Below are 55,984 nucleotides of genomic sequence, written 5' to 3'. Positions count from 1 at the left end.
TGGTGGCCGGGTTGCTCGACAGGGGCATGATTGGACAAGTGGGTTGGGACATGATCAGACTCCACCTTGTCGTCCTGCCGAGCCCCCTTGTGATGTCGTCATTGCCCAAATATCAGGAAATCTACCGCCGCTTCCGGCTGGCCATCGACCAGGGCCAACTCGGCCCCGGTGATCGGGTGCCGTCGGTGCGCAGCCTGGCGCTGGAACTCAAGATCGCCCGCGGGACCGTGGAGGCGGCTTACCAGTTGCTGGTCAGTGAGGGGTTTTTTGAGGCGCGTGGGCAGGCGGGCACCGTGATTGCGCGGACATTGCCGCAGGTGGCGATGAAGCCCCAGCCCGTCGCACCACCGCCGACATCGGCGCCGCCAGCCTTGCAAATGGGCCAGCCGGCGCTGGATGCCTTCCCGCGCAAGCTATGGGCACGGCTGGTCACCCAGCAAGTGCGCCGCACCGACGCCGACAGCCTGGCCATGGGCGATGTGCGCGGCGCCCAGGCGTTACGCGTGGCGATTGCCAGCTATCTCGCGTTGTACCGAGGCGTGGAGTGTACGCCCCAGCAGGTATTTATCTGTTCGGGGTATGCCGGCTCCCTGACGCTGTTGTGCGATGCACTGCAAATGGCCGGGCAACGTTGCTGGTACGAAGACCCGGGCTATGTGCATGCGCGGCAGTTATTGAGGCATCAAGGGGTTGAGCTGGTGCCGGTACCGGTCGACCGTGAAGGGCTGGATGTTGAGCAGGGCATCCAGCGTGATCGGCAAGCACGGCTGGCGATTGTGACGCCGGCCCACCAGAGCCCGCTGGGTGTGGCGTTGAGCCTGACGCGCCGCCAGGCCTTGCTGGCCTGGGCGCAGAAGCAGGGCAGTTGGGTGCTGGAGGATGATTACGACAGTGAGTTTCGCTACCAGGGCCAGCCATTGGCGGCGCTCAAGAGCCAGGATGTGCACGACCGAGTGATCCATGCCGGGAGCTTCAGCAAAATGCTGTTTCCGGGCTTGCGCCTGGGCTATCTGGTGGTGCCGGCAGCCTTGGTGGAGGTGTTTGGGCGCAGCGCCGAGGCCTTGCAGCAGCGCGGTGCGCAGTTGTTGCAACTGACCGCGGCGGATTTTCTCGAGCAGGGCCATTTCACCCGGCACTTGAAAAAGATGCGTCAGTTGTATGCGCTGCGAAGGGTTTTTTTGGTCGCCGCGTTACAGGCCCATTGCGCGGATTTTTTACGCGTGGATGAACAGGCCGGGGGGATTAACCTGTTGGCGCGGTTGCGGGTGCCTGTTCCGGATCAGGTAGTTGCCATGGCAGCCAATGAGGCGGGGTTGGCGGTTAACGCATTGTCAGCGTGGACCCTTGAGCCGAGAGGTGGGCAGGGGTTGTTGATGGGCTTTACCAATGTGGCGACGGCGGAACAGGCTAATGAGCTGGGATTGAGGCTGTTGCAGATACTGCGGGCATGTCACCCGTAAAGTGTGGGAGCCGGCTTTTTTGGGGGCGCTTCGCACCCCAGCGCAAGCAAGCTTGCTCGCCACGGCAAGCCCGCCCACACATTTAGATCGTGTTCAGCTTTAAAACGTCAGGGTTTTACGGGGGTTGGCAAGGTTACAAGGTTGATGTAGCCATCCCAGAATTTTTGCTGGTCGACACCAAACACCACCTTGGCTTTTTGCGTGCCCACCGGCGCGCCTTTTTTGTAGCCCAGCGCCCGGCCGTAGTCGGCGCCAAACGTGGCGTCCACATCCACCCACAGGTCGCGAGACTCAGTGACAATCTCCGGGCTCACCAGAAACAGCGCCGGCAAGCTGTCCCAGGTAAAGCTGTGGTAGCTCGGGTCTTTGTCGAACAGCGGCCCGAACTCGTGCTTGTAGAGATCGGCAATCGCACCTTTGTGGGCTATTACGCGCTGGTACACCGACTTGTCGAAGGTGACTTTCTCACACACATCGTTGGGGAAAATCACGTGTTCGATGGGTGAGCGCAACACAATCTTCGCGGCCTCCGGGTCGAACCACCAGTTGAACTCCGCCGCCGGCGTGGTGTTGCCCGGAATCTCCAGGGCTCCGCCCATGTACACGATGCGCTTGATCAGCGGCACGATGTCCGGCGCCGAGCGAATCGCCAGGGCGATGTTGGTCAGCGGGCCGACGGCCAGAATGGTCACCTGGTGCGGGTTGGCCCGCACGCTTTGCACAATGAACTGCGCGGCGGTTTCACTGCGCAGCTGGGTGTGGGTGGCCAGGCCATCCGGTGGCGCGACCAGCTGAGACGGCGACGTCGGGCGCGGGGTTTTGAACGCGCCCGGCCAGCCCGAACCAAACAGGGCTTTTTCTGCCTCGTAGGTGGCGTAGTCATGCAGCAACGGGTAGGCGGCGCCGGAGTAGACGCCGACCTGTTTTTCTACACCCATACGCTCTACGGCCTTGAGGGCATCGACCTGTTCCTGGTCGACCCAGGCATTGCCGCTGACCAGGGTCATGCCCAGCAGGTCGATGCGTTTTTGCGCGTGCAACTGCGCGAGCATGATAAAGGCCTGGCCGTCATCGTTGAGCACGTTGAAGTCGGTGTCGAAGATGACTTTTTCAGGCGCGGTTTGCGCTGCCTGTGCTGTGCCGGCACACAGGCCGACGGCGACAAGCAACGCGCAGCTTTTAAGAAAACCTTGCATGGTGATTCATCCGCAAAAATTGTTGTTATTAACGGTTCACCAGTTTCGCCGGCAAGGCGATGACCAGGAAGCTGCTGAGGATCAGGCAGCCGGCGAAAAACCACAAGGCACCCGCACTGCTGCCGGTGACGTCGATGGCAACTCCCATCAACGAGTTGCTCACTAAGCCTGCGATATTCGCCACCGAACAGGCCAGGGCAAAGCCGGTCGCCGCTGCGGTGCCTTTGAGGAAGGTTGCCGGCAAGCTGAAAAACACCGGCACGGCGCCGATGATCGCGGCTGAGGCAATGGCGAACAGCAACACGGTGGCGACCACGCTGTGGGTAAAGAACGTGCTGGTGGCCATGGCCGCCGCACCGATGAAGAACGGCACGATGATGTGCCAGCGGCGTTCGCGGTGTTTGTCGGAGCTGGCGCCGATCAGCAGCATGCCCAGCAGCGCCGCAACGCTGGGCAATGCAGTGAGCACGCCGATATGGAAGGTGTCGGTCACCCCGGCATTGCGGATGAAGGTCGGCATCCAGAACCCCATGGCATAGGCGCTGAGCAGGATCGAGAAGTCGATACCGCCGAGCATCCACACTTTGAGGTTGAAGAAGCCGTCACGGAAGCTGTGCTTGCTGCCGGTGGCGCCGGCTTCGTCCTTGCGCAGTTCGCTTTCCAGCAGGGCCTTTTCTTCGTCCGACAGCCATTTGGCCTGTTGGAAGGTGTTGGGCAGCGCCCAGAAAGTCAGCACGCCGAGCAAGACGCTGGGCACCGCTTCGATCAGGAACAACCACTGCCAGCCACGCAGGCCACCCATGTTGTCGAAGTGGCCCATGATCCAGCCCGACAGCGGGCCGCCGATGACGCTCGACAGCGGCAGGCCGATCATGAACAGCGCGATGATGCGCCCGCGTCGGTGCGTCGGGAACCAAGTGGTCAGGTAATACAAAACCCCCGGCAAAAACCCGGCTTCGGCGGCGCCGAGCAGAAAGCGCAGGATGTAGAACTGGGTGGTGGAGGTGACCAGCATGGTGCAGGCCGAGAGCAGGCCCCAGGTGATCATGATGCGCGCGATCCAGATCTTCGCGCCCACTCGTTCAAGTACCAGGTTGCTGGGCACCTCAAAGATGATATAGCCGACGAAAAACAAGCCGGCACCGAGGCCGAACGCGGTTTCGCTGAAGTGTAACTGGTCGAGCATCTGCAACTTGGCGAAGCCGATGTTGATGCGGTCCAGGTAGGCGGCCAGGTAGCAGAAACACAGGAACGGAATCAGCTTCCAGGTGATCTTGTGGTAGAGCGTGGTAACGGGGTCGGCGACCGTGGTCGCGGGCGCTGCATTCGCAATGGGCATTGGGGTGTCTCCTGGCGGTGACTTATGGTTTTTATACAGCCGCTTTTTTCCAGCACTTCGGAGTGCTGTAAAAGCGACATCCAAAGGCAGTGTCAGAAGACTGAAAGCTGCACCGGCTTTTTAATGTGGGAGCTGGCTTGCCTGCGATAGCGGTGGATCAGCAACAATTATGCTGCATGACACTCCGTCATCGCAGGCAAGCCAGCTCCCACCGTTGGGCGGGGGCGGCTCACAGTTTTGTGCAAGACCGCGCTCTATGGCGCAGTTCTTCGTAACCTTTATTGCTCCCTGAACTTGCTCATCGCCTCCTGCTTGCTCACGACATCGCCATACTTGCTGTCGATGTCGAACAGGTTGGCTGCATGGGGCGCCGGGTGTCGGTCGCCGACGCATTCGCGCACGACAATGGTGCGAAACCCATGCTGCACCGCATCCACGGCCGTGGCGCGGATGCAGCCGCTGGTGGAACAGCCGGCCAGCACCACAGTGTCGATGCCCTGGGCGTGCAGCATCGGGGCCAGGCTGCTGCCGAAGAAGGCGCTGGCGTACTGTTTGGTGATCACCACTTCATCCGCCTGGGGCAACACTTCGGGGCAGAACGCCGCGAGCGGGTTGCCTTCGACCATGTCTTTCATCACCGGCGCCTTCTTGACCCAGATACCACCGTCGGCGAAATGGCCGGGATGGTAGCGGATATTGGTGTGCACCACCGTAATTGCGTGCCGGCGAGCGGTGGCCAGCAATTCGACACTTTCAGCTACAGCTACCACCACTTCGGGGGCATACAGCGGCGCGCCTTCGGTGGTGTAACCCTGCATAAAGTCGATCATCAGCAGCGCAGATTTTTTGCCGAAGCCGATGCGATTGCCCCAGACGCCCTGGTAGTTGGCGTCGGCGGATTGGTTGTTCATCTTCTCAATCCCTCATTTTTGTGTGGCGAGCGAGCGTGTTGTGGTGAGCAAGCTTGTTGTGGCGAGCGAGCTTGCTCGCGCTGGGCTGCGAAGCGGCCCCAAAAAAGCGGGAGCGCTGCGCACTCCAGCGCGAGCAAGCTCGCTCGCCACAACAAGCTCATTCACTACATAAGCTCGCTCACTACATAAGCTCATTCACCACAAGTGTCAGTAAGCGCCGGACAGCAAGGCACCGGCACCGGGCACGATAGGCTCCAGGTCCAACGCCTTGAGCATCGCGTAAGTGGTGGCGATGGCGGCGGTGAGCACCGGTTTGCCGGTTTGCGCTTCAACCTTGGCCACCACCGGCAGCGACTGCATCTGCACGCAGGCAGAGAGCACGATCACGTCCACCCCTTCCAGGTTCATGCCGGCGACGATGCCCGGCAGGTTGGCCGGGTCGTGGCGCGCCACTTCGAGGTTGTCGGGGATCTCCAGGGCGCGCCAGTCCACCACGTCAAAGCCTTCTTCGCGGATGTAGTTCACCACCAGCTCGGTCAGTGGCTTCATGTACGGCGCGACGATGGCGATGCGCTTGGCACCCATCACTTTCAAGCCTTCGATCAAGGCGCCGGCGCTGGTGATCACCGGCGCGTTGGCATCGTTATCGGCGGTGGCTTTACGCAAACGTTGTTCGGAATTGCGGTGATAACCCAGGCCCATGGCCATGATCGCCACCAGGCAGGCATAACCCAGCACGTCGACCTTGGCGTCGGACAGCTCGATGGCGCAGCGGTCGGACTCGCCGTCCATGGCCGCCAGTTCTTCCTTGCGCACCTGCTTCATGCGCATGCGGCTGGAGTGAAAGGTAAAGCGTTCGGGGCGGATCGCCTGGCGCGCGTTAAGCATCGCCGGGATCTCGGTTTCCATGGTGGTGTTCGAACTCGGCACGATCTGGCCGATACGGTAAGGCTTGAGCATGGTGGTTCCCTTATTCTTGTGTGAGGAAGCCGTCGAGGGCGGCAAAAAAGCCTTCAAGGTCATCCCACGGAATCATGTGCCCGGCGTTCGGTACACGGGCGACCTGGATAACGGGCTGCAGGTCCTGGATTTCGGCGATGTCTTCATCCAGGATCACGCCGCCGCGCCCGGCCACCATCAACAGGGCAGGGGCCTTGAGCTTGGGCAGGTGCTGGTGGAAGTCGACCGTGTGGAAGTCATCGAAAGCACGCACGATGGCGGGCTCATAACAAGTGTGCAGCCATTCGGCGCGCAGTTGCAGTTGCTCGACGGTCCAGGTGGCGCAGAAGGCGCGCATCGCGTCAGCGTCCATGCCGACCCGCGATTGGCGGATCGAGTCGACGTACCATGGCAGCTTGCTCGGGTATTCACGCCGGCCGGGGCCGGATACTGGCGGGTCGATCAGCACCACGCGGTTGACGCCCTGTGGATGCTTGGCTGCACTGTGCACGGCAAACCGCGCGCCCATGGAATGGCCAACCAGGTCGTAGCTGTCCAGCCCAAGCGCATCGGCAAACGCGCCAATGTCCTCGGCGCAGGTGTCTGCGCTGTAGTCCAATTGCGGCCCGGTGGACGACAAACCGCGCCCGCGCACATCCAGCACGTAAGTGTCGAACCGGGTGCCAAGACGCTCAGCCACAAAACCCCAGGTAATCGCCGGGCTGGTGATGCCCGGGATCAAAATCAGCGCCGGGCCTTTGCCGCCGTAGCGCAGGTAGTGCTGGCGAATACCATTGGCTTGCACATTGGCGCCATACAGGAAGGTACTCACGCGGCCACCCCCGATTTCAGTTCCTGGGCGTACAGGTCATAACCGTAGACCCAGGCCGGGTCTTCCTGGGTGCGCAGCCAGGTGTTGGCGTTGGACACCGCTTGTACGCGGGACGCACGTTCCTTGCGGTTGGCTTCGTAGAGCTGGAAGGCGGTGCGGTAGTCGCTGATACCGGTTTCCTGCAAGCAGCGGGTGAGCATGGCCGCGTCTTCGATGGCCATGCCGGCACCCTGGGCCATATGCGGTTTCATCGGGTGGCAGGCGTCACCCAGCAACACCAGGCGGCCACGGCTCCACAGCGGCAACGGGTTACGGTTGCGCAGCGGCCATTTGGTCACGCTTTCGGTGGACTCGATCAGCGCCTGCACGGTGGGGTGGTAGCCTTTGAAGGCGTCAAACATCTCTTCGCGGCTGCTGTCGACAAACGCGCCCTGGAAGTCCCATTCGGCATGGGGCACGCCGGTCACGTAGTAGTACTCGTCACGCTTGCCGGTGGTGTAGTAGACCATCATGTGGCGGTCCTCGGTCCACCACTTGATGCAGTCTTCGAACTTCAAGTCGTACTTGGCCAACTGGTCGCCACGGATCAGCGCACGGTGCGCGACCCAGCCGCTGTACAGCGGTTTTTCCACGCCGAGCAGCTCTTCACGGATCCTGGAGTTGATGCCGTCGGCGCCGATCACGATATCGGCGTAGGTCACTTCGCCGTCGGCAAAGGTCAGGCGCACTTGGGTATCGGTTTCTTCGAGGTTTTCCAGGCGCTTGTTGAAGTGCAGGGTGCCAGGTTTGAGGGTCGACATCTGCAGTGCATGCAAGTCGCCACGGTGCACGGTGATGTAGGAAGCGCCGTAGCCGGTGAGTGGAATACGCGAGAGGTAGTCACCGCTTTCGCCGCAACGGCTGAACCAGTGCTCGGGGTGCGAGCCCATCAGGTCCAGCTGTTTTTCGATGCCCATGCGGCGGAAGATTTTCATGATGTTAGGCCCCATGTGGATGCCTGCACCCAAGCGGGAAAACTCCGGTGCCTGTTCATAGATATCGACATCGAAACCGGCTTGCTGCAGCAGTGTGGCCGCCGCCGCGCCGCCCAGGCCGGCACCGACGATGGCGATTTTTTGTGTGCTTCCCATGGGGCGTGAACCTCTCTCTTTTTGATTTTTGGCGGCATCTGTCCGCAAGGTTTTTAAAGTGTATACGCTCATTTTTTGAAATGGGAAGCCCACGTTCACAATTTTATTTTTTGGCCGTATTTATCCTGTGTAACGGGTTTATGCCTTTATCTGTAGTGGTTGTGTGGTTTGGTAACGTTTTGGTGCGCTACTTGCAGTTCGTCTTCAATTAGGGTCTTATCGGTATTAATTGGCGTGTACGCTATAAAAATGCACTGGAGTGAAGCGCGGTGCTTGAACTTGGTGCAGCCCCACAGGAGACAGGAAAATGCCGGTAAGCGATTGCGAACTGACCCAGATGTTTGAACACGTGTTGAAACTCTCGAAGGTCGACCCGACCCAGAGCGTCGCCGTGCTCAAGAGCCATTACTCGGACCCGCGCACTGTGCGTGCTGCGATGGACGCGGCGCAGCGCCTGGGGGCCAAGGTGTATGCGGTGGAACTGCCGTCGTTCAACCATCCCAAAGCGATGGGCAACGACATGACCGCCTTCTGCGGCGACACCGCACTCACCGGCAATATCGCTGCCCAGCGCGCGTTGGAGGCCGCCGACCTGATCGTCGACACCATGATGCTGCTGCACTCGCCGGAGCAGGAGCAGATCCTCAAGACCGGCACGCGTATCCTGCTGGCGGTGGAACCGCCGGAAGTGCTGGCGCGCATGCTGCCCACCGAAGCCGACAAGGCGCGTGTGCTGGCGGCCGAGCAGTTGCTGAAGAAGGCGCGCTCGATCCACGTCAAGTCCCGCGCGGGCAGTGATTTCCGTGCAGCGCTGGGCCAATACCCGTCGGTCACCGAGTACGGTTTTGCCGACGAGCCTGGGCGCTGGGACCACTGGCCGAGTGGTTTCCTGTTCTCCTGGCCCAACGAAGAAACCGCCGAAGGTGTGCTGGTGCTGGATATCGGTGACATCCTGCTGCCGTTCAAGACCTACACCCGCGAGAAGATCACCCTCGAGATCGAGAAGGGCTTTATCACCAAGATCCACGGCGGTTTCGAGGCCGAGTACCTGCGCGATTACATGAAGTATTTCAATGACCCGGAGGTGTATGGCATCTCTCATATCGGCTGGGGCTTGCAGCCAAAGGCGCAGTGGACGGCCATGGGCCTGCACGACAAAAACGACGGCATGTGCATGGATGCGCGGGCGTTCTACGGCAACTTCCTGTTCTCCACCGGGCCGAACACCGAAGTGGGCGGCACACGCAAGACGCCATGCCATATGGATATTCCGCTGCGTAATTGTGATGTGTACCTGGATGATGAGGCGGTGGTGATCGGCGGCGATGTCGTTGCACCGCAAGCCTCCCTGGCACGCTGAGTGTTTAACTGTGGGAGCTGGCTTGCCTGCGATAGCGGTCTGGCAGGCACATCACGGCTAGCTGATCCGGCGCTATCGCAGGCAAGCCAGCTCCCACAGTTTGAGCGTGCTCCTTTAGTTTGAGGCTTGAGTCCGTTCACTATCCCCGCCATCATGCCGACCATCGCTAATCACCCACCGAGCCACGCCGTGCCTGATTCCTACGTTTTCTCTGAACAAGTTGGCCACCTGCTGCGCAAGGCCTACCAGCGCCACCTGGCGATTTTTCAGCAGAATGTCGGCGACTCGCAGCTCACCGCCGTGCAGTTCGTCACCCTGTGTGCGCTGCGCGATCACGGTGCAAGTTCCCTCACCGAACTGGTCAAGGCCACGGCCGTCGACCAGGCGACCATTCGCGGTATCGTCGAGCGGCTCAAGGCCAAGGCGCTGATTACCCTGGAACCAGATCCCCAGGACAAGCGCAAGGTGGTGGTTGACCTGTCGCCAGCCGGCGCCGAACTGGTCGCGCAAACCGCGCCGCGCGCCGCGCAGATCAGCGAGCTGACCATGAGCAACCTCAACCCCGCCGAGCGCGTGGCGGTGCTGTTTCTGCTGCGCAAGATGATCGACGACCCGCAGGAATAAACCGGCGCTGGCATCGTTTTTGCTCTGAGTTCATGTAGTAGTCACTTCACGTGGCAAGTGTGTCGCGAGGCCCCAACTCCGCGGCGCTTTTTTTTGGCTGTTTCGTGTAGTGATTGCTTCATCAACTGATACAGGCGAAGCGAATGATCAGCCCACCCATCACCGTTGCCCTCAAGGTCAACGGCCACATCCGCGAAGTCAGTGCGATGGCGGATACGCCGCTGCTGCTGGTGTTGCGCAATGACTTGCAGCTTAACGGCCCCAAGTACGGCTGCGGCCTGGGCGAGTGCGGTGCGTGCACCGTGATCATCGATGGTGTGGCGGCGCGCTCGTGCGTGTTTCCGCTGGCGGGTGCAACCGGGCGCGAGATTGTCACCCTTGAAGGGCTCGGCACACGCCAGGCGCCGCACCCCGTGCAGCAAGCCTTTATCGAGGAGCAGGCGGCACAATGCGGTTATTGCCTCAACGGCATGATCATGACTGCCAAGGCGTTGCTCGACCGCAACCCCAACCCCAGCGAAGCCCAGGTGCGCAATGAGTTGTCGGGCAACCTGTGCCGATGCGGCACCCATATCGAAATCCTGCGCGCCGTACTGCGTGCAGCGCACCTCTTGAGCGTGGAAGGCCGACCATGACTGATATTTCCCGTGACCAATGGCTGGCCAAGTCGGGCGTCTTATTGATTGTCGATGATGTACTGCCACCTTCAGGCCCGGTGGCCAAGGGCGGCACACCGACCGTGAAACCCAAGGAACTGGGGTTGTTCATTGCGGTAAACGATGACGGCCTGGTGTATGCCTTTAACGGCCATGTGGACCTGGGCACCGGCATTCGCACGTCGCTGGCGCAGATTGTGGCCGAAGAGCTGGACCTGAGCATGGAGCAGGTCAAGATGGTTCTGGGCGATACCGAGCGTGCGCCCAACCAGGGTGCAACCATCGCCAGCGCGACCTTGCAGATTTCGGCGATCCCGCTGCGCAACGCGGCCGCCGAAGCACGGCGCTTTTTGCTCGCGCGCGCAGCGGGACGCTGGGGCGTGAGCACGGGCAGCCTCAAGGTTGAAGCCGGGGTTGTCCACGCTGCCGACGGGCGCACCACGACCTACGCAGAGTTGGTCAGCGGCCAACATGACCAGTTGCGCATCAGCGGTGACGCGCCGTTAAAACCTGTTGCGGATTACCGTCTGGTCGGCAAGGGCGCCGCGCGCGTGGATATTCCCGGCAAGGCGACCGGCGAGTTGACCTATGTGCACGACATGCGCGTGCCGGACATGCTCCATGGTCGCGTGGTACGCCCGCCGTATGCGGGGTTCGACTGCGGTGAGTTTGTCGGCAACAGTTTGTTGAGTGTGGATGAAGCATCCATCGCGCATATCCCCGGCATTGTCGCGGTGGTGGTGATTCGCGATTTTGTCGGTGTAGTGGCGATGCGCGAAGAACAGGCGATCAAGGCCGCCCACGAACTCCAGGTGCACTGGAAACCGTGGAACAACGCCTTGCCGGACATGAGCGATGTCGAGCAGGCCATCCGCGACAACCCACGGGTACGCCGCACGGTGCTCGATCAGGGCAACGTCGACGAAGCCTTGGCGGGCGCCAGCCAGCGCATGCCGCGCAGCTATTTGTGGCCGTACCAGATGCATGGTTCGATCGGGCCTTCGTGCGGCGTGGCGGACTATCAAGCAACCGGCAGCCGCGTGTGGTCGGGCAGCCAGAACCCGCACCTGCTGCGCGCAGACCTTGCGTGGTTGCTGGAATGCGACGAAGCGCTGATCGACGTGATCCGCATGGAAGCCGCCGGCTGTTACGGGCGCAACTGTGCGGACGATGTGTGCGCCGATGCCTTGCTGCTGTCGCGCGCGGTGGGCAAGCCGGTGCGCGTGCAACTGACCCGCGAACAGGAACACCTGTGGGAACCCAAGGGCACCGCGCAGTTGATGGATGTTGACGGCGGGCTCAATGCCGACGGCAGCATTGCCGCCTATGACTTTGAAACCAGCTACCCGTCCAACGGCGCGCCGACCCTGGCGCTGTTGCTCACCGGCCGGGTGGAGCCGGTGGCGGCGATGTTCGAGATGGGCGACCGCACCTCGATCCCGCCCTACGCCATCGATAATATGCGCGTGACCATCAACGACATGGCACCCATCGTGCGCGCCTCGTGGATGCGCGGCGTATCGGCGTTGCCCAACACCTTTGCGCATGAATCCTACATCGACGAACTCGCGTTTGCCGCGGGCGTCGACCCGGTGGAATACCGCCTGCGTTACCTCAAGGACGAGCGCGCCATCGAGCTGGTCAAATCCACCGCCGAACGTGCCAACTGGTCACCGCGCACGGCGCCGATGCAAACCGCCAACGAGGACCACCTGTTACGCGGTCGCGGTTTTGCCTATGCGCGCTATATCCACAGCAAATTCCCCGGTTTCGGCGCGGCGTGGGCGGCGTGGGTGGCGGACGTGGCGATCGACAAGCACACCGGTGATGTGTCGGTGACGCGGGTGGTGATCGGCCATGACTCGGGGATGATGATCAACCCGGCGGGCGTGCAGCATCAGATCCACGGCAATGTGATCCAGTCCACCAGCCGTGTGCTCAAGGAGCGGGTGACCTTTGAGGAGTCGACGGTGGCGAGCAAGGAGTGGGGCGGCTACCCGATCCTGACCTTCCCCGAAGTGCCCAGGATCGACGTGCTGATGATGCCGCGCCAGGACCAGCCGCCCATGGGCGCCGGCGAGTCGGCTTCGGTGCCGAGTGCGGCGGCGATTGCCAATGCGATCTATGACGCCACCGGCATTCGTTTTCGCGAGCTGCCGATAACGCCCGAACGGGTATTGGCCGCGCTGAATGCAGGCAGCCTTGGCGAGCCTGCCAAGTCGCCGGAAAAACGTAGGAAGTGGTGGTTCGGTGCGCTGTTTGCCACCTTGGGCGCAGTGCTGGCCACCGCTTGGCCGTTTCACCCTGAAATCGCACCGATTGCGCCGCCCGGCGCGGGCACCTGGTCCAAGGCCACCCTGGAACGCGGGCGCTTGCTGGCGGCTGTCGGCGATTGCGCGGTTTGCCATACCGCGCCGGGTGGTGCGACCAATGCCGGCGGCCTGGCGATGCAAACGCCGTTCGGCACGCTGTACAGCAGCAATATCACCCCAGACGTGAAAACCGGCATCGGCGCCTGGTCCTACCCGGCATTCGAGCGGGCGATGCGTGACGGCATTGGCCGCGATGGACGCAACCTGTACCCGGCGTTTCCCTACACGGCGTTTCGCAATATCAATGATGCCGACCTGCAGGCGTTGTATGCCTACCTGATGTCCCAGGCGCCGGTCAGCCAGGCGCCGACGCCGAATGCCATGCGCTTTCCGTTCAATATCCGACCATTGATGGCCGGCTGGAATGCACTGAACCTGCGGCGGGGTGAAATCACCCCGCAGCCTGAGCGCAGCGAGCAATGGAATCGCGGCAATTACTTGGTCAATGGCCTCGGGCACTGCGCCGCGTGCCACTCGCCGCGCAACCTGATGGGTGCGCAGAAGGGCGGCAAATCCTTTCTGGCCGGGGGCATGGTCGATGGCTGGGAGGCGCCCGCATTGACGGGCTTGTCCAAGGCACCGACGCCGTGGACCGAGGACCAGTTGTTCAACTACCTGAGCACTGGCTATTCCGATGCCCATGGCGTGGCGGCGGGCCCGATGGGGCCGGTGGTGAGTGAGTTGTCAAAGCTGCCCAAGGCCGATATTCGTGCGATGGCGGTGTACCTGGCGTCACTTAATGGCGAGGCCAATGCCGAGGCGCAAACGGTGGCGACGGCGCCGCTGCCCAACCCCAATGGCCGACGTGTATTCGAAGGCTCATGCAAAGCCTGTCATGCCGATGGCCTGGGGCCGAAGCTGTTCGGGGTGAGCCCGTCATTGGCGAGCAATACCAATGTGTTCAGCGACCAGCCGGATAATTTGATCAAGGTGATTTTGCAAGGCATCAGCAGCCCGGCGACCCGGGACTTGGGGTATATGCCGGGCTTCAAGGACAGCCTGTCGAATGGCCAGGTGGCGGATCTGGTCGACTACCTGCGCGGGCAATTTGCGCCGAATGCGCCGGCGTGGAAAGGCCTGGAACAAAAGGTAGCGCACTTGCGCGCTAACCCCGGCACGCACTGACAGAACGCGGTTAAAACTGTGGGAGCTGGCTCTGCTGTTGCTGTTGCTCTGGCCCTTGCATCCTTTTCGCCGGCGAAGTCAGCGGTCTCTTGATCTGCGTTTTTGATCTTGATCTGAAATCGTCCCCCCAAATCACTAAAAATAACCAGGCAAAAAAAAGCCCGCGGGAGAGCGGGCAGAAGGGATACTTCTTAAAAATGAGCCTGCCGACTATAGATGCCAGGCGCCCCTTTTACAGTGAAACAAAATTCATGCACGCATCAGACAATCACCGGAGAGTGGTAGAGTCGCATTTTTTTCAAGGAAGCGATGGCATGCGAAAGCTGGTAATTGGCGCATTGACAGTGGCCGCACTGTCTGGCTGTGCGGGCTCGAAGATGAAGGACGCGCGCAGCGGCCAGCCCTACAAGACCCTTGCGTCGGACAAGGCCACATTGGTGGTTGCCCAATGCATCCAGTTCGGCTGGCAGGACGAGGCCGTGTTCGGCGTGGATGCCGGTGGTTTCAAAGAACCGCTCGAAACAGGCGGTTTTACCGTCTACACCACGGGCGGTGACTACTTTGCCGATGTGCGCGTAGCCGGTGGCGGCTCCAGCGTCAAATACTATGCCGCCCAGGACACGATGCCGGCCAAGCGGCGGTTGGCCGCACTGGCCACCTGTCTGTAGGCTGTCTCCTTAGCATTTTTCGGAAATGCCCGGCGGGACAGCCGCCGGACATTGGCTTATTATTCCTCCCGCTCGCTCGACGCGATGGCTCTTTACCAGTACACGGACGTCGAGGCCTGATCGTCGAGCGGGCCTCGTTTCCTTCCTATCGCGGCATGTAGCCCAAGTGCCAGCGCCGGGGAATCTTCAGTGACACCAGCCCCAGCACGGCGGCCAATGCGCCACTCACCAGCAGCGCCTTGAGCCCGAGCTGGTGCTCCAGCACCGCGCCGATCACGGCGCCCACGAACATGCCGACCCACGGCACCAGTTGCACCCGCCAACCGTTACGCCGCTCCCCCAGTATCCAGCGCCCCAACCCGCGACCAAAACGTGAGAGCGCGCCGGTCACATAGGTCAGGCCCACCGGCAACCCGTTGACCTCTTCCACGGCCGCATTGAGCATGCCCATGGCCAGGATCGCCGCCAGCAGCGCCGGCAACGTATCGTCGAAGGGCCACAGCGCCGCGCCGCACAACAAGGCGGCGATGCACAGCAGCAAAGGCAGCGCATGCCGGCGGCTGAAGCGGCTGACCACCACCCCCAAGGCGTTGCCCAGCACAAATACCGCCACCAGCAACAGCAGGCGCCCGGTCAGGCCCAGGTCACCGGCGCTGATTGCTACCGCCAGGCGCGTGGTGTTGCCGCTCATGAATGAAACAAAATCCCCGCTGGCCATAAAGCCAATCGCATCGGTCATGCCTGCCAGCACCGAAAGGCTGGCCACCAGCATCAACCCGACCCGCCCGCGCCAGCGTTGGCGATGGGCAAGCGCTGCATTGGCATAAAGCCTTTGGGACGAAGGCAACATAGGACCGGGCTCCGCGGTGAGATTATTCGGCCACTACCGTAGGACGCTTTGGCGGTGCATGCAATGACCTCAGACACTTTCCAGTCGCCAGCCGGTGTGCTGCCAGATCAAATGATGGGTCGGCCGGATCGCCTGGATGAACGCCTCGTCATGGGACACCGCAACAATGGCCCCGCTAAACCCGCGCAGCGCCTGCTCAAAGGCCAGTACCGATTCCAGGTCCAGATGGTTGGTGGGCTCGTCCAGCAATAGCAGTTGCGCCGGGGCATCGCGCCACAAGGCGATCGCCATGGCGGCTTTCAAGCGTTCGCCACCGCTCAGTTGGCCGGTGGGCTGGGTGACGCGCAGGGCGTCCAGCTGCAACAAGGCCAGGCGCGTGCGCAGCTCGGCTTCGGCCAGGGGCGTGTCGAGCAGGTTGAGTTGTTCGACGATGGAGCGCTCATCCATCAGCAGCGCCAGGTGCTGATCGATATACGCGGCGGGTATCGACACCGTGCAGGTGCCGCTGACCGCTTGCCATTGGCCGGCCAGCAGCTTGAGCAGCGTGGACTTGCCGCAACCGTTTGGCCCACGCACGGCCACGCGTACCGGGCCGTTCAAGTTGAGCGTCAGGTAAGTGGCTGGCTGGTGTGGGTCGAGCCACGGCAGTTGGGCATTTTCCAGGGTGAGTACGTGGCGGCCGTTGGGCAAGGCCGAGCCGGGCAGGGCGAGCAACGTGGGGGTTTCATCGACGACACGCGCATAGGCTTGGCGCACCTGCCCATCCAGCTCATTCTTATAGGCGTGGTGAGCGCTGCGCACCGTGCTGACGATTTCCGTGGCGGCGCCTTTCCAGCGGGCTTTGGTAAAGCGATCAACGTTGGCGGTTTCGGCATGCTTGCGTGAGCGTGCGGCATTGCGTTGCAGGCTGTCGTGATCCTTTTGCAGGCGCTTGCGCTCGCGGCTGCGTTGCAGGCGAGCATGCTCAAGTGCCATGGCGGCAGCGTGTTGTTCGGTATCGCGCTGCTGGCGATAGGCAGCGTAATTGCCGCCATACACACGCATGCCAAGGGGCGACAGCTCGACGATACGCGCCAGGGTATTGAGCAGCTGTCGATCATGGCTGACCACCACCAAGCCGCCGCGCCAGTTGCTCAAAACCCGCAGCAGCCACTCGCGCCCATGGCTGTCGAGGTGGTTGGTGGGCTCATCCAGTACCAGCAGGTCCGGCGCGGCCAATAGCGCACCGATTACGACAACCCTGGCCAGTTGGCCGCCACTCAGTTGAGTGGCTGGGGCTTCAAAACCGAGTGCGTGTAAACCCGCGTCATCAAGTGCGGCACGCAAGCGTTCGGCAAGGTCCCAGCGATCGTCAATCAGCTCAAGGTCACCGGCCCAGGCCTCGCCGCGGGCCATGCGCTCAAGCGCGGCCAATGCCTGGGCAGTACCGGTGATCTGCGCAAGGCTTGCTCCCGGTTGCAGCGTCAGGCTCTGTGCGACGTAGGCTACGCGGGCCTTGCCATCGAGCGTACCGCAAGAGGGCGCAAGTACGCCGGCCAGCAAGCGCGCCAGGATACTTTTGCCGCGACCATTACGGCCGACAATCCCGGTGGGTGTGTAATCAATGGACAGGGTGAGGTCGTCCAGCAAGGTTTCGCCATTGGCGAACTGGAACGACACGTGTTGCAGGGAAACCAATACGGGCAGGCGTTTGACGTCAGTCATCAGCACCTCCAAAAAAATGTCGAACAGGCCAACAAGCGCGCCAGGCGGCTCGTTGCAAATACATTCTGGAAGGCTTAGTTGTTCACGTCGGCGCTCATCCCGTGAGTCAGAAGGGACCCGCAGGCTAACTCAGCTAGGCGTGCTTGGGCAAGTCGGCGGCCAATTGCTCCAGGAACATCGCCAGCGCGACTTCTTCGGCTTTAAGGCCTTTGCGCATCCGTGGCTTGGGCAGCTTGGACAGCTCGCCCAGGCTGAAATGCTCCAACACCGCCGGGTGGATATAGCACTTGCGGCACACTGCTGGCGTATTGCCCAACTGCTTGGCAACATCCTTGACCATCGCCACCACATGCCGCTTGGCATCGGATTCGGGCTGCCATTCCAATTCGCGCAACACCGCCAGGGCCATCGCCGTGCCGGCCCAGGTGCGGTAGTCCTTGGCGGTAAAATCGGCGCCGGTGAGGCTGTGCAAATAGGCATTCACGTCGTGGGAACTGACGGTGTGGCGCTCGCCGTCTTCGTCCAGGTACTGAAACAGATTCTGGCCCGGGAGTTCAAGGCAACGCTTGACCACCGTGGCCAGGCGCCGGTCCTTGACGCTGACCTGGTGCTCGACGCCACTCTTGCCGCGAAACTGGAACTGGATTTCGCTGCCCTTGATGTCCACATGGCGGTTGCGCAGGGTGGTCAGCCCGTAGGATTTGTTGTCGCGGGCATATTGGGTGTTGCCGACGCGGATCAAGGTGGCGTCCAGCAGCATCACCACGGTGGCCAGGACTTTTTCACGGGTGAAGCCAGGCGCGGCGATTTGCGCTTCCAATTGTTTGCGTAATTTGGGCAAGGCCTTGCCGAACTCTTGCAGGCGCGAGTATTTGTCGGTGTCGCGCACTTCGCGCCAGCGGCTGTGATAGCGGTACTGCTTGCGGCCCCGCGCATCACGGCCGGTGGCTTGCAGGTGGCCACGCGGGTCGGCGCAGATCCACACGTCGGTGTAGGCCGGTGGCACGGCCAACGCATTCAGGCGCTTGATTTCATCGGCATCGGTGATGCGCTGGCCTTTGGGGTCGACATACTGAAACGTGCCGCGCAGTTTTTTACGGCGGATGCCGGGTTGGGTGTCGTCAACATAATGCAGGTCGCGGGGCAGGTCGGCAGGCAGCGCAGAGTCGGGCATGGTGCAAGTTCCTTGGCAACAGATCAGGCCGGTATACCTGATTGACCGCAGGGTTTTACGCGCGTGCCAAATACTTACGCCAGTACGGCCACCGCCTTGATTTGCGCCCACAACACCTGGCCCGGATGCAGGTGCAGTTGGTCGCGGGAAAATCGGGTAATCCTCGCCAGCAGTGGCGTACCGCCGGCATCCAGGCGCACCAGCACGTGGGCGCTGTTGTCCGCCGCTATTTCCTGGGTGACCGTCACCGGCAAGCGGTTGAGGATGCTGCTGGCTTCTTCGGCGTGCAGGCTGAGGCTGACGTCGCGTGCTTGCACCTTGACCCGCAACGGTTTGCCCAACGCCAGCGGTGCGTGAGCCACGCGCATTTGCAACGGGCTGTCGGGCAATTGCAGGGTGAGCAGTTGATAGTGTTCATCGTAGGCAATCACGCTGCCATTGATGACCACGCCGGCGTCATCGCCCAGCGCCATCGGCAAGTCCAGGCGAGCCAGGGTTTCGCCGATGGGGCCGCTGGCCAGCGCCTTGCCGTCGCTTAATAGCACGATGTGATCGGCCAGGCGCGCCACTTCATCCTGGGCATGGCTGACGTACAGCACCGGAATATCCAACTCATCGTGCAGGCGTTCGAGGTAGGGCAGGATCTCGCTTTTGCGCTTGCTGTCCAGGGCCGCGAGCGGCTCATCCATCAACAACAACTGCGGGCTGGTGAGCAATGCGCGGGCGATGCCGACGCGCTGGCGTTCGCCGCCGGACAAGTGCTGCGGGTGGCGTTCAAGCAAGTGGCCGATGCCCAGCAGTTCGGCGGCCTGGGCCATGTCCACACGGCGAAGCGGGCGGGCAATACGCTTGAGGCCGAACTCCAGATTGGCACGCACCGACAGGTGGGGAAACAGACTCGCTTCCTGGAACACATACCCCAGTGCGCGCTTATGCGGCGGCACAAACACGCCGTTACGGCTGTCTTGCCAGACCTCTTCGTTGACCTGGATAAACCCGTCTTTAGCGCGCTCAAGCCCGGCGATACAGCGCAGGCATGTGGTCTTGCCGGAGCCGGAATGCCCGTACAGCGCGGTCACGCCACGGCCGGGCAGGTGCAGGTCCACGTCCAGGGCGAAGCCTGGGTACTTCACGTTCAGGCGTACATCAATCATGGCGGTCAGCTCCAGCCCATCTTGGTTTTACGGCTGGAATAGAGCGCCAGCAATACGAGAAAAGCGAACACCACCATGGAGCCGGCCAGCCAGTGGGCCTGGGCATATTCCATGGCTTCGACGTGATCGTAGATCTGCACTGAGACCACGCGGGTTTTGTTGGGGATATTGCCGCCGATCATCAGCACCACGCCGAACTCACCGACGGTGTGGGCAAAGCCAAGAATCGAGGCGGTGATAAAGCCGGGGCGGGCCAGGGGCAGGATCACCGTGAAAAACGTGTCCCATGGGTTGGCACGCAGCGTCGCCGCCACTTCCAATGGGCGCGTGCCGATGGCGGAAAAGGCGTTTTGCAACGGCTGCACCACAAACGGCATGGAATAGATCACCGAGCCGATCACCAGCCCGGCGAAGCTGAAGGTCAGGGTGCCCAGGCCCAGCCATTGGGTCAACTGGCCGAAGTAGCCGTTGGGACCCATGGTCAACAACAGGTAAAAGCCGATGACCGTCGGTGGCAACACCAACGGCAACGCGACAATCGCGCCTATGGGGCCGCGCCACCAGGAGCGGGTGCGCGACAGCCACAGGGCGATCGGAGTGCCGATGATCAGCAGGATCACAGTCGTCAATGACGCCAGTTTGATGGTCAACCAGATGGCGGAAAAATCGGCACTCGACAGCGGCATATTCAGTTAGCCAGCTCGTAGCCGTAGGACTTGATCACGGCAGCGGCTTTTGGCCCCTTGAGGTATTCAACCAAGGCTTTGGCGGCAGCGCTGTCCTTGCCCTTGTTGAGGATGACCGCGTCTTGTTTGATCGGGTCGTGCATGGCCGCCGGGACGATCCACGCCGAACCGCTGGTGACCTTGCCGTCCTTGTAGATCTGCGACAGCGCGACAAAGCCCAGCTCGGCGTTGCCGGTGGACACGAACTGATACGCCTGGGTGATGTTCTGGCCTTCGACCAGCTTGTCCTTGACCTGCTCGGTCAAGCCTTCTTTAGCCAGCACTTGAGTGGCCGCCAGGCCATAAGGTGCCGCTTTCGGGTTGGCGATGGACAGGTGTTTGAAGTCGTTTTTCTTCAGCACCTCGCCTTTGGCATCCACGTAACCTTCTTTGGCCGACCACAGCGCCAGGGCGCCGACTGCGTAGGTGAAGCGCGAACCTTTGACCGTATCGCCTTCGGTTTCAAGTTTTTGCGGGGTGGTGTCATCGGCGCTGAGGAACACTTCGAACGGCGCACCGTTCTTGATCTGGGTATAGAACTGGCCGGTAGCGCCGTAGGCGGCGACCAATTTGTGGCCGGTGTCTTTTTCGAAATCGGCAGCAATCGCCTGGATCGGCGCGGTGAAGTTGGCGGCGACAGCCACCTGGACTTCATCGGCGTGGGCTGGGCCAAAAGTAAAAGCGGCAATCAGGGTGGCCAGGGCAGTAGGGGCCAGGCGTGAGGCGCGGATCGTCATGAAGCAGCTCCTTGGGGGTTGTACGGCTTGTTATAGGTAGAAGGCTTTACCGCTATGTATGGGAATATATAGCGGTTGGCCATTGCCGGTACAGTGCAAAGTTGCCCCAAGTGTCAGTGGCGCTTGAGCTTGGCCAGCACCTGTTCGGCCAACTGGCGGGTCAAGTCATACGTAGAAATATCTCTACCCAGACGCAGCGCCTGGCCTGCCCACAGGTTGCTGAAGCCGGCTTCATCCTTGGCCTTGAGCGGCATCAAGGCGCCGCCGGCAGTGGGGAATGCGGGGGCAGACGGGTTGATCGCACCGAGTTCGCGCATCACCCGGTTGACGATGCCGCGCGCCGGGCGGCCGGTGAACAGGTTGGTCAGCGCGGTTTCGCTGGCCTGGGCATGGCGCAAGGCATAGTGGTGTGACCCGCTGACGTTGGCTTCAGGGGTGAACAGGTACGCAGTGCCGATTTGCACCGCCGAGGCACCCAGGGCCAATGCCGCGACGATGCCACGTGCATCGCCAACGCCGCCTGCGGCGATCACCGGCACCTTCACCGCGTCGACAATTTGCGGCACCAGCGCCATCAAGCCGATTTGGGTGTCGAGGTCGTCACTGAGGAAAATCCCTCGGTGCCCACCGGCTTCAATGCCCATCGCGATGATTGCATCGCAGCCATGCTGTTCGAGCCAAATGGCTTCTTCAACGGTGGTGGCCGAGGACAGCACCTTGGCGCCGGTGGCTTTTACCCGGTCGAGCAAGGCTTTTTCCGGTAGCCCAAAGTGAAAACTCACCACCTCGGGGCGAAATTCTTCGACGACTTTGCAGGCGGCCTCGTCGAACGGCGCACGGTTGGACACCGGTGTTGGTGCATCAAAATCAGCGCCCAGCTCGCGGTAGTAGGGCTCCAGCAACGTTTTCCAACGGTGGTCACGCGCGTTATCAGCTGCTGGCGGTTGATGGCAGAAGAAATTGACGTTGATCGGGCTCGCGCTGGCCTGGCGAATGGTGTTCAAGGCATCGCGCAGTTGCTCGATGCTCAGCGCTGCGGCGGGCATCGAGCCCAAGGCGCCGGCTTGATTGGCGGCGATGACCATCGCTGTGGTGGTGGCGCCGGCCATCGGGGCCTGGATGATAGGCACGTCGATGCCCAGCAGGTCGAGAATTCGGGTGTCTGGCCAGGTGCTCATGGGATGCGTCTCCAGCGTGAATAAGACTTTGCGCTGTTTTAACAGGGCCATTGGCACCCGGCCAGTCTGTTTTATTCACTGGACGAGGGAGTAATTTCGTGCGCTGCCATGCGTCGATGGCGTGCCCCAACACCGCATGGATGCGCCCGGCGTTCGCGTTGTCGCCTGCGTGGCCTTGAAAAAACGCCTGGAACGCCGGGTACGGCGTGAGGCTGTCTTTGTGACTGACATTCGAAATGTATCAGGCTAACGATGTGGCGCTGGTGTGTATCGGTGTTCGCTAGCGTTTCACCGACTGTTCGCGCTCCAGCAGTTGCCGCTTGCGTTCTACGCCCCAGCGGTAGCCCGACAACGCCCCGTCACTGCGCACCACGCGGTGGCAGGGAATCGCCACCGCCAGGCTGTTGGCGCCACAGGCCTGGGCCACCGCGCGAAACGATTTGGGTGCGCCGATCTGCACAGCAATCTGCGCGTAGCTGGCGGTGCTGCCCACCGGGATGTCGCGCAGTGCCTGCCACACCCGTTCCTGAAAGGCGGTGCCGCGCAGGTCCAGGGGTAAATTCAACCCCAGGGCAGGGGCTTCGATAAAACCCACGACCTGGGCGATCAATTGTTCGAACTCATGATCTGCGCCGACCAGTTCGGCTTTGGGGAACTGGTCTTGCAAGTCGCGCAGTAAGGTGTCCGGGTCATCGCCCAATAAAATCGCACACACGCCGCGTTGGCTTTGCGCCACCAGAATCGCCCCAAGTGAACATTGGCCCACGGCAAACAAAATCGTGCTGTTGGTGCCGCCGGCTTTGTAGTCGCTGGGCTTCATGCCGAGCAGTCGGTTGGCTGATTCATAAAAGCGGCTGTTGGAATTAAAGCCCGCGTCATACAACGCATCGGTCACTGAATGCTCGCCCTTGAGGCCGTGGCGAACTTTGCGCGAACGCAGGGCACTGGCATATCCCTTGGGCGTCAGGCCGGTCACCGCTTTGAATATGCGATGAAAATGGAATGAACTCAGCCCGGCGCCACTGGCGAGTGCTTCCAGGCTGGGCGCGGTTTCGGCCTGCTCGATCTGCCGGCACGCCTCGGCCACCCGTTGGGCGTGGAGGGCCGCCAATTGAGTCTGGTCGCCGGCCGCGCGTTTGCTTGGGCGATAACCCGCCGCTTCAGCCTGGGCAGGGGTGTCGAAGAATTCGATGTTCTCCGGGCGTGGCAATCGCGAGGCGCTGCTGGGGCGGCAATACACGCCGGTGGTTTTAACGCCGTAGACAAACACGGCGTCAGCCTTGGCATCACGGGCGACGATGGCGGCCCAGCGGGGGTCTTGTTCGGTGGTCATGGCCTGCACTCTTGACGGATCACGGCCAGATTAACCGCGTTGCAGATGGCCGGCACTCTGAAGCTTGCGGTCAAATTAGCCAGCGGTGCGAAAGGTCAGGTTGATGCGCTGCGGGCCCATGACCGGATGCACGCCCTCTTTAATCGGCATCACCCCATGAAAACGCAAGCGATCAACGCCGCCCCAGACCACCACGTCGCCGTGGAACAGTGAAACTTTTTGAGTTTTGCTGCTGCGCTCATGGCCGCCAAACAGGAAGATCGCCGGCAGGCCCAGAGAGACTGAAACCACAGGGGCGCTATAGGCGCGTTCGTTTTTATCCTGATGCAGGGACATCTTGGCGCCCGGCACATAGCGGTTGATCAGGCAGGCATCCGGGGCAAATGCGCTGAAGCCAGCTTCGGCTGCGGCAAGCGTGGCCAGTTCACGCAACGTTTCGGGCATAGCCGGCCAGGGCTGCTGATTGCGGGGGTCAATCGGGCTGTAGCGGTAGCCGGTGCTGTCGGTGGTCCAACCCAATGTGCCGCAACTGCTGAGTGCGGCCGACATGGTGAAGCCGCCGGGTGTGACCATTTGTCGAAACGGCGATTGGGCCAACACCCGTCGCAGTTCAGGCAGCAGGCGTTCAATCCAGGGCAGGGCGAAGCCCCTGAGTACGTAGGACTCTTCGCCAATCTGCTCGCGCCCCGCCGGTTGCTGCAAGGCATCCTCAGCGAACAGATCAGCCGTCGGGCCTGGCATGGGTTACAGGGCCTTGCTCACGGTGATGTCGGTGATTTCATCGGTGGCATCGTGGATTTTTGCCAGGGCTTCTTTGGCTTCTTCAACGCTTCCCGATTGCAGCAGGGCGAATTCAAAGCGACGTTCGCCATTGAGCTTGTACTTCATAACGTATTTAGTCACAGCGGTTTTCCTGTCGAGGGTTCGGCTCAGCTCAGTTTGGTGCTGGTGCGGCGAACAATGCGAATCTTGTGGGACAACGCAGGTTTGCGGGTCACGCTGATGGCGCGGCGCGTGACCACATCCAGGGTAATGTTCCAGAACCCGGTGCTGGGTGCGGTGATTTTTGCCGGGAATTTGTCGAACGCGCCGCCGTGGTAAGTGTGGCGGCCACCGTTCTTGAAACTGCGGAAATTGGCATCGCTCATCAGGCGAATGTTGCAGGTCTGCGAGCATTCGATGACAACGATGTCGCCCTCGTTGAGGTGCTCGCGCTGGTGGATGAATTTCATGGGGGTGTCTCCAGAAGGGCTTTTTCTGAAAAATCAGAATGATACGTAGGTTAAGATAGAGTTTATCAGCCCTGACGCGATTATTATCGGGTCGTCGTCGACGACTTCGACAATTTAAAACAGTTATTTCCCAAGTTTTCAGAGATAAATCCCACATGGGCGGGAGAAATTTCCTCTCTTCGCGGTCGTAGGGTCTTTATCGGAGGTTTAAGTATGAAGTGGAGTGTGTTGGTTCTGGCCTTGGCGTTAGGTGGATGTGCTTCGGTTGCAGATATCAAGCAGACCCCGCCAACCCTGGTGGTTATTTCAGGCAAAAAACCGCCTGAATATGCTGCCTGTGTGGTCCGAAAACTGGAGGCGACGCGTCGGCCGCCGCAGATTGAGCCGCATAAGGACGGTGTACAGGTGATTGTTCCGCAGAAATTCTCGGCCGACCCTTCGGCGATCTTCGAGATCGAAGAGCGCTCCAGCGGCAGCAGTATCAAGCTCTATGAAAGTATGTCAAATGTGCCGATTCGCCCAGGCGACATCAAGAAAGCCGGGGAGGATTGCATCTCCGGCTGAGCCTTTGGTTTATCCGCGTACTGAACCCGATAAAAAAGCCTGACCCTGCCGTTGCAGCGTCAGGCTTTTTTTTGCGTTTATTCGGGTGTTGTCGCCTGTAGAGGGAGTGCTGATCGGGCAGTGCATCCGTTAAACTGTCGGCCATTCAATGCAAAGATGCCGCCCAAACTTTGAGTTTGCGCGGCATTAGTCCTTCCTGGAAAGCCCGTCATGAAGCGAGAACACGTCAAAGCCCGACATGCAGAAGGCCAAATATCGGCCACCCATGTTATCCAGAACCCCGCCGACCTGGGCGAGTGGATCGTATTTTTCAAGAAGAGCGGCGGCCGCAGTTACTTTCTGGTCGACGATCAGGATGAGGTTGAGTCATTCCCGCGCCTGGATGACCTGATCGAGACCTTGCGTGGCCTGGGGCTCAAGTTCGCCGAGGTTCATCTGTAGTACGCAGTATTACTTGCACACCACGACGACGCTGCGGCTCTTGAAGTTGCCTACGTCTTTGCCCAGGGTCTTGTCGCTCTCCTTGAGTGCCGGCGTACCTTCGGTGCCGACGATGCGGTAACCGGTGCCCGCACACGAAGCGTCAGCTTTTTCGTAGCAACTGGCCCATGAATTGGCCTCGCCCGAGCAGTCGATGGTCAGGCCTTGCTCGCCGTTTTTCAGGTAGGTGTCGGACGTGGTGGTGCAGCCGGTCATCAGCGCCAGGGCCGCAGTCAGTGCCAGAATCTTGTTCATGTGTTGGGTCGTCGTCGAGGGTGTAGGAGGGGCGCAGACACTGTCGTGGGGCGTTCGTAGCAAGATTATAGCGAACGGCCATCAAGGTACAGACAAACACAAAAAAGCCCCGTTGACCGGGGCTTTGTGCGCAAGCAATGACGCTTACTTTTTGTCCTTGGGGCGCTTGCTCGATGCGTGGCCGGCTTCGTCCACAAACACTTCAGCCACCGCAACGGCCATGCTTTCGCTCGCGAATACCCCGGCGACGCTGTCGCCGTGGAAGTTGATCAGGTGCCAGCCGTCCGCACGCTTGGTGATCAGGTAGCCGTTTACGCCTTTTGGTTCTGACATCTGTCAATCTCGTAGTCTGGTTCAAGCCAGTAATGATAGCGCCAATTGGCCCCGAGGCGCGCAAGTTGTTGCAGGTCAGTGCCCTGCCGCGAAAAGCGTGCTAAAACCATTGAGGCGCTCGTAAGCAAAGGGGCGATGGCTGGTTATGTCGCGCCCTGAGTGAATGCTCTTCGTAGGATCAGCGGAACTTACGCGCACATTTTTTCTCTATGTTGACATCGCAACGCCAGCAGGACCCATTGTAAGGTGACTGCGGCCTGATTAGACTGCGCCGAATTCCGTACGCACAGCCCTTTGTAAGGACTTATATGATCAAGAAATGCTTGTTCCCAGCAGCCGGTTACGGCACTCGCTTCTTGCCAGCGACCAAAGCCATGCCCAAAGAGATGCTGCCGGTGGTGAACAAGCCACTGATTCAGTACGGCGTCGAAGAGGCACTGGATGCCGGCTTGAACGAAATTTCCATTGTTACCGGCCGCGGTAAGCGCGCGCTGGAAGACCACTTCGATATCAGCTACGAGCTGGAAAACCAGATCAAGGGCACCGACAAGGAAAAATACCTGGTCGGCATCCGTAAACTGCTCGACGAGTGCTCGTTCTCCTACACCCGTCAAACCCAGATGAAAGGCCTTGGCCACGCCATCCTCACTGGCCGCCCGCTGATCGGTGACGAACCGTTCGCCGTGGTGCTGGCTGATGACCTGTGCGTCAACCTGGAAGGCGACGGCGTACTGACCCAGATGGTCAAGCTGTACCAGAAATACCGCTGCACCATCGTTGCGGTTCAAGAGGTCGACCCTCAGGAAACCAACAAGTACGGCGTGATCGCCGGCGACGATATTGGTGATGGCCTGATTCGCGTGCGTGACATGGTTGAAAAACCAGCGCCGGAAGATGCGCCGTCGAACCTGGCGATTATCGGTCGTTACATCCTGACGCCGGACATCTTCAAGCTGATCGAAGAAACCGAGCCAGGCAAAGGCGGCGAGATTCAAATCACTGACGCCCTGCTCAAGCAAGCCAAAGATGGCTGCGTGATCGCCTACAAATTCAAAGGCCGTCGCTTCGACTGCGGTGGCGCTGAAGGCTACATTGAGGCCACCAACTTCTGCTACGAGCACTTCTACAAGACCGGTAAGGCTTACTGATTCACAGTAGCTCGACCAAAAAGCCACCTTCGGGTGGCTTTTTCGTTTTTCAGCCCCATGTAAGTCGGTATGCTGGTGCCCTGCCGAGGAGAGTGAAATGGCCTACGATTTTGATCTGTATGTAATTGGCGCCGGTTCCGGCGGTGTTCGCGCGGCGCGCTTTGCCGCAGGCTTTGGCGCTAAAGTGGCGGTAGCTGAAAGCCGTTACCTGGGCGGTACCTGCGTGAACGTTGGCTGCGTGCCGAAAAAACTGCTGGTGTACGGCGCGCATTTCGCCGAAGACTTTGAGCAGGCCAGCGGTTTCGGCTGGTCGTTGGGTGAAGCGAACTTTGACTGGGCGACCCTGATCGCCAACAAAGACCGTGAAATCAACCGCCTCAATGGCATCTACCGCAACCTGCTGGTTAACAGTGGCGTGACCCTGCACGAAGGGCATGCGCGTTTGGTTGATCCGCACCAGGTGGAGATCAATGGCGAGCGCTTTACGGCCAGGCACATCCTGATCGCGACGGGCGGCTGGCCGCAGATCCCGGAAATCCCGGGCCGTGAGCACGCCATAGGCTCCAACGAGGCGTTCTTCCTCAAAGAGCTGCCCAAGCGCGTGCTGGTAGTGGGCGGCGGCTACATTGCCGTCGAGTTTGCGGGCATCTTCCATGGCTTGGGCGCGCGCACAACCTTGCTGTATCGCGGCGACCTGTTTCTGCGCGGGTTTGACGGCGCAGTGCGCACGCACCTGAAGGAAGAGCTGACCAAGCGCGGCCTCGACCTGCAATTCAATGCCGATATCGAGCGCATCGACAAACAGGCTGACGGCAGCCTCAAGGCCACCCTCAAAGACGGCCGCGTGCTCGAAGCCGATTGCGTGTTCTACGCCACCGGCCGTCGCCCGATGCTCGACAACCTGGGGCTGGAAAATACCGGCGTCAAATTGGATGAGCGCGGCTTTGTCGAAGTCGACGACCTGTACCAGACCGCCGAAGCCTCGATCCTGGCGATTGGCGATGTGATCGGGCGGGTGCAATTGACGCCCGTCGCGCTGGCCGAAGGCATGGCGGTTGCGCGTCGGCTGTTCAAGCCTGAGCAATACCGCCCGGTGGATTACGCGATGATCCCGACCGCGGTGTTCAGCCTGCCGAATATCGGCACCGTGGGCCTGAGCGAAGAAGATGCGAAGCAAAACGGCCATAACGTGCAGATCTTCGAAAGCCGCTTCCGGCCGATGAAGCTGACGTTGACCGATTGCCAGGAAAAAACCCTGATGAAGCTGGTGGTCGACGCCGACACCGACAAGGTCCTGGGCTGCCACATGGTCGGGCCGGATGCGGGTGAGATCGTCCAGGGCCTGGCGATCGCGCTCAAGGCCGGCGCGACCAAGCAGCATTTCGATGAAACCATCGGCGTGCACCCTACGGCGGCGGAAGAGTTCGTCACCATGCGCACGCCTGTAGCGGGCTGATCAGGCGTCGGCGGTTGCCTCTGGCGGCGTTGCAACGACGGCCGCCAGGCGCAATGCCTCGATACTGGCCTGGGCCTTGATCAGGTCCAGTTCCAGGGTTTTGCTCACCTGCTGTTGCTCACTCAGCGCTGCCTGGCGCGCTTGACTTTCCTCTACCGCAACCCGCAAGCGCTCCTGAAGCAGGGTGCGTTCGCTTTCCATGCGGCCCAGCTGTTCGCTGAGTGTTTGCTGCTGCGCCTGTTCCTTGCGTGATTGCTCCTGCAGGGCGGTCAGTTCCTTGCTGGTCACGCGGTGCTCGATCAGTAGCCGCTCATTATCGCGATGCAGCTGGGTGATCTCATCCTGGCGCACCATGGCGCTTTGTTGCGCCTGGCGCAGCTCGGCCTGCACCTGCTGCAGCTGGCCTTCATGGCGCCGTTGCTCTTGCTCGCGTTGCTCCTTCACCGCATTGCGGTAGTGCTCAAGCGCGTCGCGGGCGTGCAAGTGTTTGTCTTCCAGCGAGCGAATCTGCTCGTCCTTGTCATTCATGCGCAACTCGTAATCGCTGCACGCTTGGCTGAGCCCCGCATTGCGAGTTTGTTCGGTTTGCAGGCTGGTGCTGGCGGTCTGCAAGGCGGCGCTTTCTTCGGCCAGTGCGGCGGCCTGGATATCCAATTGCTGCTTGAGCTGGCCATGGGCTTCTTCAAGCGTTTGCACCTGGGCGAGCAGGGCGGCTTTTTGCTGCTCGAACTGCGCCAGTGCCGCGTCAATCGGCTCCTGGGCCTTGTCTTTAAGGCGTTGAGCCAGCCGTGCTACCAACTCGCCCAGTTCATCGTCGATGGGCGCCTGGGTAATGGTCAGCCGGGTTTCGCTGTCATCGAGTTCCTTCAAATAGCGATGAATCGTGGTTTTCGAGCCGGTATTGCCCATCTCGATGCGCACCGCGTCGATGCTCGGGTTTTCGCCACGGGCCAGGATCGCCAGGCGTGCCGTTTGAACCACTGCTTTGTTTATGCCGCCGCGCGCCATGAAGTCTCCGTCGATTTAGTACTGTGGTACATGGTATGTAGATACATACTTTATCATGAATAAAAACCCGTTTAAATTCATGATTTAACAGATGGGATATTGGCGTATTATCCCGTGTCAGAGCCGTTTTAACCGTTAATACACCCGCCAGCAGTACGAATAGGCCTTTCATGAGCGACCTGGACCGTTACCTCAACGCCGCCACCCGCGACAACACGCGGCGCAGCTATCGCGCAGCCCTCGAGCATTTCGAAGTGAGTTGGGGCGGGTTCCTGCCAGCCACCAGCGACAGCGTGGCGCGCTACCTGGTGGCCCATGCCGGGGTGCTGGCGGTCAACACCTTAAAGCTGCGGCTCTCGGCGCTTGCGCAGTGGCACACCAGCCAGGGTTTCCCGGACCCGACCAAGGCGCCGGTGGTGCGCAAGGTACTCAAGGGCATTCGGGCGGTGCACCCGGCACGGGAGAAGCAGGCCGAACCTTTGCAGCTCAAGCACCTTGAACAGGTGGTGGCATCACTTGAGGTTGAAGCCAGGCAGGCCATTGAAGCGCGGGATCAGCCGCGCTTGCTGCGCGCCAAGCGCGACACTGCGTTGATCCTGCTGGGCTTCTGGCGCGGCTTTCGCAGCGACGAGTTATGTCGCCTGAGCATCGAACACGTGCAAGCGGTGCCCGGCGCCGGCATCAGCCTGTACCTGCCGCGCAGCAAAAGTGACCGCGACAACCTCGGCAAAACCTACCAGACGCCGGCGCTGCTGCGCTTGTGCCCGGTGCAGGCCTACAGCGACTGGCTAAGCGCCTCGGCCCTGGTGCGGGGGCCGGTGTTTCGGGGGATTGATCGCTGGGGCAACCTGGGCGAGGAGGGGCTGCACCCCAACAGCGTGATCCCGCTGCTGCGCCAGGCTCTGGAGCGCGCGGGCATTCCGGCTGATCAATACACCAGTCACTCGCTGCGCCGCGGTTTCGCCACCTGGGCCCATCGCAGTGGCTGGGACATCAAGTCGCTGATGAGTTACGTCGGCTGGAGCGACATGAAATCCGCCATGCGCTATGTTGAAGCGACACCCTTTTTGGGCATGACCTTGGCGACTCCACCGCTGCTTTGAGATTTCTTCTATTAATACAGATACCTGATAGGGAAAACCAATCGTCAGCATCAGGTTTGCCAATGAGCCACCGACGGAAAGAGTGAGTAGGATTCATCTCATCAACTTTTCAACCACTGACGGAGAGTCACCGATGCCTATCATCAACAGCCAAGTAAAACCGTTCAAAGCGACCGCCTACAAAAACGGCAACTTCGTAGACGTGTCGGACGCTGACCTGAAAGGCAAATGGTCCGTAGTCTTCTTCTACCCAGCCGACTTCACCTTCGTTTGCCCAACCGAACTGGAAGACCTGGCTGACAACTACGCCGAATTCCAGAAACTGGGCGTCGAAATCTACAGCGTGTCCACCGACACCCACTTTGCCCACGCTGCCTGGCACAACACTTCGCCAGCCATCGGCAAAATCCAGTACACCATGATCGGCGACCCAACCCTGACCATCTCGCGCAACTTCGACGTACTGATCGAAGAAGCTGGCCTGGCAGACCGCGGCACCTTCGTGATCAACCCGGAAGGTCAGATCAAGATCGTTGAACTGAACGACGGCGGTGTTGGCCGTGACGCCTCCGAGCTGCTGCGCAAAATCAAGGCCGCTCAGTACGTCGCTGCTCACCCAGGCGAAGTCTGCCCAGCCAAGTGGAAAGAAGGCGAGGCTACTCTGGCTCCGTCCCTGGACCTGGTCGGCAAGATCTAAGTCTGTGAAACATCAAGGGCGGGTTGCCGCACCTTAAGTAAGCTGCACCGCCCTCAAAACGCCCGGGCGAGATTCGCTCGGGCGTTTTTTTGTCTGCAATAAACCGAATTAACAGGAAATCGCCCGTATGTTGGACGCCAATCTTAAAGCTCAGTTGAAGTCATACCTGGAACGGGTCACCCAGCCGATCGAGATCGTCGCCTCCCTCGACGACGGCGCGAAATCCCAGGAAATGCTTGCCCTGTTGCAGGACGTAACCAGCCTCACCACGCTGATTACCCTCAAAACCGATGGCAATGATGCGCGCAAGCCGTCGTTCTCCATCAACCGCCCGGGTGCCGATATCAGCCTGCGTTTTGCCGGCATCCCCATGGGCCATGAATTCACTTCGCTGGTGCTGGCCCTGCTGCAAGTCGGTGGCCACCCATCAAAAGCCAGTGTCGAAGTGATTGAACAGATTCGTGCCTTGAAAGGCGAGTTCAGCTTCGAAACCTACTTCTCGCTGTCGTGCCAGAACTGCCCTGACGTGGTTCAGGCGCTGAACCTGATGGCCGTGCTTAATCCGAACATCCGCCACGTCGCCATCGACGGCGCGCTGTTTCAGGCTGAAGTCGATGAACGCCAGGTCATGGCAGTGCCCAGCGTGTACCTCAATGGTGTGAACTTCGGCCAGGGCCGCATGGGCCTGGAAGAGATCCTCGCCAAGCTCGACACCAGCGGTATCGAAAAGGCCGCCGAGAAAATCAGCGCCAAAGAGGCCTTTGATGTGTTGGTGGTCGGTGGTGGCCCAGCCGGTTCTGCCGCAGCTATCTACGCCGCACGCAAAGGTATTCGCACCGGCGTGGCAGCTGAGCGTTTCGGCGGCCAGGTGCTGGACACTATGTCCATCGAGAACTTCATCTCCGTGCAGGAGACTGAAGGGCCGAAACTGGCCAGCGCCCTGGAGGCGCATGTGCGTCAGTACGACGTGGACATCATGAACCTGCAGCGTGCCAGCCGCCTGATCCCGGCAAAAAATGCCGGTGACTTGCACGAAGTTCGCTTTGAAAGCGGTGCGACCCTCAAGTCCAAAACCGTGATTCTGGCCACCGGTGCCCGCTGGCGCGAGATGGGTGTGCCGGGCGAGCAGGAATACAAGGCCCGCGGCGTGTGCTTCTGCCCGCATTGCGACGGCCCGTTGTTCAAAGGCAAGCGTGTGGCAGTGATCGGCGGTGGTAACTCCGGCGTTGAAGCAGCCATTGACCTGGCCGGTATCGTCAGCCACGTGACCTTGCTCGAGTTCGACAGCAAGTTGCGCGCCGATGCCGTGTTGCAGCGCAAGCTCTACAGCCTGCCGAACGTGGACGTGATCACCAGCGCATTGACCAGTGAAGTCAAAGGCGATGGCCAGAAGGTCACCGGCCTGGCGTACAAGGATCGTGACAGCGGCGAGTTCAAGACCATCGACCTGGAAGGCATCTTTGTTCAGATCGGCTTGTTGCCCAACACCGACTGGCTCAAGGGCACGGTGGAATTGACCCCGCGCGGCGAGATCATCGTCGATGCGCGTGGCGAAACTTCACTGCCGGGCGTGTTTGCTGCCGGTGACGTGACGACCGTGCCGTACAAGCAGATCGTGATTGCGGTAGGCGAGGGCGCGAAGGCTTCGCTGAGTGCTTTTGATCACCTGATCCGTACCTCGGCACCCGCTTAAATCCGGCTGCGAAAATAAAAAACCCCATGAGTGATCATGGGGTTTTCTCGTTCCCACGTTCTACGTGGGAATGCATCCGGTGACGCTCCGCGTCACGCAGAACGCTTACAGCGGCGCCGGCTGAATAATCTCAACCCAGTAAGCATCCGGGTCTTTGATGAACGCCAGGCTTTTCATGCGGCCATCGCTCAGGCGCTTCTGGAAATCACAGCCCAAGGCTTCAAAACGCTCGCAAGCGGCGACAATATCCGGCACCGAAATGCAGATATGGCCAAAGCCACGCGGGTCAGTATTGCCGTTGTGGTAAGCAAAGTCGGCGTCGTTTTCGGTGCCGTGGTTGTGGGTCAGTTCGAGGATGCCAGGGATCGACTTCATCCACTGCGTGCGCGCGGCGGCGTCGGCTGGAATCTGGGCCTTGTCCACCAGGGCCAGAAAGTAGAGGCTGAATTCGGCTTCCGGGAAGTCACGCTTTTCAACCAGGGAAAAGCCCAATACGCGGGTGTAGAAGTCCAGCGATTTGGTGATGTCCTTGACCCGCAGCATGGTGTGGTTGAACACGAAGTTCGACGTGGCGGTGTCAGGTTGGGCGGTGACGCCCGGGAAAGTGTTCAGATCGTGCAGGCTCATGGGCCCTCCAGAAAAAATGGGGCAAACGCGACTCGTGACTTGAGTGGTCCCTTGGCTTGCGGCCGGCATCCGTGCCGCACCGCCATGATACGCAAGCGTTGCCGGCCGAGCCAAATGAAAAAGGTTACTCAGCCCTTGCGAGCCAAGGGTGTCAGGCTCAAACTTCGACGCTTGAACCTTGGGTGTTTTCTTGATGATTGAATTTCGTAAGCCGTTGTTGAGCGCTGTATGTGTGTTGCTGGGCAGCCCCTTTGTGTTGGCGGCCGACCCGGAAATTCATTGGCCCAGCGGCTGGCAAGTCGAGGAAGTAGTGCCCGACGACGAAGCGCCGGTAAAACCTCAGGCGGTGTCCCGCCAACGCGCAATCAAGAATGATGAAAACGGCAACACCTTGATGGTCATGGAGTTGACCGGTACACCGATTGAGGCGGGCCATAAAGTTAATCTTCAAGGCGTACTGCTGGAAATGCGCAAATCCATCCAGAAGGATTTTGCCGGCAGCGGTTATCAAAGCGTGTGCACCAAAATGCACACCAGCACATTGAGCCGTCTTGAAGCGCTGGAAACTACTTGCGTGATTACCGAGAACGGTCGGCACATATTGTCACAAACATTGGTCGGCGCAGTTGATAGCGATAAAGCCTATGTCTTTTCCTTCGCCGGTCAGGCCGAGGCCTATGAAGCCAGTAAGGCTGAAGTCAGTTCAGTGCGTGATAGCCTTAAACTTTGAACGGGTTATCTCACTCGTTTTTGAACAAAATGAACACTTGATTAAGTTCGTTTTCGAAGCAAAAAAAACCCCGCATCAGCGGGGTTTTTGCAGCGTCTTTCGATCAGCCGCGCAACCAGGAATCTACTGTGGCAGCGCCATACTGTTCTTTCCAGGCTTTCAGGCCGCGGTGGTTGCCGCCTTTGGTTTCGATCAGTTCGCCGGTGTGTGGGTTGTGGTAAACCTTGACCACACGTGCGCGGCGCTGTTTTGGTGCGGCGGCAGCAGCGCTGGCTTTGCCAGGGTTAGGATCAAGGATCGAGATGATGTCGCGCAGGCTTTTGCCGTAGTGCTTCATCAGCCCTTGCAGCTTTTCTTCGAATTCGATTTCTTTTTTCAGGCCGGCGTCGTTCTTCAAGGATTCCAGCTGAGCCAGCTGTTCTTGAAGGGCTTTTTCTGCTGCGCGAAATTCGGCGAGTCTGGACAAAATCTGTACTCCAATAGTGTAGTTGGCTGATATCAACTGCAGATAAAGCGTGTAAGCCAGGAGCTTTAAGGTAACTCAAAGAAAGAGGCCTTTCTGCGAGTTCAGCACAGGCAGGAAAAATTGTAGTAGTTAATGCCGCACGAGTAAATCACGGCGTTACCTAAATAAGATTATTTCATCCAGCGCACTAGATGGCTATTCAATGGCTGCTCAGCGACTTAATGAATTCCTCACAGGGTAACGGCCGGCCGAACAGGTAGCCCTGCAGGAAATCCACACCTTGGGCCGCCAGGTATTCGCATTGCTCTGCTGTTTCCACGCCCTCGGCGACAATACCCAGGTCCAGCTTGCCGCTGAGTTCTATGATGCTGTCCAGAATATGCCGTGAGAGTGCATCGGCGCCAATCATGGCGACAAAACTTTGATCGATCTTCAAGTAGTCGACGTTGAAGTTGCGTAAGTAACCCAGGCTGGAGTGGCCGGTTCCGAAGTCATCAATCGCGATCATCACCCCCAGTTGATGCAGGGCGTCGAACAGGCGGGCGGTGGTGTCGGTAGGCTGAATCAGTTCACGTTCGGTCAACTCCAGTACCAGCGTCACCTGGCCGGGGGCGAACGCAGCGAGAAACTCCCGGCAGTCCTGCACCAGGTCGAGGTCCTGGCAGTGACTGGCGGTGATGTTCACGCCGATATGGAAGCCCGGGGTGAAGCGCCCGGCATGCGGGGCCAGTTGCGCAGCGGTCTGGCGTAGCAACGAGCGGGTCATCGGCACGATCAGGCCCGAATGTTCGGCCAACGGTATAAACAGGTCAGGGCGAACCAAGCCTTCCTTCGGGTGCCGCCAGCGCATCAATACTTCACAGCCGGCCCATTCGCGGGTGTCGCCACGCACCACTGGCTGGAAATACGGAATGAATTCATTGGCCCCCAATGCCCGCTGCAACTCATGGGTCGGCGCGGACGAGCGCTTTTGCAGCCAGTGCGCCAACACGCCCGCCAGCACACCAAAGAACACCAGCAGACTGAACAGCGCCGGGTAGCGCGCCTCCATGTACCGCCAGACCTCACCGACAGGCATGCCGGCATCGACGCTGTACGGGTAACGCTCAGAGTTCAGGTGCTGATGGGCCACTGCAAACTGCGGCATTGCAGTGGTGTGCACCTTGCCGTCAGCGTCCAGCCAGTTGGCTCCCACTTGCAGGATCAGGTGTGCGTAGCGGCTGATCAGGCGCAAGGCGTTGGTCAGGTGATAGCCGTCAACCGAGGCAAACGCGGCTTTATCGCCATCGACCAGGCGGTAAACCAACAACGCGGTATCGGGCGTTACCGGGTTGCCGTTCATCAACCACAGCGTGCCCGCTACGTAATCGTCCGGGTTGACCGGTGACTGGTAGCTGCCGCCGAACAACGAGCTGCAATAGATGTTTTTTTGCCAGGACAAGGTCGTTGCCCGCACAAAGGGGCGCCGCGTGACCTGTTCGCGCAGTGCCAGTTGCGCGCCGTTGTCGCACGGTTGGCCGGCCAGCGGCAGCAATGCCTGGGCGGCGAGGGCGGTGTTGTCGAGCATTAAATCGAATTGGCGCACAGCCTCCAGCGCGGTTTGGGCGGTGCTTTGCTCAAGGGTGCGTTCGGCTTGCCAATGAAGAATCACAACCCCCAATAAAACGGGAACCAGGCCGCAGACACTGCTGATGAGCGCGCGTGCAGTTCGGCTTCGGGGGCCTTTGGCAGTGAGGGGCATAGAGGCAGCCAATAACAGAATAAAAAGACGGGTGTGTGCCGATGATAGTTGGCATTGCGCAGTGCCGCTCACTTGTTTGGCGCGAATTGACCTAGCCGTTCGGTCAGTTGTTGCGATTGTCTCAACTTGGCAAGATAAACATCGTTGCAAAAAGTAAGAGACTTCGGAGCACCGACCCTTCCAGCCTCTCTCTCAGCCGTTTCAGCCCACTTCTGGCGGGACGGTCGACCCTCGTCTTTCAATTGTTGAAATTCGTTTCGTAACCCGTTAACGCTACTTGATAAGGAATTACCTGCAATGAACAACATCCGATTGGCCGCTGCTTTCCTGGCTGCTACCGGCGTCGTCGCGCTGCCTGCTTTTGCCGCAGACGGTACCATCAGCCTGACCGGTGAAATCACCGGCACCACCTGCAGTATCAGTGGCGGGGCAGGCTCCGCGCCTGGCGCCAGCCCGAACTTCGCCGTTGTGCTCAACAAGGTCCAGGCCAGCGCGCTCAAGGCAAAAGGCCAGACGGCCGGCACCACCCCATTTGTTGTGCGTGTGGGTGCGTGCCCCAAGGATACGACGGTGGCGGTGTTGTTCGAGAGCAGCAGCCCGGCGATCAACCCGGCTACCGGCAACTTGAAGAATCAAGCGCCGGCCAAACCAGTGCCTGCCAGCCTGGTTGAGGTGCAGATTGTCGACGGCACTACCCAAAAGCCTATGGACCTGCGCCTGGCACTCAATTCGAGCAGTGCAAAAGTCCCCGACAACGGTGAGGTGTCGCTGCCGTTCGCCGCGCAGTACTTCGCCACCGGCGCCGCAACCCCAGGCCCGGTAAGTACGCAGGTGCTGTATTCCGTCACGTTTCCCTGAACAAGGCCCGGAGCCTGGCGGTTCGCCAGGCACTGGACAGCGCCTTGGAGGACCGCCCCATGCTTGCCCGACTCATGTTCGCAATTGCCTTGCTGCTCGCCATTTCGATGGTTAGCGGATGGCCATCCGTTGCCCATGCCGGTGTAGTGATCGATGGCACGCGGCACATTTACCCGCAACAGCGTCGCGAAATCACCTTGCGCCTGACCAACGACGATGAACGGGCTCCGCGCCTGGTCCAGGTATGGCTGGATCAGGGTGACCCGGCGTCAGACCCTTCTAACAGCGAGGTGCCTTTCAGCCTTTCGCCGCCGGTGTTTCGCCTGAACCCGCAGAAAAGCCAGGCCGTGCGCCTGGTCTACACCCAAGAGCCACTGCCGGCTGATCGGGAATCGTTGTTTTGGCTGAATGCGCTGGAGATCCCGCCCAAGGTCAACACCGAGGCCGATGCAGAGGTTGGCCCGGCGAATCACCTGCAATTCGCCTTTCGTATCCGTACCAAAGTGTTTTTTCGCCCCGCCGATCTGCCTGGCAGCCCGAACGAAGCGCCCACGCAATTACGCTGGTCCTTGCGCCGCAGTACCCAGGGGACGCTGCTGGACGTGCACAACCCATCGGCCTATCACGTGACATTCAACGAGGTGGCGTTGGCCATGGGCCCGCAGCAAGACGCGCCGCTGCTGCCGGCGGAAGAGGGCATGGTGCCGCCAGGCGGCAACCTGACCCTGAGGGTGCACAAGGCCGTGCGGCCCATCCCTGCGGATGCCCGGGTGCATTTCAAATACATCAATGACTACGGCACGTTTTCCGCGCCGCAGCGTGCTCCTCTGAAGTTCTGACTATGCCTGCCTTGTTGCCATTCACGTTTTGCCAAGGCACTGCCTGGCTGTTTTCCCACCCTCGGCTGGTGCTGTTGTTCGGCCTGCTGAGCACGCTCGTGTTATCGGCCGAGGCTGCCCCGTTATTGTTTGACCTGGAGGCCTTTACCAGCGGTGTGTCCAGCCCGGCGGATCTCTCACGCTTCAATACCAGCAATGTGTTGACGCCAGGGGTTTATCGCGTTGACGTGATACTCAACGGGCAATCGCTGGGCCGTCGCCCGATCACCTTCGTAAACCTGGACAAACAGGACGCTGCGCAACCCTGTGTGAGCGCGCAACAACTGGCCGAACTCGGAGTAGTACTGCGCAAGTTCGAGGCAGGCGCCGAGGGGGATTGTCGCGATTTCGCCGCATGGATGCCCATGGCCAGCAGCCATGTCGATGTCGAGTCCCTGACCCTGGATGTCAGCATCCCGCAGGTCTACATCAATGGCTCCGCACGCGACTACATTGACCCCGCCCAATGGGACGCGGGCGTTGATGCCGCACTGCTCAATTACACCTACAGCGCCGCTGCGGTGACATCAGGTGCGGGTGAAGACCGCAGTTATCTTGGCCTGGACGGCGGGGTCAACCTGGGTGACTGGCGGTTGCGCCACCAGGGCGGGCAAGCCTGGGCTTCGCGAAGCAGCCACTTGCCTTATCAAGCCACGGCCACCTACTTGCAACGCGCCGTTTCAGCCTGGCAGTCGCAACTGACCGTAGGTGACAGTTTCAGCAGCGGTCAGATCCTTGATGGCGTGCGCGTGCGTGGCGTTACGCTGGCCACGGATAACCGTATGCTTGCGCCGTCGCAACAAGGCTATGCGCCTCAGGTGCGCGGCGTTGCCGACAGCAATGCCACGGTGACGGTGCGCCAGAACGGCTACACCCTTTACGAAACCACTGTGGCGCCTGGGCCTTTTGTGATCGATGATCTCTACCCCACGGGATACGGAGGCGACCTCGACGTCAGTGTCACCGAGGTAGACGGGCGACGCAGCACCTTTGTCGTGCCTTATTCGGTGGCCCCGCAACTGTTGCGTTACCGCGCCACACACTACAGCGCAACGGTGGGTCAGGTGCAGCAGCATGGTGTGAGTGATGCCAACGCTTCAGTGTTTCAAGGCACGCTGCAACATGGGCTAGTCGATAACCTCACCGTTTATGGCGGCGCCACGCTTTCCCAGGGCTATAGCCAAGGCAAGGCGGGCCTGGCGATGAGTACGCCTGTTGGTGCATTCGCCTTGGACACTACCCACTCGCGCACACAGGTGCAGGGGCAAGCCCTGGCCCACGGACAAAGCCTTGGCCTGGCCTACAACAAGAATGTGCCGTTTTCGGGAACGCATTTTGCACTCGGCGCCTATCGCTTCTCGACCGATGGCTACCTGAACCTGCCGGACGCATTGAATGTGCGCGACCTGGGCCGTCATGGTGGGAATCTGGACAGCTATGCCCGGCAAAAGAGCCGCCTGGACCTGACGATCAGCCAGCAGCTGGGGGAGGGCACCCTGAGTTTGTATGGCAGCTCCACTGACTACTGGGCCGGGCAGCAAGGGCGCCAGACGTCGTTCACCGCCAGTTATGGGGCCAGTTGGAAGTCGCTGAGTTGGAACTTCTCGGCGCAGCGTTCGAGAGTCAGCGAGCTGTATCGGGCGAGCGACCGCGAACGCGGTGAGGATATTTTCTTCGGCCGCTCGACGCGAACCGAACGCGTTGAGAATCACTGGGTGCTGAGCCTCTCCATGCCATTGGGCGAGGGCACGCGCGCACCGACCCTGAGCAGTTCACTGTCGCGGGATGCAGGTGAGTCGCGCGGCAGTCAGCAACAAGTCGGCATCAATGGTTTGTTGGGGGATACGGCGCACACCCATTACGGGTTGGTCGGCAGTCGCGGCACCGGCGATCACGGCGGCTCAAGCTTCAACGCTTACGCGGGCTATCGCAGTAACGCAGCCAACCTGCGCGGCGGTTATGGCCAGCGCCAGGGCAATGCGCAAGTGTCCATGAGCGTCGACGGCGGCCTGATCGCCCACAGCGATGGCGTCACCCTGGCGCAAAACCTCGGTGAAGCTTCGGCGCTGGTGTATGCGCCGGATGCCCAGGGAGCGCAGCTCGGCGGTTCCGGGGTGCGTATCGACAAGCAGGGTTATGGGGTCATGCCTTCTTTGCGGGCGTACCAGCCCAACGCCGTGGACATCGACCCGCAAGGCATGCCCATGGACGTGGAATTAAAGGAGTCGAACCGCTCCGTGGTACCGACCCTGGGCGCAATATCGCTGGTCAAATTCGAGACCGTCAGCGGCCGGGCGGTAGTGATCAAAGCCACCCACCCGAACGGCAGACCCCTGCCGTTCGCAGCCCAGGTATTTGACGAGCAGGGCAACGAAGTCGGGGTGGTTGGCCAGGCGGGCAAGGCTTTTGTACGCGGGGTTGCCGACCACGGCAGGCTGACCGTGCAGTGGGCTGAGGCGGCGGGCGAGCGGTGTTTCATTCGTTACCATCTACCTGCCCGTGAACCCGGTCGCCGCCAGGAAAATACAGATCAATTGGTCAGCCAGTGTCGCTATGAGGAGAACACCTGATGAGTCACACGATGAACGGTGCTCAACGCTTCACGATCAGGTTTTCTGGCGTCGTCGCACTGCTGAGCGGCTGGGCTTTCGCAATGCCTGCCCAAGCGCACTTTGGTAATGCTGGCGATTGTTCGCCCCAGGCAAACCTGAATGTCTCGATTGCGCCCATCACCTTGCAGGGCCACGTACAGATCGGGCAGGCCCTGGGCGCGGTAAACGGCTATGACTTCGACAGCCGCAATGCTTATGTGATGCGCTGTCAATACAAGGATTGGCCTATCGAGCAACCCGTGACAGCGAACATAAGCATAGTCAATTCGCCGGCTACGGGGATCACGTTCAGTGCGTCCGGCCTCTCGATGCCGGTCTACGCCACCAACCTGCCCGGAGTGGGATTCGCGGTGATGGCCAGGGACCCCGGCCAGCCTTTTCACCCACTCCATCACGGCACCACGGCGTTATTAACCGTCAAACACAACAGGCCCAATGGGTGGGGGCTCCAGGGGCGGATCTACCTGGTGGCCACCGGTCCTGTCTCGGCCGGCACGATCACTGCGCGAACGTTTGCCAACTACACGCTGACCAATGTCACGACCTCAGGCCCGGGCTACGCTTCGGTAAGCCTGAGCAACGCGGTCATAGCGCCGCCGCTGCGGCCTACCTGCCATGTTTCGACACCTTCGGTTGTCATGCCGATGGGGCCTGTGGCCAGCCGTGATTTCACGGGCGTAGGCAGCTACGCCGCAAGCGTGAGCCATAACATCAGGCTGGACTGTGCCGGGGGAACCGGTGGTAGCCTGGATATCTGGGTCACGGTGACCGACCAGACTAACCCCGCAAATCGCGGCAATCAGTTGTCGCTGACGCGTACTTCGACAGCCAAGGGTGTGGCAATACAGCTGTTGAGTGGCCCCTCAGTGCTCAACTATGGCGCCGACTCTTCAGCCGTCGACAACCTGAACCAATGGCGGGTGACAAGTACGAGCAACGGCACTATCACGATCCCTTTGACTGCTCGTTATGTGCAAACCGAAAAAATGATCCGACCCGGTACGGCCAACGGGTTGGCTTCGTTCACCATGAGTTATCGGTGAGTGCCGGTGTGTTGCAGCCCTTGCGCGAGTGTGAGGAACGCAAGGGCAGCAGGTGAGGCCTGGCGCCGGTCCAACACCGCCAGGCCGATCCGGCGCGGCACCGGCGGTGATAATGGCCGTGCCACATAACGACTGTCGACACGTTCGGGCAACGATGCCTGCGCCACGATGCTCAACCCGTCGCCACGGCTGACGGCTTCCAGCGTACTGAGCAATTGGGCACAGCGATACCGCACGTTGGGCCGCAAACGCGCGTCGCTGAACAAGCGCATCACCAGCTCTGATGAGCCGGCTTCGGTGAGAATGAACGGATCGTCACACAGCGCTTGCAAAGGTACTGATGTGCTGGCAACCAGCGCATGGGTGGCCGGCAACAACACGACAAGCTGATCCTCGAACAACGCCACGGTGTCGAAACGCTCACTGTCTGTTGGCGTGTCGGCGAGCACCACAAAACCCACGTCGACACGCCGCTCGTCCAGCCACTGGATGACTTGCCGGTCTGGCCCCTCGTCCACATGCACTTCAATGCCCGGGTAGGCCTGCCGAAAATGGCTGAGGATTGTCGGCAACAAGCGCACCGACGCAGTGGGGCCGAAGGAGCCGATGCGCAAGGTGCCGCGCTTCATGCCACGGGCGTCGGCGGCTTCCTGCTGTAAGGTCGCGGCCAGGCCGAGCATGGCACGGGCGCGCCCGAGCAATTGCGCGCCGATATCGCTCAGCTCCACCAACGTCTGGTGGCGCCGAAACAATTCCACGCCCAGCTCCTGCTCCAAGGCCTTGACCGCATGGGACACCGCCGACTGGCTTATGCCCAGGCGGTGCGCCGCACTGGTGAAACCTTGCAGCTCGGCCACCAGTGAAAAAATTTCCAGTTGGGTCAAGGTCATGAGTAAAGGCTCATTTTACGATTACTGAACATTAGTCGAAGAATATGCCAACCCTGCCACCTTTCGAGCAACTGCTAATGCATCATTCGTCTGACCGCCTCACCTACCTGAAGCTCGCCGCTGTGACCATGATCTGGGGTGGCACCTTTGTCGCCGGACGCTACCTGGCCCATCAAGTAGACCCGCTGCTGGCCGCCAGCCTGCGGTTTATCCTGGCCAGCCTGGCGCTGCTGCTGTTTATGCTGTGTGCACGCATCCCGCTGGCGCGGCCACGTCCCCGGCAACTGCTACGTCTGGCAGTGCTGGGTTTTTTTGGGGTCTTTTTCTACAACCTGTGTTTTTTCTACGGTCTGCAGTACATCAATGCCTCGCGCGCTTCGTTGATCGTGGCGTTGAATCCTGCCGTGATCGGCCTGGCTTCCTGGTGGTTGTTCAAAGAGCGCCTCGGCGCTGCCAAGGTGCTGGGCATCACTTTGTGCCTGGCCGGCGCTGCGGCGGTGATCGTCAGTCGTAACCCGCAACTGCTGCAAGGTGCATCGAGTACCTGGCAGGGAGACGTGCTGGTGTTTGGCTGTGTGCTGGGGTGGGGGATTTACTCGTTGTTTTCCCGCGCGTTGAATCAAAGCCTGGGGCCGTTGCAAACCGTCACGTGGTCAGTATTGCTCGGCACCCTGATGCTGACACTGGTCACCGCGCTCACCGGACGCTTCACCGTACAAGGGGTCGTCAGCCTGCACTGGCCGCAGGTTGTGAGCCTGTTGTATTTGGGTGTGCTCGGCTCCGCGCTGGCGTACATCGGCTATTACGATGGCATCCGGCGTATCGGCGCGACCCGCGCGGGCGTGTTCATCGCGCTTAACCCGCTGACGGCGGTGATCTGCGGCGCGCTGCTGCTCGGCGAACAACTGACGTTACCCATGGCGCTGGGTGGCGCGGTGATCCTGTTGGGCATCTATCTGTGCAACAAACCCCTTGCGCAGCCCAGGGCAATAGGGATTTGATGAGAGTGCGGACAAATACTGTTACGCTGTGTAGAATCGATTTACGCATACAAGAATATGGACTTGCGCTCACGCAAGCCTCGGCCGTCAGAGACTGATGTAATCATGAAGCTACTCGGCTCCCCCCTGATCTTTGGTGACTTCCTCGCCCGCAGCGTGCGGGGTCTCTCGTGCGCGCCACCCTGCAACCTCATCCTTGCCTGTATTTGACTGCTTGCTACTTACAAGAATGATGAGGTGCCGAAATGGCCGACCAATACGAAAACCCGATGGGCCTGATGGGCTTTGAATTTATTGAATTCGCATCGCCGACTCCAGGCACCCTGGAGCCGATCTTCGAGATCATGGGCTTCACCAAAGTCGCGACCCACCGCTCCAAGAATGTGCACCTGTATCGCCAGGGCGAGATCAATCTGATCCTCAACAACCAGCCCGACAGCCTGGCGTCGTACTTTGCCGCCGAACACGGCCCGTCGGTGTGTGGCATGGCGTTCCGCGTCAAAGACTCGCAGCAAGCCTACAACCGCGCACTGGAACTGGGCGCCCAGCCGATTCATATCGAAACCGGCCCGATGGAGCTCAACCTGCCGGCCATCAAGGGCATCGGCGGTGCGCCGCTGTACCTGATCGACCGTTTCGGTGAAGGCAGCTCGATTTATGACATCGACTTCGTGTACCTCGAAGGTGTCGACCGCAATCCGGTAGGAGCAGGCCTCAAGGTCATCGACCACCTGACCCACAATGTGTATCGCGGCCGCATGGTCTACTGGGCCAACTTCTACGAGAAACTGTTCAACTTCCGTGAAGCACGCTACTTCGATATCAAGGGTGAATACACCGGCCTCACGTCCAAGGCCATGAGTGCCCCGGACGGCATGATCCGCATCCCGCTGAACGAGGAATCGTCCAAAGGTGCCGGCCAGATCGAAGAGTTCCTGATGCAGTTCAACGGCGAAGGCATCCAGCACGTGGCGTTCCTCACCGAAGACCTGGTCAAGACCTGGGATGCGCTGAAGAAGATCGGCATGCGCTTCATGACTGCGCCGCCGGACACCTACTACGAAATGCTCGAAGGCCGCCTGCCAAACCACGGCGAGCCGGTGGACCAACTGCAGGCGCGCGGTATTCTGCTGGACGGCTCCTCGATCGAGGGCGACAAACGTCTGCTGCTACAGATTTTCTCGGAAACCCTGATGGGGCCGGTGTTCTTCGAATTCATCCAGCGCAAAGGCGACGATGGGTTTGGCGAGGGCAACTTCAAGGCACTGTTCGAGTCGATCGAGCGTGACCAGGTGCGTCGTGGTGTACTGACCACCGACTAAGCACAAAAAAGCCCGGCCGAGGTTAACCCCCGGCCGGGCTTTTTATTGCCTGCGCATCAGGCTTTGCGCTGACGCAGCAGATGCTTGAAACCTTCATACACCAGCACCATCACCGCCAGCCAGATCGGGATATACGTCAGCCACTGGCCGCCCTTGATGCCTTCGCCCAGCAACAAGGCCACGAACAGTAGCAACACAGGCTCCACATAGCTGAGCAAGCCGAACAGGCTGAAGGCCAATAAGCGGCTGGCGATGATGTAGCTCACCAGCGCCGAGGCACTGATCAAGCCCAGCATTGGAATCAACGCATAGAGCTTGGGGTGCAGCTCGAGCACGGCAAAACCTTGTTCACCATGCTGCACAAACCACCAGGCCACCGGCAGCATCAGCGCCATGTCCAGCCACAAGCCGCCCAGGTGATCGGTGCTCAGGTATTTGCGTACCACGAAGTAGATCGGGTACCCAATGATTACCACCAGCGTGGCCCAGGAAAAACCACCGGCCTGGTACAACTCATTAAGCACCCCGAGCGCGGCAAAAAATACCGCGATCTGCTGCAAGCGCGACAAGCGTTCGCCGTAGACCAGGCGCCCGGTCAGCACCATGGTCAGTGGCAGCAGGAAATACCCCACCGACACATCCAGGCTGCGCCCGTTCAACGGTGCCCACATAAACAGCCATAACTGTACGCCCAGCAGGGCGGACGACAGCACCACGCCGCCGATCAGCCGCGGCCTGGCCGCCAGCATTCGCAGCAACTCCCACACGCGCCGCCATTCACCGCTGACGATCATGAACACCGTCATGCACGGCACGGTCAGCAGCATGCGCCAACCAAAAATCTCCAGGCCGCTCAAGGGCGTGAGCAGCGAGGTGAAGTAATACATCACGGCAAACAACACCGAGGCCAAGACCGATAAAACAACACCTTTAGACACACTGTCCTCGCGAAAGCTGATTTTTACAGAAGAAGGGGAACTTAGGTGGGGAATATAGGGTTCGTGACACTCTTTGTCACGCCGATTACAACATTTTAATGGAACACCTTCCTACCCCCGTGCCACACAAGTATGACTTTTCGCGGCTAGCATGACTGCGCTTGGTTTTGCATGGAAAGTTTTGCATGGCTTATTAATGCTCTGCAAAAAACATCAACTAATGGAAATAAGTTAGTAAGTGCGACTTTGGTGGGCGTCATCATTGCGTGATGATAACCATGGCTCTGGCAAGGAGTGATTCAGAGGGTTGCAGACTAAGACATTAGATAATGAGGTCCACCCTATGCATGGCATTTCCCCCTATTATGGCTCTTCACCTGCTACCTTCAACGGTTTGCCCGGCATTATAGGCAGGTTCGGCGAAAGCGTTGCGTTTCCGAAAGGTGACACACCGTCCTGGAAAAAACTTGAAACCTATAAGACTTTTTTCGAGTCGGTCGCCAGAGATAACAACAGCGGCGTACTCACGGCGGACGGTAAGGAATTACTGGACGCGGTTGCCTCTCCAGATACTTCTAAACAACCTCGCGTCAGTGCTTATTGCTTCAACGTGGGTCCTTATTCGGCCAGGGACAGTTTTATTGTCAAACGCGAACCGATCGTGCAGGGCGCCGTGAATTTTGTATTGTGGATGCCGGAGAAGGACTTTAAATCAAGTTATGAGTTTAACAGTTATCAGGCAATCGACGATTTTCTGAAAAGTTTACCGAAAAAGACTGACGCCTTTAACGCGTTTCTTGCCCATTTTGTCGACAAGACAGCGACTTCCCCTGTCAGAACAGCAGTACAGGCGCGTGCATCCGCAACGCAAGGCAGCGCACCCAATATGCTGATAGGACCAGGCCAGCAGATCGTAGGGAATGTGTTTGAGCACTTGGATCGAACCAGTGAAAACCCTACGACAATCAGGTTTGTCAACGGGCTTGTCAATCAGCAATTGGAATCGGTCGATCACGGCAGGCCGACCTTTAGCGGCGTGCGGCCCAATGGAGAGAAAGTGGTCTATCGGTACGACTTTCACGGCAACTTGCTGGGTTCGGGTGACAAGGGGAATTTTTACTTCCTTAAAAATGGCGCCCATAGTCAATTGCCACTGGTTCCCATCACATTGCCACAACTGCGAGAACTCGTCTTCAGGGGCAATGGTGATCTGAACTCTGTGGTCAACGCCTTCGCCAATTTTCTAGAAAGTCCATTTTCCGGGGTCTCAACGCTCCTGCAAGCGCTTGGAGTCGACAAAGCAACTGCCGATACCGTCGAACGCGGCCTGGATAACCCCGTCAATGCCGTGTTGCTTTTCTTGAATAAGAACAACGATATCGGCAGGGTATTCGGTCTGCCAAAAAGTGAAATGAACGCGATACTTACCAACTTTGCGACTGCCGCTCAGGGGTTTGTGCCTGGCTATGGTACTTACAGATCTGTCGCCGCCGTGCTGGCGAAGATATTAAAACAACAACCTGTGACACAAGAAGAGGCCAGGGAAGCCGCCCATGGGTTAGGTGTAAAAGCGGATATAAAACTATAACTCGGCAACCAACAAACCCGCCCACACTGGCGACGGTGGGCGGGGTATGACTACCGACTAATACGCCCTGACACAAAATGGCTCACGTCATTAAACCCCGGCGTAGACGAATGCCCTGGCGTCACCAGCGAGTCAATAAACGCCTCATCTTCTGCCGTGATCTTCACCGCCAGCGCCCCGGTATACGCATCCCACTGCGCCTCGGTACGCGGCCCGACAATCGCCGAACTGACCGCGGAGTTGTTCAGCACCCAGGCAATTGCAAACTCGATCATTCCCACACTCCGTCCTTGGGTGTATTGCTGAATCTGCTGGGCAATGCGCAATGACTCCACCCGCCATTCGGTTTCCAGGATACGCTTGTCCTGGCGCGCCGCACGGCTGCCGGCTTCGGGCGTCACGTCGGGGGCGTATTTGCCACTGAGTACGCCACGGGCCAGTGGGCTATAAGGCACCACACCCAAGCCATAGGCGGCTGCAGCGGTAAGTTGCTCGACCTCGGCCTGGCGGTTGACGATGTTGTACAGCGGCTGGCTGATGATCGGCTGGTCGACCCCCAGACGCTCGGCCACGCGAATCACTTCGGCGATACGCCAACCACGGTAGTTGGACAGGCCCCAATAGCGGATCTTGCCTTGGCGGATCAGGTCGCCAATCGCCGACACGGTGACTTCCAGCGGCGTGTCGTGGTCCTCGCGGTGCAGGTAATAAATGTCCAGGTAGTCCGTGTCCAGGCGCTTCAGGCTGGCTTCCAGTGCATTGAACATGCGCTTGCGGCTCAAGCCGCTGCGGTTGGGCAGGCCGTCCACCGGGCCAAAGCCGACTTTGGTGGCCAGCACCCAATCCGAACGGTGGCGGGCAATGGCCTCGCCGACGATTTCCTCGGAGCGCCCACCGGTGTAGACGTCGGCCGTGTCAATGAAATTGATGCCCTGGTCCCAGGCCTTGTCGATGATGCGCAGCGAGTCTTCCGTGTTGGTCTGCTCGCCAAACATCATGGTGCCCAGGGTTAGTGCGCTGACCTTCAACCCGGACTGGCCCAATGTGCGGTAAATCATGCAAAGCTCCTCATGGCAGGGAAACGTTACCCATGCAATACCAGACTCGACGGCTCTGGAACAAGCCCTGCGCGCGTTTCTTCATACACTCAGCAAGGTCTGGCAGCGCTGCTGTAAAAAACCATGCAGCACTTTCACCCGTTCCGACACTTGCAGGCGATGTGGGCACATCAGGTTGAACGGCGTGGGCTCGCCTTGCCAGTCGGGCAGCAGCGGCACCAACCGCCCAGCCTTGATATCGCCGGCAATATCCAGGTTGGCCTTATAGGCGATGCCGTGGCCTGCCAGCGCCCAGCGCCGCACGATTTCACCGTCATCGCTCAGGTAATCGCCCGACACCTCGACCTCCTGCAGCAAGGCGCCTTGGCGAAAGTACCAGGTGCTGTTTGCCTGCCCACGGCGCATATAGCGCAATGTACTGTGCTGCGCCAGGTCGGCCGGCGTGCGCGGTGTGCCGTGGCGCGCCAGGTAGTCGGGGCTGGCGCAGGGGATACGATGGTGGCCGGGTACCACGGGCAGCGCCACCAGGCTGGAATCCCTCGGCACACCAAAGCGCAGGGCAATGTCGACGGTGTCGCGGAACAGATCCGCGTTACTGTCGTTGAGCAGTAGCTGCAGGCGGATCGTCGGGTGCGCAAGCTTGAACTCATCCAGCCAGCCGAGCAGTACATTGCGGCCGAAGTCCGAAGGTGCTGCCAGTTGCAATAACCCACTCAAGCTCTGGCCCTGTTGCTTGATCGCCTGCTCGCCTTCGGCCAGCGCTTCGAGGGCTACGCGCACGCTGTCAAGGTAGCGCCGGCCTTCTTCGGTCAGGCGCATGCTACGCGTCGAGCGGGCGAGCAAGCGGATGCCCAGCCGGGTTTCCAGGCGCTTGAGCGCAATACTTGCCGCCGCCGGGGTGAGGTTGAGGCTGCGCGCCGCCGCCGACAGGCTGCCGGTGTCGGCGGTGCGCACGAACACTTCAAGGTCCAGGGTCGAGCTCATTTGTAAAAATCCTTTAAAGATCTTGTCGTTTTACCGGGATTTTTCGCCGATTGCCAAGCTGAGAAGATCAACGCTCACTTTTTTAGCCAGGTAGTAACCCCATGACATCTTCCCTCAGCGGTAAAACCGTTATCGTGATCGGCGGCAGCAGCGGCATCGGTGCCGCCGTGGCCAAGGCCGCCAGCGCCCGTGGTGCACATGTGGTGCTGGCCGGGCGGCGTTTGACCTCGGGTGTCGAAAACGCTGTGCGCAGCGAACCGGTCGACGTCACCGACAGCACCTCCTTGCAACGTTTGTTCGAGACGGTCGGGCGTTTTGACCACTTGGTGTTTACCTCCGGCCCGTCAGTGCGGGCAAAACCGCTGGTCGAGACCGATCTGGACGAGGCCCAGGACAATTTCAGCGTGAAACTCTGGGGCGCATTGCGCGCGATTCAGCAAGCGCTGCCATTTTTGGCAGAGCACGGCAGCATCAGCCTGACCTCGGGCCAACTGGGCCGTAAGTTGATGGCGGGGCAGTTCATCAAGACGGGTATCAATGCTGCGACTGAAGCGCTGGGCAAGCAGCTCGCAAAAGAGTTGGCACCACGGCGCGTCAATGTGATCAGCCCAGGTGTGATCGACACGCCGGCATATGCGGGGTTGGCAGACGAGCAACGCCTGGCGATGTTCGCCAAGGCCGGCACGGCGTTGCCAGTGGGGCGAGTCGGGCAGGCGGATGAAGTGGCGGCGGGTTATGTGCTGGCCATGGAAAATGGCTTTGTCACCGGCGCGGTAATTGATATCGACGGCGGAGGCCTGCTGTAAACACTGAGCAAAAGTGTAGGGCTGGTTCGCAAAGGGCGCAGGCAGTGCAAAAAGGTATGGCGGCACAGGCCGCCATGCCAGCCTAGCCGCAAGTCAACGCGTTGAGGCTCGGGTTTCCAGGCAGAACCTGAACGTCGCGCCATGCCCAGGGCGCTCCACCAGTTCGATACTGCGCCCATGCAGTTGCAGAATGCGGTGCACGATGCGCAAGCCCAGGCCGCCATCGCGGCGTGCGCCGCCGATGGTGAAGGCGCGCAGGAACAAGCCTTCGCGCAATTGGGCATCGATTCCGGGGCCGCTGTCGCTGACCATGACTGCTACGGCACCGGCCTCGGGCGCCAGGATCACCTCGACTTCTCCATTCACCGGCGTATGGCGCAACGCGTTGTCCAGCAGGTTGGTGAGCACCCGTTCGATCAGGCCCAGGTCGGCCATCACCGTCGGCACCTGGGGCGGCAGGGTGGCGATGAGGGTGATGGCACGGGCTTCAGCGGTCAGTTCGAATTTCTGAAAGATATCTTGCACCAGGTCCGGCAGCGAGAAGCCTTCTATCACCGGCTGCACAAAACCGTGCTCCAGGCGCACCAGTTCCAGCAGGGACTGGGCCAGGCCGCCGACTTTACGGCTCTGGTCCAGCGCAATGCCCAGGTAGCGCCGGCGTTCTTCGGGGCTCAGGCTCGCATCCTTGAGCGACAGGGTTTCCAGGTAGCCATGCAACGACGCCAATGGCGTGCGCAGGTCGTGGGAAATATTGGCGACCATCTCCCGACGTTCCTGGTCTTGATGGGTGATGGCGCGCCATTGCTCGCCCAAACGGTTTTCCATCTGCACGAAGGCGTGGTCGAGCACGGCGATTTCATCGCCGCTGTTGAGTTCGGGAACAGCCGTTTCGGCGGCTTTCGGCGCGCCGTTAATGTCGAACTGGCCGACCTTGTCGGTCAGTTGGCGCAGTGGCCGGGTGATCCAGGCAAAGGCGATCAGGCCCGCCATCAGGCAGAGCAGGGCGACCAGGCCGATGGACCACAGGGCGATCTTCAAGGCCATGCCGGTGGCGTCCTTGGCGTCGTACACATCATGGGCTTCGCCCAGCAGCACCACATACAGAAAGCCGGTTTGCTGGCCGTTGGCCTTGAGCGGCGCAGCGCTGAATACTTTGCGCCCGTCGACGCTGCGCGGGTCATCGCCAAGGATCGGCAGCATGGCCCCGCTGAGAAAGCGCCGAACCGGCGCGAGGTCCACATGGTCACGCAGCAAATGCCCGCTGGGTGCGGCGTTACCCACCACACGGCCGTCAATATCGAGCAAGTACACCTCGACACTCGGGTTAACCAGCATCAGTTGGTTGAACAGGTTGCGCACGGCATCGGGCTTGAGGCCGTCGGCGTCCATCAGTTGGGTATCGCGGGCAATGTGCGCCGCCAGGTCGCGGGACAGGCCTTGCACCACTTCCAGTTCATGCATGTGGTTGGAACGCACCTGCAGCCAGGCCGACGTGCCGCTGCAGATCACCAGCAACACGGCAAACACCACCGACAGGCGTTGGGTCAGGGTCAACTTCATGCGGCGCTCTCGGCGAATTTGTAGCCACGGCCCCACACCGTGAGGATGCGCGCCGGGTTGGCCGGGTCGACCTCGACCTTGGCGCGCAGCCGGTTGATATGGGTGTTCACGGTGTGCTCGTAGCCCTCGTGGCTGTAGCCCCACACGGCGTTGAGCAGGTCCATGCGCGAGAAGACTTTACCCGGCTGACGGGCAAAGAAGTACAGCAGGTCAAATTCGCGCGGCGTGAGGTCCAGGCGCTGGCCTTGCAGGGTGGCGTCACGGGTCAGCGGGTTGATGAACAACGCGCCCAGCTCAAGGCTGCCGGCGTCCATCTTCAGGTTGCGCGCCATCGCGTCCACCCGGCGCAACAGTGCCTTGACCCGCGCCACCAACTCCGGCATCGAGAACGGCTTGGCCAAATAGTCGTCAGCACCCAACTCCAGGCCAAGGATGCGGTGCAGTTCGCTGGAACGCGCGCTGGTGATGATGATCGGTGTGTAGCGCGCCATGGCACGGGCACGGCGGCAGATCTCCAGGCCGTCGACGCCGGGCAGCATCAGGTCGAGGATCAGTGCATCCCAGCCACCTTGTTCGAGCAGGCCCAGGCCTTCGGTGCCATCGGCGCTGTGCACCACCTCGAACTGCTCGTCGCGCAGGTGCAGGCAGATCAAGTCGGCAATATGGGCATCGTCCTCGACCACCAGGACGCGTTTGGGCTGATCCATATAAGAAAACCTTCGCTTGTAGTCCGCGCATTGTGCGGCTTTTGCCACAGTGTAGTTATCACGAATTGTTTAACTCTGCGTGAGGATTTCGCGACCGCCCAAGGCTCAGGATGGCGACATTGTTGCTGCGGATGGGTTTTATGTGGCGAGCGGGCTTGCCCCGCGTTGGGCTGCGTAGCGGCCCTAAAAAAACGGGAGCGCTGCGCACTCCAACGCGGGGCAAGCCCGCTCGCCACAACAAGCACACGCGCCATGAATGCCTATGGGTTGAGGAGAATCGTATGTACTCACGTCGACAAATGCTGCTGGCCGGTGGTGGCCTGGGTGTCGCCGTCATGGCCGGTGGCCTGCTGAAACAGCTCAACATGGTCACCGAAGTCGAAGCGGCCGAGACCTTTGAGGTCAGCCATACCGAGGCTCAGTGGCGCAGCCTGCTGACGGCTGAGCAATTTGACGTGCTGCGCGAGGAGGGCACCGAACGCCCTTACAGCAGCACACTCAATGATGAACACCGTGCTGGCACCTTTGCCTGTGCCGGTTGCGCATTGCCGCTGTTCTCCTCGACCACCAAGTTTGACAGCCACACCGGCTGGCCAAGCTTCTGGCAGCCGCTGGACAACGCGGTCGCCAGCCACGTCGACACCTCGTATGGCGTGGTACGCAAGGAAATTCATTGTCGCCGTTGCGGTGGCCACCAAGGGCACGTTTTTGACGATGGCCCGGCGCCCACAGGCCTGCGCTACTGCATGAATGGCGTCGCCATGACGTTCACGGCGGCTTAAGCCGATGTCCATTTTTAATTCGTATAAGGGTCGATTCCATGTGGCTGCTGGTTCTCGCGTATCTGGGCGGCGTGCTGACAATTGTCAGCCCGTGCATCCTGCCTGTTCTGCCTTTTGTCTTCGCTCGCACCGGGCAGCCGTTTATGCGCAGTGGCTTGCCGCTGTTAGCGGGGATGGCGGTGACGTTCGCCCTGGTGGCCTCACTGGCTGCGGTGGGCGGCGGCTGGGTGGTGCAAGTCAATCAATACGGGCGTTGGCTCGCGTTGCTGTGCGTTGCCCTGTTCGGGCTCACGCTGTTGCTGCCGAAACTCTCGGAGCGACTGACGCGGCCATTGGTGGCCGCCGGCAGTCGTTTGTCGGAGGCCGCCGGGGCCGATGCCAAACCGCGTCCGGGCGCGTCGTTCCTGATCGGCGTGGCCACCGGTTTGCTCTGGGCGCCTTGCGCCGGGCCAATCCTGGGGCTGGTGCTGACCGGCGCCGCGCTGCAAGGGGCCAGCATCGGCACTACCTTGCTCTTGCTGGCCTACGCCGCCGGGGCTGCCACCTCCCTGGCCTTGGCCTTGCTGGTCGGCGGTAAAGTCTTTGGCTTGATGAAAAAATCCCTGGGCGCCGGCGAATGGCTGCGCCGTGGCCTGGGTGCGCTGATGCTGGCCGGTGTGGCCGCCATCGCCTTGGGCCTGGACACGGGCGTGTTGTCGCGCTTGTCGACCGCCTCAACCGGTGGCCTTGAACAAAGCCTGGTCGACACACTGAGCGCCAAACCTGCACAGAAGAGCGGGGCGATGATGGCCGGTGGCGCCATGATGGCGGCGGCCAACCACAGCGACACACTGCCTATCGAAGGCACGCTGCCGCCGCTGGAGGGCGCGGTGCAATGGCTCAACAGCCCGCCGCTGACCGCCGAAGCACTCAAGGGCAAAGTGGTGCTGGTGGATTTCTGGACCTACTCCTGCATCAACTGCCTGCGCACCTTGCCTTACGTCAAAGCCTGGGCCGAGAAATACAAAGACCAGGGTTTGGTGGTGATTGGCGTACACGCCCCGGAATTTGCCTTTGAACGCGACGTGAACAACGTCACCAAGGCCATGAAAGACCTGGGCATCACCTACCCGGTGGCGATCGACAACAACTACAAGATCTGGCGCGCCTTCAACAACCAATACTGGCCGGCGCATTACTTTGCCGATGCCAAGGGCCAGATTCGTTATCACCACTTCGGTGAGGGCGACTACGCCGAGTCGGAGCGGGTGATTCAGCAACTGCTGCGTGAGGCCGGTGCAACCCACGTCGCCGGTGGTTTGATCGAGGCCGATGCCAAGGGTGTGCAGCAAGCGCCGGACATGAACGAGGTGCAATCGCCGGAAACCTACCTGGGCTTCCAGCGTGCGGAAAACTTCGTCACCACCGGCGCGTTGGGCACCGACAAAGTGGTGAATTACCCGGCGGCCGGCCACCTGGCCCTGAACAACTGGACCCTGGAAGGCCCATGGAATGTCGGCGGCCAACAAGCCACCCTCGACCAGGCCGGTGGGCGTGTGGTTTACCGCTTTCATGCCCGTGACCTGCACCTGGTGCTGGGGCCTGGCGCCGATGGCAAGCCGGTGCGCTTCAAGGTGACGATTGATGGCCAGGCGCCAGGCGATGCTCATGGCACCGATGTGGCGCCGGATGGCAGCGGTACGGTGACCGAGCAGCGCCTTTACCAACTGGTGCGTCAGAGCGGCGCCGTGCAGGACCGCACCTTCAGCATCGAATTTCTCGACCCGCATGTGTCGGCGTATGCCTTTACTTTCGGTTGAAGTGAAAACCTGATCCATGTGGGAGCTGGCTTGTCGGGTCGCCGCATCGCTGCGATAGCGGTGTACCTGCCGACGATGATGTTGGATCTGCCGGTGCCATCGCAGGCAAGCCAGCTCCCACATGGATCAGGTTTTCACTTCAACCGAAAGTAAAGGCA

Annotated in this window: 53 protein-coding genes; 24 read left to right on the top strand and 29 right to left on the bottom strand. The window is 60.3% G+C overall.

Annotated features, from left to right (window positions below; translation table 11 throughout):
• The first annotated feature begins 92 nt into the window (after positions 1 to 92).
• On the top strand, positions 93 to 1,460 hold the full coding sequence (gene pdxR, locus GIW28_RS16490) for a MocR-like pyridoxine biosynthesis transcription factor PdxR (protein ID WP_236446507.1): 1,368 nt from the start codon (positions 93 to 95) through the stop codon (positions 1,458 to 1,460).
• Between the two features lie 107 nt (positions 1,461 to 1,567).
• On the opposite strand, the gene GIW28_RS16485 is transcribed toward pdxR, so the two are convergent.
• The 6 genes from GIW28_RS16485 to GIW28_RS16460 form a co-directional block, all read right to left on the bottom strand.
• Complete coding sequence (locus tag GIW28_RS16485; protein WP_236446506.1) at positions 1,568 to 2,656, bottom strand: nucleoside hydrolase; 1,089 nt, start codon at positions 2,654 to 2,656, stop codon at positions 1,568 to 1,570.
• Between the two features lie 28 nt (positions 2,657 to 2,684).
• Positions 2,685 to 3,995: an MFS transporter gene (locus GIW28_RS16480; protein ID WP_017135470.1), complete on the bottom strand. Its 1,311-nt coding sequence runs from the start codon at positions 3,993 to 3,995 to the stop codon at positions 2,685 to 2,687.
• 278 nt (positions 3,996 to 4,273) lie between these two features.
• Entirely contained in the window at positions 4,274 to 4,906 is a 633-nt protein-coding gene (locus GIW28_RS16475; RefSeq protein ID WP_017135471.1) for an N-carbamoylsarcosine amidohydrolase, read from the bottom strand.
• A gap of 207 nt (positions 4,907 to 5,113) precedes the next feature.
• A complete protein-coding gene (locus GIW28_RS16470; protein ID WP_236447510.1) occupies positions 5,114 to 5,866 on the bottom strand; it encodes a maleate cis-trans isomerase family protein in 753 nt (250 codons plus the stop codon).
• 10 nt (positions 5,867 to 5,876) lie between these two features.
• Entirely contained in the window at positions 5,877 to 6,677 is an 801-nt protein-coding gene (locus tag GIW28_RS16465) for an alpha/beta fold hydrolase (RefSeq protein WP_236447509.1), read from the bottom strand.
• Positions 6,674 to 7,807 (bottom strand): FAD-dependent monooxygenase, encoded by a 1,134-nt coding sequence (locus tag GIW28_RS16460; protein WP_017135474.1) that lies wholly within the window; start codon positions 7,805 to 7,807, stop codon positions 6,674 to 6,676. The genes GIW28_RS16465 and GIW28_RS16460 overlap by 4 nt, the downstream gene beginning before the upstream one ends.
• A 307-nt stretch (positions 7,808 to 8,114) precedes the next feature.
• Here GIW28_RS16460 and GIW28_RS16455 point away from each other — a divergent pair, with 307 nt between their 5' ends.
• The 5 genes from GIW28_RS16455 (at position 8,115) to GIW28_RS16435 (ending at position 14,612) form a co-directional block, all read left to right on the top strand.
• On the top strand, positions 8,115 to 9,167 hold the full coding sequence (locus GIW28_RS16455) for a 2,5-dihydroxypyridine 5,6-dioxygenase (protein ID WP_186616972.1): 1,053 nt from the start codon (positions 8,115 to 8,117) through the stop codon (positions 9,165 to 9,167).
• A 189-nt stretch (positions 9,168 to 9,356) separates the two neighbouring features.
• Entirely contained in the window at positions 9,357 to 9,791 is a 435-nt protein-coding gene (locus tag GIW28_RS16450) for a MarR family winged helix-turn-helix transcriptional regulator (protein ID WP_026013564.1), read from the top strand.
• Between the two features lie 143 nt (positions 9,792 to 9,934).
• Complete coding sequence (locus GIW28_RS16445; RefSeq protein WP_017135477.1) at positions 9,935 to 10,426, top strand: (2Fe-2S)-binding protein; 492 nt, start codon at positions 9,935 to 9,937, stop codon at positions 10,424 to 10,426.
• On the top strand, positions 10,423 to 13,944 hold the full coding sequence (locus tag GIW28_RS16440) for a molybdopterin cofactor-binding domain-containing protein (RefSeq protein WP_236459010.1): 3,522 nt from the start codon (positions 10,423 to 10,425) through the stop codon (positions 13,942 to 13,944). Before GIW28_RS16445 ends, GIW28_RS16440 begins: the two co-directional genes overlap by 4 nt.
• 314 nt (positions 13,945 to 14,258) lie before the next feature.
• Complete coding sequence (locus GIW28_RS16435; protein WP_017135479.1) at positions 14,259 to 14,612, top strand: hypothetical protein; 354 nt, start codon at positions 14,259 to 14,261, stop codon at positions 14,610 to 14,612.
• A gap of 145 nt (positions 14,613 to 14,757) precedes the next feature.
• On the opposite strand, the gene GIW28_RS16430 is transcribed toward GIW28_RS16435, so the two are convergent.
• The 11 genes from GIW28_RS16430 to GIW28_RS16380 form a co-directional block, all read right to left on the bottom strand.
• On the bottom strand, positions 14,758 to 15,462 hold the full coding sequence (locus tag GIW28_RS16430; protein ID WP_099549874.1) for a YoaK family protein: 705 nt from the start codon (positions 15,460 to 15,462) through the stop codon (positions 14,758 to 14,760).
• Positions 15,463 to 15,531: 69 nt separating this feature from the next.
• Entirely contained in the window at positions 15,532 to 17,166 is a 1,635-nt protein-coding gene (locus tag GIW28_RS16425) for an ABC-F family ATP-binding cassette domain-containing protein (protein ID WP_236447507.1), read from the bottom strand.
• Between the two features lie 133 nt (positions 17,167 to 17,299).
• The gene (locus GIW28_RS16420) at positions 17,300 to 18,340 is read right to left on the bottom strand and encodes a DNA topoisomerase IB (protein WP_099549872.1); all 1,041 of its coding nucleotides are present in this window, start codon (positions 18,338 to 18,340) and stop codon (positions 17,300 to 17,302) included.
• Positions 18,341 to 18,414: 74 nt separating this feature from the next.
• Positions 18,415 to 19,494, bottom strand: a complete 1,080-nt coding sequence (gene modC, locus GIW28_RS16415; protein WP_236447506.1) for a molybdenum ABC transporter ATP-binding protein — start codon at positions 19,492 to 19,494, stop codon at positions 18,415 to 18,417.
• 5 nt (positions 19,495 to 19,499) lie between these two features.
• Positions 19,500 to 20,186: a molybdate ABC transporter permease subunit gene (gene modB, locus GIW28_RS16410; protein WP_177034655.1), complete on the bottom strand. Its 687-nt coding sequence runs from the start codon at positions 20,184 to 20,186 to the stop codon at positions 19,500 to 19,502.
• Positions 20,183 to 20,956, bottom strand: a complete 774-nt coding sequence (gene modA / locus GIW28_RS16405; protein WP_236447505.1) for a molybdate ABC transporter substrate-binding protein — start codon at positions 20,954 to 20,956, stop codon at positions 20,183 to 20,185. The genes modB and modA overlap by 4 nt, the downstream gene beginning before the upstream one ends.
• A gap of 113 nt (positions 20,957 to 21,069) precedes the next feature.
• The gene (locus GIW28_RS16400; protein WP_236459011.1) at positions 21,070 to 22,134 is read right to left on the bottom strand and encodes an NAD(P)H-dependent flavin oxidoreductase; all 1,065 of its coding nucleotides are present in this window, start codon (positions 22,132 to 22,134) and stop codon (positions 21,070 to 21,072) included.
• Between the two features lie 280 nt (positions 22,135 to 22,414).
• Positions 22,415 to 23,467, bottom strand: a complete 1,053-nt coding sequence (gene ada / locus GIW28_RS16395) for a bifunctional DNA-binding transcriptional regulator/O6-methylguanine-DNA methyltransferase Ada (protein WP_169985897.1) — start codon at positions 23,465 to 23,467, stop codon at positions 22,415 to 22,417.
• Between the two features lie 75 nt (positions 23,468 to 23,542).
• Positions 23,543 to 24,208, bottom strand: a complete 666-nt coding sequence (alkB, locus tag GIW28_RS16390; protein WP_169985899.1) for a DNA oxidative demethylase AlkB — start codon at positions 24,206 to 24,208, stop codon at positions 23,543 to 23,545.
• 3 nt (positions 24,209 to 24,211) lie between these two features.
• On the bottom strand, positions 24,212 to 24,370 hold the full coding sequence (locus GIW28_RS16385) for a hypothetical protein (RefSeq protein ID WP_017135489.1): 159 nt from the start codon (positions 24,368 to 24,370) through the stop codon (positions 24,212 to 24,214).
• Between the two features lie 26 nt (positions 24,371 to 24,396).
• Complete coding sequence (locus tag GIW28_RS16380; RefSeq protein WP_003173824.1) at positions 24,397 to 24,699, bottom strand: DUF1883 domain-containing protein; 303 nt, start codon at positions 24,697 to 24,699, stop codon at positions 24,397 to 24,399.
• A 213-nt stretch (positions 24,700 to 24,912) separates the two neighbouring features.
• Between GIW28_RS16380 and GIW28_RS16375 the strand changes: the two genes are divergently transcribed.
• Together GIW28_RS16375 and GIW28_RS16370 are read left to right on the top strand one after the other, a co-directional pair.
• Positions 24,913 to 25,263 carry a hypothetical protein gene (locus GIW28_RS16375; protein WP_065929976.1) on the top strand — a complete coding sequence of 117 codons (351 nt, stop codon included), beginning with the start codon at positions 24,913 to 24,915 and terminating at the stop codon, positions 25,261 to 25,263.
• Positions 25,264 to 25,473: 210 nt separating this feature from the next.
• Positions 25,474 to 25,704, top strand: coding sequence for a hypothetical protein (locus tag GIW28_RS16370; RefSeq protein WP_017135491.1), 231 nt, complete (start codon positions 25,474 to 25,476; stop codon positions 25,702 to 25,704).
• A gap of 9 nt (positions 25,705 to 25,713) precedes the next feature.
• On the opposite strand, the gene GIW28_RS16365 is transcribed toward GIW28_RS16370, so the two are convergent.
• Positions 25,714 to 25,998: a hypothetical protein gene (locus GIW28_RS16365; protein WP_017135492.1), complete on the bottom strand. Its 285-nt coding sequence runs from the start codon at positions 25,996 to 25,998 to the stop codon at positions 25,714 to 25,716.
• 144 nt (positions 25,999 to 26,142) lie between these two features.
• Positions 26,143 to 26,331: a hypothetical protein gene (locus tag GIW28_RS16360; protein ID WP_017135493.1), complete on the bottom strand. Its 189-nt coding sequence runs from the start codon at positions 26,329 to 26,331 to the stop codon at positions 26,143 to 26,145.
• 308 nt (positions 26,332 to 26,639) lie between these two features.
• On the opposite strand from GIW28_RS16360, the gene galU reads away from it, so the two are divergent.
• Together galU and gorA are read left to right on the top strand one after the other, a co-directional pair.
• Positions 26,640 to 27,479 carry a UTP--glucose-1-phosphate uridylyltransferase GalU gene (gene galU / locus GIW28_RS16355; protein WP_003212579.1) on the top strand — a complete coding sequence of 280 codons (840 nt, stop codon included), beginning with the start codon at positions 26,640 to 26,642 and terminating at the stop codon, positions 27,477 to 27,479.
• A 97-nt stretch (positions 27,480 to 27,576) separates the two neighbouring features.
• On the top strand, positions 27,577 to 28,935 hold the full coding sequence (gene gorA / locus GIW28_RS16350; protein WP_099549865.1) for a glutathione-disulfide reductase: 1,359 nt from the start codon (positions 27,577 to 27,579) through the stop codon (positions 28,933 to 28,935).
• Here gorA and GIW28_RS16345 read toward each other — a convergent pair whose 3' ends face one another.
• Complete coding sequence (locus GIW28_RS16345) at positions 28,936 to 29,943, bottom strand: DNA-binding protein (protein ID WP_099549864.1); 1,008 nt, start codon at positions 29,941 to 29,943, stop codon at positions 28,936 to 28,938.
• 170 nt (positions 29,944 to 30,113) lie between these two features.
• Here GIW28_RS16345 and GIW28_RS16340 point away from each other — a divergent pair, with 170 nt between their 5' ends.
• The 3 genes from GIW28_RS16340 (at position 30,114) to ahpF (ending at position 33,436) form a co-directional block, all read left to right on the top strand.
• The gene (locus tag GIW28_RS16340; protein WP_017135496.1) at positions 30,114 to 31,046 is read left to right on the top strand and encodes a site-specific integrase; all 933 of its coding nucleotides are present in this window, start codon (positions 30,114 to 30,116) and stop codon (positions 31,044 to 31,046) included.
• A 133-nt stretch (positions 31,047 to 31,179) separates the two neighbouring features.
• The gene (ahpC, locus tag GIW28_RS16335; RefSeq protein ID WP_010210361.1) at positions 31,180 to 31,743 is read left to right on the top strand and encodes an alkyl hydroperoxide reductase subunit C; all 564 of its coding nucleotides are present in this window, start codon (positions 31,180 to 31,182) and stop codon (positions 31,741 to 31,743) included.
• A 127-nt stretch (positions 31,744 to 31,870) separates the two neighbouring features.
• Complete coding sequence (gene ahpF, locus GIW28_RS16330) at positions 31,871 to 33,436, top strand: alkyl hydroperoxide reductase subunit F (protein ID WP_236447309.1); 1,566 nt, start codon at positions 31,871 to 31,873, stop codon at positions 33,434 to 33,436.
• 105 nt (positions 33,437 to 33,541) lie between these two features.
• Here the strand turns inward: ahpF and gloA are convergent, their stop codons facing one another.
• Positions 33,542 to 34,063, bottom strand: a complete 522-nt coding sequence (gene gloA / locus GIW28_RS16325; RefSeq protein ID WP_017135498.1) for a lactoylglutathione lyase — start codon at positions 34,061 to 34,063, stop codon at positions 33,542 to 33,544.
• A 193-nt stretch (positions 34,064 to 34,256) separates the two neighbouring features.
• On the opposite strand from gloA, the gene GIW28_RS16320 reads away from it, so the two are divergent.
• Positions 34,257 to 34,793, top strand: a complete 537-nt coding sequence (locus tag GIW28_RS16320; protein WP_017135499.1) for a DUF4946 domain-containing protein — start codon at positions 34,257 to 34,259, stop codon at positions 34,791 to 34,793.
• 103 nt (positions 34,794 to 34,896) lie between these two features.
• Here the strand turns inward: GIW28_RS16320 and GIW28_RS16315 are convergent, their stop codons facing one another.
• Positions 34,897 to 35,259: a histone-like nucleoid-structuring protein, MvaT/MvaU family gene (locus GIW28_RS16315; protein WP_017135500.1), complete on the bottom strand. Its 363-nt coding sequence runs from the start codon at positions 35,257 to 35,259 to the stop codon at positions 34,897 to 34,899.
• Positions 35,260 to 35,458: 199 nt separating this feature from the next.
• Complete coding sequence (locus GIW28_RS16310; RefSeq protein WP_017135501.1) at positions 35,459 to 37,000, bottom strand: EAL domain-containing protein; 1,542 nt, start codon at positions 36,998 to 37,000, stop codon at positions 35,459 to 35,461.
• Positions 37,001 to 37,297: 297 nt separating this feature from the next.
• Between GIW28_RS16310 and GIW28_RS16305 the strand changes: the two genes are divergently transcribed.
• The 4 genes from GIW28_RS16305 to GIW28_RS16290 are packed head-to-tail and all read left to right on the top strand — an operon-like array spanning position 37,298 to position 42,391.
• Complete coding sequence (locus GIW28_RS16305) at positions 37,298 to 37,858, top strand: fimbrial protein (protein ID WP_017135502.1); 561 nt, start codon at positions 37,298 to 37,300, stop codon at positions 37,856 to 37,858.
• A gap of 59 nt (positions 37,859 to 37,917) precedes the next feature.
• Complete coding sequence (locus GIW28_RS16300) at positions 37,918 to 38,697, top strand: fimbrial biogenesis chaperone (RefSeq protein WP_138452453.1); 780 nt, start codon at positions 37,918 to 37,920, stop codon at positions 38,695 to 38,697.
• Positions 38,698 to 38,699: 2 nt separating this feature from the next.
• On the top strand, positions 38,700 to 41,306 hold the full coding sequence (locus GIW28_RS16295) for a fimbria/pilus outer membrane usher protein (RefSeq protein ID WP_236447310.1): 2,607 nt from the start codon (positions 38,700 to 38,702) through the stop codon (positions 41,304 to 41,306).
• Positions 41,306 to 42,391, top strand: coding sequence for a fimbrial protein (locus tag GIW28_RS16290; RefSeq protein ID WP_236447311.1), 1,086 nt, complete (start codon positions 41,306 to 41,308; stop codon positions 42,389 to 42,391). The genes GIW28_RS16295 and GIW28_RS16290 overlap by 1 nt, the downstream gene beginning before the upstream one ends.
• On the opposite strand, the gene GIW28_RS16285 is transcribed toward GIW28_RS16290, so the two are convergent.
• Positions 42,382 to 43,281, bottom strand: coding sequence for a LysR family transcriptional regulator (locus GIW28_RS16285; protein ID WP_017135506.1), 900 nt, complete (start codon positions 43,279 to 43,281; stop codon positions 42,382 to 42,384). The genes GIW28_RS16290 and GIW28_RS16285 overlap by 10 nt on opposite strands.
• Before the next feature lie 77 nt (positions 43,282 to 43,358).
• Between GIW28_RS16285 and GIW28_RS16280 the strand changes: the two genes are divergently transcribed.
• Together GIW28_RS16280 and hppD are read left to right on the top strand one after the other, a co-directional pair.
• A complete protein-coding gene (locus GIW28_RS16280; RefSeq protein WP_236447312.1) occupies positions 43,359 to 44,282 on the top strand; it encodes a DMT family transporter in 924 nt (307 codons plus the stop codon).
• A 245-nt stretch (positions 44,283 to 44,527) separates the two neighbouring features.
• Positions 44,528 to 45,604, top strand: a complete 1,077-nt coding sequence (hppD, locus tag GIW28_RS16275; RefSeq protein ID WP_017135508.1) for a 4-hydroxyphenylpyruvate dioxygenase — start codon at positions 44,528 to 44,530, stop codon at positions 45,602 to 45,604.
• A 56-nt stretch (positions 45,605 to 45,660) separates the two neighbouring features.
• On the opposite strand, the gene rarD is transcribed toward hppD, so the two are convergent.
• Positions 45,661 to 46,542: an EamA family transporter RarD gene (gene rarD, locus GIW28_RS16270; RefSeq protein WP_017135509.1), complete on the bottom strand. Its 882-nt coding sequence runs from the start codon at positions 46,540 to 46,542 to the stop codon at positions 45,661 to 45,663.
• A 343-nt stretch (positions 46,543 to 46,885) separates the two neighbouring features.
• On the opposite strand from rarD, the gene GIW28_RS16265 reads away from it, so the two are divergent.
• The gene (locus GIW28_RS16265) at positions 46,886 to 48,130 is read left to right on the top strand and encodes a hypothetical protein (RefSeq protein ID WP_169985909.1); all 1,245 of its coding nucleotides are present in this window, start codon (positions 46,886 to 46,888) and stop codon (positions 48,128 to 48,130) included.
• A 50-nt stretch (positions 48,131 to 48,180) separates the two neighbouring features.
• On the opposite strand, the gene GIW28_RS16260 is transcribed toward GIW28_RS16265, so the two are convergent.
• Positions 48,181 to 49,188 (bottom strand): aldo/keto reductase, encoded by a 1,008-nt coding sequence (locus GIW28_RS16260; protein ID WP_177034630.1) that lies wholly within the window; start codon positions 49,186 to 49,188, stop codon positions 48,181 to 48,183.
• 81 nt (positions 49,189 to 49,269) lie between these two features.
• Positions 49,270 to 50,172, bottom strand: a complete 903-nt coding sequence (locus tag GIW28_RS16255; RefSeq protein WP_138451283.1) for a LysR family transcriptional regulator — start codon at positions 50,170 to 50,172, stop codon at positions 49,270 to 49,272.
• A 101-nt stretch (positions 50,173 to 50,273) separates the two neighbouring features.
• On the opposite strand from GIW28_RS16255, the gene GIW28_RS16250 reads away from it, so the two are divergent.
• A complete protein-coding gene (locus GIW28_RS16250; RefSeq protein WP_017135513.1) occupies positions 50,274 to 50,978 on the top strand; it encodes an SDR family oxidoreductase in 705 nt (234 codons plus the stop codon).
• A 93-nt stretch (positions 50,979 to 51,071) separates the two neighbouring features.
• Here the strand turns inward: GIW28_RS16250 and GIW28_RS16245 are convergent, their stop codons facing one another.
• Positions 51,072 to 52,538 carry a sensor histidine kinase gene (locus tag GIW28_RS16245; protein WP_170038337.1) on the bottom strand — a complete coding sequence of 489 codons (1,467 nt, stop codon included), beginning with the start codon at positions 52,536 to 52,538 and terminating at the stop codon, positions 51,072 to 51,074.
• Positions 52,535 to 53,245, bottom strand: coding sequence for a response regulator transcription factor (locus GIW28_RS16240; RefSeq protein WP_017135515.1), 711 nt, complete (start codon positions 53,243 to 53,245; stop codon positions 52,535 to 52,537). The genes GIW28_RS16245 and GIW28_RS16240 overlap by 4 nt, the downstream gene beginning before the upstream one ends.
• Positions 53,246 to 53,526: 281 nt before the next feature.
• Between GIW28_RS16240 and msrB the strand changes: the two genes are divergently transcribed.
• Positions 53,527 to 54,027, top strand: coding sequence for a peptide-methionine (R)-S-oxide reductase MsrB (msrB, locus tag GIW28_RS16235; protein WP_186616952.1), 501 nt, complete (start codon positions 53,527 to 53,529; stop codon positions 54,025 to 54,027).
• A 38-nt stretch (positions 54,028 to 54,065) separates the two neighbouring features.
• Positions 54,066 to 55,826, top strand: a complete 1,761-nt coding sequence (locus GIW28_RS16230; RefSeq protein WP_236448078.1) for a cytochrome c biogenesis protein DipZ — start codon at positions 54,066 to 54,068, stop codon at positions 55,824 to 55,826.
• The last annotated feature ends 158 nt before the right edge of the window (positions 55,827 to 55,984 follow it).

This window comes from Pseudomonas sp. PA-5-4B (assembly GCF_021606215.1).
Taxonomy (GTDB): Bacteria; Pseudomonadota; Gammaproteobacteria; order Pseudomonadales; family Pseudomonadaceae; genus Aquipseudomonas; species Aquipseudomonas edaphica.
Note: the sequence above shows the minus strand (reverse complement) of the source record. Positions and strands in the feature narration are given on the sequence as shown.

What these genes read in the sequence shown, in the direction of transcription:
- GIW28_RS16260 (WP_177034630.1), bottom strand. Translation starts at nt 49,188, where the DNA reads ATGATTTACCGCACATTGGGCCAGTCCGGGTTGAAGGTCAGCGCACTA.
- GIW28_RS16295 (WP_236447310.1), top strand. Translation starts at nt 38,700, where the DNA reads ATGCCTGCCTTGTTGCCATTCACGTTTTGCCAAGGCACTGCCTGGCTG.
- GIW28_RS16480 (WP_017135470.1), bottom strand. Translation starts at nt 3,995, where the DNA reads ATGCCCATTGCGAATGCAGCGCCCGCGACCACGGTCGCCGACCCCGTT.
- GIW28_RS16460 (WP_017135474.1), bottom strand. Translation starts at nt 7,807, where the DNA reads ATGGGAAGCACACAAAAAATCGCCATCGTCGGTGCCGGCCTGGGCGGC.
- GIW28_RS16455 (WP_186616972.1), top strand. Translation starts at nt 8,115, where the DNA reads ATGCCGGTAAGCGATTGCGAACTGACCCAGATGTTTGAACACGTGTTG.
- GIW28_RS16360 (WP_017135493.1), bottom strand. Translation starts at nt 26,331, where the DNA reads ATGTCAGAACCAAAAGGCGTAAACGGCTACCTGATCACCAAGCGTGCG.
- modA (WP_236447505.1), bottom strand. Translation starts at nt 20,956, where the DNA reads ATGACGATCCGCGCCTCACGCCTGGCCCCTACTGCCCTGGCCACCCTG.
- GIW28_RS16255 (WP_138451283.1), bottom strand. Translation starts at nt 50,172, where the DNA reads ATGAGCTCGACCCTGGACCTTGAAGTGTTCGTGCGCACCGCCGACACC.
- alkB (WP_169985899.1), bottom strand. Translation starts at nt 24,208, where the DNA reads ATGCCAGGCCCGACGGCTGATCTGTTCGCTGAGGATGCCTTGCAGCAA.
- hppD (WP_017135508.1), top strand. Translation starts at nt 44,528, where the DNA reads ATGGCCGACCAATACGAAAACCCGATGGGCCTGATGGGCTTTGAATTT.
- GIW28_RS16265 (WP_169985909.1), top strand. Translation starts at nt 46,886, where the DNA reads ATGCATGGCATTTCCCCCTATTATGGCTCTTCACCTGCTACCTTCAAC.
- GIW28_RS16365 (WP_017135492.1), bottom strand. Translation starts at nt 25,998, where the DNA reads ATGAACAAGATTCTGGCACTGACTGCGGCCCTGGCGCTGATGACCGGC.
- ahpF (WP_236447309.1), top strand. Translation starts at nt 31,871, where the DNA reads ATGTTGGACGCCAATCTTAAAGCTCAGTTGAAGTCATACCTGGAACGG.
- GIW28_RS16345 (WP_099549864.1), bottom strand. Translation starts at nt 29,943, where the DNA reads ATGGCGCGCGGCGGCATAAACAAAGCAGTGGTTCAAACGGCACGCCTG.
- GIW28_RS16485 (WP_236446506.1), bottom strand. Translation starts at nt 2,656, where the DNA reads ATGCAAGGTTTTCTTAAAAGCTGCGCGTTGCTTGTCGCCGTCGGCCTG.
- GIW28_RS16245 (WP_170038337.1), bottom strand. Translation starts at nt 52,538, where the DNA reads ATGAAGTTGACCCTGACCCAACGCCTGTCGGTGGTGTTTGCCGTGTTG.
- GIW28_RS16430 (WP_099549874.1), bottom strand. Translation starts at nt 15,462, where the DNA reads ATGTTGCCTTCGTCCCAAAGGCTTTATGCCAATGCAGCGCTTGCCCAT.
- GIW28_RS16375 (WP_065929976.1), top strand. Translation starts at nt 24,913, where the DNA reads ATGAAGTGGAGTGTGTTGGTTCTGGCCTTGGCGTTAGGTGGATGTGCT.
- modC (WP_236447506.1), bottom strand. Translation starts at nt 19,494, where the DNA reads ATGATTGATGTACGCCTGAACGTGAAGTACCCAGGCTTCGCCCTGGAC.
- gloA (WP_017135498.1), bottom strand. Translation starts at nt 34,063, where the DNA reads ATGAGCCTGCACGATCTGAACACTTTCCCGGGCGTCACCGCCCAACCT.
- GIW28_RS16340 (WP_017135496.1), top strand. Translation starts at nt 30,114, where the DNA reads ATGAGCGACCTGGACCGTTACCTCAACGCCGCCACCCGCGACAACACG.
- gorA (WP_099549865.1), top strand. Translation starts at nt 27,577, where the DNA reads ATGGCCTACGATTTTGATCTGTATGTAATTGGCGCCGGTTCCGGCGGT.
- GIW28_RS16380 (WP_003173824.1), bottom strand. Translation starts at nt 24,699, where the DNA reads ATGAAATTCATCCACCAGCGCGAGCACCTCAACGAGGGCGACATCGTT.
- GIW28_RS16370 (WP_017135491.1), top strand. Translation starts at nt 25,474, where the DNA reads ATGAAGCGAGAACACGTCAAAGCCCGACATGCAGAAGGCCAAATATCG.
- pdxR (WP_236446507.1), top strand. Translation starts at nt 93, where the DNA reads ATGTCGTCATTGCCCAAATATCAGGAAATCTACCGCCGCTTCCGGCTG.
- GIW28_RS16470 (WP_236447510.1), bottom strand. Translation starts at nt 5,866, where the DNA reads ATGCTCAAGCCTTACCGTATCGGCCAGATCGTGCCGAGTTCGAACACC.
- GIW28_RS16400 (WP_236459011.1), bottom strand. Translation starts at nt 22,134, where the DNA reads ATGAGCACCTGGCCAGACACCCGAATTCTCGACCTGCTGGGCATCGAC.
- GIW28_RS16435 (WP_017135479.1), top strand. Translation starts at nt 14,259, where the DNA reads ATGCGAAAGCTGGTAATTGGCGCATTGACAGTGGCCGCACTGTCTGGC.
- GIW28_RS16230 (WP_236448078.1), top strand. Translation starts at nt 54,066, where the DNA reads ATGTGGCTGCTGGTTCTCGCGTATCTGGGCGGCGTGCTGACAATTGTC.
- GIW28_RS16445 (WP_017135477.1), top strand. Translation starts at nt 9,935, where the DNA reads ATGATCAGCCCACCCATCACCGTTGCCCTCAAGGTCAACGGCCACATC.
- GIW28_RS16475 (WP_017135471.1), bottom strand. Translation starts at nt 4,906, where the DNA reads ATGAACAACCAATCCGCCGACGCCAACTACCAGGGCGTCTGGGGCAAT.
- galU (WP_003212579.1), top strand. Translation starts at nt 26,640, where the DNA reads ATGATCAAGAAATGCTTGTTCCCAGCAGCCGGTTACGGCACTCGCTTC.
- GIW28_RS16440 (WP_236459010.1), top strand. Translation starts at nt 10,423, where the DNA reads ATGACTGATATTTCCCGTGACCAATGGCTGGCCAAGTCGGGCGTCTTA.
- GIW28_RS16320 (WP_017135499.1), top strand. Translation starts at nt 34,257, where the DNA reads ATGATTGAATTTCGTAAGCCGTTGTTGAGCGCTGTATGTGTGTTGCTG.
- msrB (WP_186616952.1), top strand. Translation starts at nt 53,527, where the DNA reads ATGTACTCACGTCGACAAATGCTGCTGGCCGGTGGTGGCCTGGGTGTC.
- GIW28_RS16310 (WP_017135501.1), bottom strand. Translation starts at nt 37,000, where the DNA reads ATGCCCCTCACTGCCAAAGGCCCCCGAAGCCGAACTGCACGCGCGCTC.
- GIW28_RS16420 (WP_099549872.1), bottom strand. Translation starts at nt 18,340, where the DNA reads ATGCCCGACTCTGCGCTGCCTGCCGACCTGCCCCGCGACCTGCATTAT.
- ada (WP_169985897.1), bottom strand. Translation starts at nt 23,467, where the DNA reads ATGACCACCGAACAAGACCCCCGCTGGGCCGCCATCGTCGCCCGTGAT.
- GIW28_RS16285 (WP_017135506.1), bottom strand. Translation starts at nt 43,281, where the DNA reads ATGACCTTGACCCAACTGGAAATTTTTTCACTGGTGGCCGAGCTGCAA.
- GIW28_RS16305 (WP_017135502.1), top strand. Translation starts at nt 37,298, where the DNA reads ATGAACAACATCCGATTGGCCGCTGCTTTCCTGGCTGCTACCGGCGTC.
- ahpC (WP_010210361.1), top strand. Translation starts at nt 31,180, where the DNA reads ATGCCTATCATCAACAGCCAAGTAAAACCGTTCAAAGCGACCGCCTAC.
- GIW28_RS16280 (WP_236447312.1), top strand. Translation starts at nt 43,359, where the DNA reads ATGCATCATTCGTCTGACCGCCTCACCTACCTGAAGCTCGCCGCTGTG.
- GIW28_RS16290 (WP_236447311.1), top strand. Translation starts at nt 41,306, where the DNA reads ATGAGTCACACGATGAACGGTGCTCAACGCTTCACGATCAGGTTTTCT.
- GIW28_RS16250 (WP_017135513.1), top strand. Translation starts at nt 50,274, where the DNA reads ATGACATCTTCCCTCAGCGGTAAAACCGTTATCGTGATCGGCGGCAGC.
- GIW28_RS16300 (WP_138452453.1), top strand. Translation starts at nt 37,918, where the DNA reads ATGCTTGCCCGACTCATGTTCGCAATTGCCTTGCTGCTCGCCATTTCG.
- GIW28_RS16425 (WP_236447507.1), bottom strand. Translation starts at nt 17,166, where the DNA reads ATGACTGACGTCAAACGCCTGCCCGTATTGGTTTCCCTGCAACACGTG.
- GIW28_RS16240 (WP_017135515.1), bottom strand. Translation starts at nt 53,245, where the DNA reads ATGGATCAGCCCAAACGCGTCCTGGTGGTCGAGGACGATGCCCATATT.